Annotated in this window: 47 protein-coding genes and 3 pseudogenes (1 of these 50 running past the window's edge); 28 read left to right on the forward strand and 22 right to left on the reverse strand. The window is 71.3% G+C overall.

The annotated features are described in order from the left end of the window. Positions 1–1,071 precede the first annotated feature (1,071 nt). Positions 1,072–1,566 (forward strand): GNAT family N-acetyltransferase, encoded by a 495-nt coding sequence (locus ABD481_RS35165; protein WP_344670167.1) that lies wholly within the window; start codon positions 1,072–1,074, stop codon positions 1,564–1,566. Positions 1,567–1,643: 77 nt separating this feature from the next. Here ABD481_RS35165 and ABD481_RS35170 read toward each other — a convergent pair whose 3' ends face one another. Together ABD481_RS35170 and ABD481_RS35175 are read right to left on the reverse strand one after the other, a co-directional pair. Then, positions 1,644–3,878: a M3 family metallopeptidase gene (locus ABD481_RS35170; RefSeq protein WP_344670225.1), complete on the reverse strand. Its 2,235-nt coding sequence runs from the start codon at positions 3,876–3,878 to the stop codon at positions 1,644–1,646. A 52-nt stretch (positions 3,879–3,930) separates the two neighbouring features. Beyond that, positions 3,931–4,350, reverse strand: a pseudogene (locus tag ABD481_RS35175) (Lrp/AsnC family transcriptional regulator); the annotation flags it as partial. A gap of 2 nt (positions 4,351–4,352) precedes the next feature. Here ABD481_RS35175 and ABD481_RS35180 point away from each other — a divergent pair. Beyond that, positions 4,353–5,261: pseudogene (locus ABD481_RS35180) on the forward strand (trans-sulfuration enzyme family protein); the annotation flags it as partial. A gap of 115 nt (positions 5,262–5,376) precedes the next feature. On the opposite strand, the gene ABD481_RS35185 reads toward ABD481_RS35180, so the two are convergent. Then, positions 5,377–5,964: a 3'-5' exonuclease gene (locus ABD481_RS35185; protein ID WP_344670168.1), complete on the reverse strand. Its 588-nt coding sequence runs from the start codon at positions 5,962–5,964 to the stop codon at positions 5,377–5,379. A gap of 88 nt (positions 5,965–6,052) precedes the next feature. Here ABD481_RS35185 and ABD481_RS35190 point away from each other — a divergent pair, with 88 nt between their 5' ends. Then, positions 6,053–6,550, forward strand: coding sequence for a GNAT family N-acetyltransferase (locus tag ABD481_RS35190; protein ID WP_344670169.1), 498 nt, complete (start codon positions 6,053–6,055; stop codon positions 6,548–6,550). A 150-nt stretch (positions 6,551–6,700) separates the two neighbouring features. Here the strand turns inward: ABD481_RS35190 and ABD481_RS35195 are convergent, their stop codons facing one another. The 6 genes from ABD481_RS35195 to ABD481_RS35220 form a co-directional block, all read right to left on the reverse strand. Then, positions 6,701–7,624: an ABC transporter ATP-binding protein gene (locus ABD481_RS35195; RefSeq protein ID WP_344670170.1), complete on the reverse strand. Its 924-nt coding sequence runs from the start codon at positions 7,622–7,624 to the stop codon at positions 6,701–6,703. Further along, positions 7,611–8,582 carry an ABC transporter ATP-binding protein gene (locus ABD481_RS35200; RefSeq protein WP_344670171.1) on the reverse strand — a complete coding sequence of 324 codons (972 nt, stop codon included), beginning with the start codon at positions 8,580–8,582 and terminating at the stop codon, positions 7,611–7,613. The genes ABD481_RS35195 and ABD481_RS35200 overlap by 14 nt, the downstream gene beginning before the upstream one ends. Further along, the gene (locus ABD481_RS35205) at positions 8,566–9,558 is read right to left on the reverse strand and encodes an ABC transporter permease (protein ID WP_344670172.1); all 993 of its coding nucleotides are present in this window, start codon (positions 9,556–9,558) and stop codon (positions 8,566–8,568) included. Before ABD481_RS35205 ends, ABD481_RS35200 begins: the two co-directional genes overlap by 17 nt. Before the next feature lie 203 nt (positions 9,559–9,761). Then, complete coding sequence (locus ABD481_RS35210) at positions 9,762–10,712, reverse strand: ABC transporter permease (protein ID WP_344670173.1); 951 nt, start codon at positions 10,710–10,712, stop codon at positions 9,762–9,764. After that, positions 10,709–12,367 carry an ABC transporter substrate-binding protein gene (locus ABD481_RS35215; RefSeq protein ID WP_344670174.1) on the reverse strand — a complete coding sequence of 553 codons (1,659 nt, stop codon included), beginning with the start codon at positions 12,365–12,367 and terminating at the stop codon, positions 10,709–10,711. Before ABD481_RS35215 ends, ABD481_RS35210 begins: the two co-directional genes overlap by 4 nt. 165 nt (positions 12,368–12,532) lie before the next feature. After that, the gene (locus tag ABD481_RS35220) at positions 12,533–14,197 is read right to left on the reverse strand and encodes an amidohydrolase (protein WP_344670175.1); all 1,665 of its coding nucleotides are present in this window, start codon (positions 14,195–14,197) and stop codon (positions 12,533–12,535) included. A gap of 235 nt (positions 14,198–14,432) precedes the next feature. Between ABD481_RS35220 and ABD481_RS35225 the strand changes: the two genes are divergently transcribed. Together ABD481_RS35225 and ABD481_RS35230 are read left to right on the forward strand one after the other, a co-directional pair. Beyond that, positions 14,433–15,170, forward strand: a complete 738-nt coding sequence (locus tag ABD481_RS35225) for a TetR/AcrR family transcriptional regulator (RefSeq protein WP_344670176.1) — start codon at positions 14,433–14,435, stop codon at positions 15,168–15,170. A gap of 101 nt (positions 15,171–15,271) precedes the next feature. Next, positions 15,272–16,075 carry a mechanosensitive ion channel family protein gene (locus tag ABD481_RS35230; RefSeq protein WP_344670177.1) on the forward strand — a complete coding sequence of 268 codons (804 nt, stop codon included), beginning with the start codon at positions 15,272–15,274 and terminating at the stop codon, positions 16,073–16,075. A 187-nt stretch (positions 16,076–16,262) separates the two neighbouring features. Here the strand turns inward: ABD481_RS35230 and ABD481_RS35235 are convergent, their stop codons facing one another. After that, positions 16,263–16,607 carry a DUF6401 family natural product biosynthesis protein gene (locus tag ABD481_RS35235; protein WP_344670178.1) on the reverse strand — a complete coding sequence of 115 codons (345 nt, stop codon included), beginning with the start codon at positions 16,605–16,607 and terminating at the stop codon, positions 16,263–16,265. 740 nt (positions 16,608–17,347) lie between these two features. Continuing rightward, positions 17,348–18,037, reverse strand: a pseudogene (locus ABD481_RS35240) (lysophospholipid acyltransferase family protein); the annotation flags it as partial. Between the two features lie 148 nt (positions 18,038–18,185). Between ABD481_RS35240 and ABD481_RS35245 the strand changes: the two are divergent. Continuing rightward, positions 18,186–18,713, forward strand: coding sequence for a ribonuclease FAU-1 family protein (locus ABD481_RS35245; RefSeq protein WP_344670179.1), 528 nt, complete (start codon positions 18,186–18,188; stop codon positions 18,711–18,713). On the opposite strand, the gene ABD481_RS35250 is transcribed toward ABD481_RS35245, so the two are convergent. Then, a complete protein-coding gene (locus ABD481_RS35250; RefSeq protein ID WP_344670180.1) occupies positions 18,691–18,918 on the reverse strand; it encodes a DUF6191 domain-containing protein in 228 nt (75 codons plus the stop codon). The genes ABD481_RS35245 and ABD481_RS35250 overlap by 23 nt on opposite strands. Positions 18,919–19,071: 153 nt before the next feature. Here ABD481_RS35250 and ABD481_RS35255 point away from each other — a divergent pair, with 153 nt between their 5' ends. Beyond that, the gene (locus ABD481_RS35255; RefSeq protein ID WP_344670181.1) at positions 19,072–19,704 is read left to right on the forward strand and encodes a hypothetical protein; all 633 of its coding nucleotides are present in this window, start codon (positions 19,072–19,074) and stop codon (positions 19,702–19,704) included. Between the two features lie 239 nt (positions 19,705–19,943). Here ABD481_RS35255 and ABD481_RS35260 read toward each other — a convergent pair whose 3' ends face one another. Continuing rightward, complete coding sequence (locus ABD481_RS35260) at positions 19,944–21,092, reverse strand: acyl-CoA dehydrogenase family protein (protein ID WP_344670182.1); 1,149 nt, start codon at positions 21,090–21,092, stop codon at positions 19,944–19,946. Between the two features lie 213 nt (positions 21,093–21,305). Here ABD481_RS35260 and ABD481_RS35265 point away from each other — a divergent pair, with 213 nt between their 5' ends. Both ABD481_RS35265 and ABD481_RS35270 read left to right on the forward strand, forming a co-directional pair. Next, a complete protein-coding gene (locus ABD481_RS35265; protein ID WP_344670183.1) occupies positions 21,306–22,940 on the forward strand; it encodes an AMP-binding protein in 1,635 nt (544 codons plus the stop codon). A gap of 127 nt (positions 22,941–23,067) precedes the next feature. Beyond that, complete coding sequence (locus ABD481_RS35270) at positions 23,068–23,865, forward strand: PaaX family transcriptional regulator (RefSeq protein ID WP_344670226.1); 798 nt, start codon at positions 23,068–23,070, stop codon at positions 23,863–23,865. 183 nt (positions 23,866–24,048) lie between these two features. Here the strand turns inward: ABD481_RS35270 and ABD481_RS35275 are convergent, their stop codons facing one another. Beyond that, positions 24,049–24,657, reverse strand: a complete 609-nt coding sequence (locus ABD481_RS35275) for a TetR/AcrR family transcriptional regulator (RefSeq protein ID WP_344670184.1) — start codon at positions 24,655–24,657, stop codon at positions 24,049–24,051. A gap of 54 nt (positions 24,658–24,711) precedes the next feature. Between ABD481_RS35275 and ABD481_RS35280 the strand changes: the two genes are divergently transcribed. Further along, positions 24,712–25,608: an alpha/beta fold hydrolase gene (locus ABD481_RS35280; protein WP_344670185.1), complete on the forward strand. Its 897-nt coding sequence runs from the start codon at positions 24,712–24,714 to the stop codon at positions 25,606–25,608. A gap of 139 nt (positions 25,609–25,747) precedes the next feature. On the opposite strand, the gene ABD481_RS35285 is transcribed toward ABD481_RS35280, so the two are convergent. Genes ABD481_RS35285 through ABD481_RS35295 form a run of 3 tightly spaced genes read right to left on the reverse strand, consistent with a single transcriptional unit; the run spans position 25,748 to position 29,372 of the window. Next, positions 25,748–28,072 carry a bifunctional salicylyl-CoA 5-hydroxylase/oxidoreductase gene (locus ABD481_RS35285; RefSeq protein ID WP_344670186.1) on the reverse strand — a complete coding sequence of 775 codons (2,325 nt, stop codon included), beginning with the start codon at positions 28,070–28,072 and terminating at the stop codon, positions 25,748–25,750. Then, on the reverse strand, positions 28,069–28,548 hold the full coding sequence (locus tag ABD481_RS35290) for a RidA family protein (RefSeq protein ID WP_344670187.1): 480 nt from the start codon (positions 28,546–28,548) through the stop codon (positions 28,069–28,071). The genes ABD481_RS35285 and ABD481_RS35290 overlap by 4 nt, the downstream gene beginning before the upstream one ends. Then, a complete protein-coding gene (locus ABD481_RS35295) occupies positions 28,545–29,372 on the reverse strand; it encodes an enoyl-CoA hydratase family protein (RefSeq protein WP_344670188.1) in 828 nt (275 codons plus the stop codon). Before ABD481_RS35295 ends, ABD481_RS35290 begins: the two co-directional genes overlap by 4 nt. 305 nt (positions 29,373–29,677) lie before the next feature. Here ABD481_RS35295 and ABD481_RS35300 point away from each other — a divergent pair, with 305 nt between their 5' ends. The 3 genes from ABD481_RS35300 (at position 29,678) to ABD481_RS35310 (ending at position 32,616) form a co-directional block, all read left to right on the forward strand. Further along, positions 29,678–30,400 carry an RNA polymerase sigma factor gene (locus tag ABD481_RS35300; RefSeq protein ID WP_344670189.1) on the forward strand — a complete coding sequence of 241 codons (723 nt, stop codon included), beginning with the start codon at positions 29,678–29,680 and terminating at the stop codon, positions 30,398–30,400. Next, complete coding sequence (locus ABD481_RS35305; RefSeq protein WP_344670190.1) at positions 30,393–31,685, forward strand: hypothetical protein; 1,293 nt, start codon at positions 30,393–30,395, stop codon at positions 31,683–31,685. The genes ABD481_RS35300 and ABD481_RS35305 overlap by 8 nt, the downstream gene beginning before the upstream one ends. A 166-nt stretch (positions 31,686–31,851) precedes the next feature. Beyond that, the gene (locus ABD481_RS35310) at positions 31,852–32,616 is read left to right on the forward strand and encodes a hypothetical protein (RefSeq protein WP_344670191.1); all 765 of its coding nucleotides are present in this window, start codon (positions 31,852–31,854) and stop codon (positions 32,614–32,616) included. 140 nt (positions 32,617–32,756) lie between these two features. Here ABD481_RS35310 and ABD481_RS35315 read toward each other — a convergent pair whose 3' ends face one another. Further along, on the reverse strand, positions 32,757–32,993 hold the full coding sequence (locus tag ABD481_RS35315) for a hypothetical protein (protein WP_344670192.1): 237 nt from the start codon (positions 32,991–32,993) through the stop codon (positions 32,757–32,759). Positions 32,994–33,173: 180 nt separating this feature from the next. On the opposite strand from ABD481_RS35315, the gene ABD481_RS35320 reads away from it, so the two are divergent. Continuing rightward, the gene (locus ABD481_RS35320; protein WP_344670193.1) at positions 33,174–35,438 is read left to right on the forward strand and encodes a bifunctional polysaccharide deacetylase/glycosyltransferase family 2 protein; all 2,265 of its coding nucleotides are present in this window, start codon (positions 33,174–33,176) and stop codon (positions 35,436–35,438) included. Positions 35,439–35,677: 239 nt separating this feature from the next. Here ABD481_RS35320 and ABD481_RS35325 read toward each other — a convergent pair whose 3' ends face one another. Then, a complete protein-coding gene (locus ABD481_RS35325; protein WP_344670194.1) occupies positions 35,678–36,679 on the reverse strand; it encodes a phosphotransferase enzyme family protein in 1,002 nt (333 codons plus the stop codon). Positions 36,680–36,753: 74 nt separating this feature from the next. On the opposite strand from ABD481_RS35325, the gene ABD481_RS35330 reads away from it, so the two are divergent. The 5 genes from ABD481_RS35330 (at position 36,754) to ABD481_RS35350 (ending at position 45,859) form a co-directional block, all read left to right on the forward strand. Then, a complete protein-coding gene (locus ABD481_RS35330) occupies positions 36,754–37,311 on the forward strand; it encodes an RNA 2'-phosphotransferase (protein WP_344670195.1) in 558 nt (185 codons plus the stop codon). A 116-nt stretch (positions 37,312–37,427) separates the two neighbouring features. Beyond that, positions 37,428–39,368, forward strand: a complete 1,941-nt coding sequence (locus ABD481_RS35335) for a 3' terminal RNA ribose 2'-O-methyltransferase Hen1 (RefSeq protein ID WP_344670196.1) — start codon at positions 37,428–37,430, stop codon at positions 39,366–39,368. Further along, on the forward strand, positions 39,361–41,931 hold the full coding sequence (locus ABD481_RS35340) for a polynucleotide kinase-phosphatase (RefSeq protein ID WP_344670197.1): 2,571 nt from the start codon (positions 39,361–39,363) through the stop codon (positions 41,929–41,931). Before ABD481_RS35335 ends, ABD481_RS35340 begins: the two co-directional genes overlap by 8 nt. A 447-nt stretch (positions 41,932–42,378) precedes the next feature. Beyond that, entirely contained in the window at positions 42,379–43,464 is a 1,086-nt protein-coding gene (locus ABD481_RS35345; RefSeq protein ID WP_344670198.1) for an RNA ligase (ATP), read from the forward strand. Continuing rightward, the gene (locus tag ABD481_RS35350; RefSeq protein ID WP_344670199.1) at positions 43,457–45,859 is read left to right on the forward strand and encodes a phosphatase domain-containing protein; all 2,403 of its coding nucleotides are present in this window, start codon (positions 43,457–43,459) and stop codon (positions 45,857–45,859) included. The genes ABD481_RS35345 and ABD481_RS35350 overlap by 8 nt, the downstream gene beginning before the upstream one ends. A 79-nt stretch (positions 45,860–45,938) precedes the next feature. Here the strand turns inward: ABD481_RS35350 and ABD481_RS35355 are convergent, their stop codons facing one another. Together ABD481_RS35355 and ABD481_RS35360 are read right to left on the reverse strand one after the other, a co-directional pair. Continuing rightward, positions 45,939–46,556 (reverse strand): P-loop nucleotide/nucleoside kinase family protein, encoded by a 618-nt coding sequence (locus tag ABD481_RS35355; RefSeq protein WP_344670200.1) that lies wholly within the window; start codon positions 46,554–46,556, stop codon positions 45,939–45,941. After that, positions 46,553–47,776, reverse strand: a complete 1,224-nt coding sequence (locus ABD481_RS35360; RefSeq protein ID WP_344670201.1) for an amino acid deaminase/aldolase — start codon at positions 47,774–47,776, stop codon at positions 46,553–46,555. The genes ABD481_RS35355 and ABD481_RS35360 overlap by 4 nt, the downstream gene beginning before the upstream one ends. Before the next feature lie 223 nt (positions 47,777–47,999). On the opposite strand from ABD481_RS35360, the gene ABD481_RS35365 reads away from it, so the two are divergent. The 5 genes from ABD481_RS35365 to ABD481_RS35385 all read left to right on the forward strand — a co-directional run bounded on the left by ABD481_RS35365 (position 48,000) and on the right by ABD481_RS35385 (position 53,926). Then, positions 48,000–48,863, forward strand: a complete 864-nt coding sequence (locus ABD481_RS35365; RefSeq protein WP_344670202.1) for a hypothetical protein — start codon at positions 48,000–48,002, stop codon at positions 48,861–48,863. A 3-nt stretch (positions 48,864–48,866) separates the two neighbouring features. After that, positions 48,867–51,512 (forward strand): S8 family serine peptidase, encoded by a 2,646-nt coding sequence (locus ABD481_RS35370; protein WP_344670203.1) that lies wholly within the window; start codon positions 48,867–48,869, stop codon positions 51,510–51,512. 96 nt (positions 51,513–51,608) lie between these two features. Continuing rightward, the gene (locus tag ABD481_RS35375) at positions 51,609–51,896 is read left to right on the forward strand and encodes a hypothetical protein (protein WP_344670204.1); all 288 of its coding nucleotides are present in this window, start codon (positions 51,609–51,611) and stop codon (positions 51,894–51,896) included. A gap of 27 nt (positions 51,897–51,923) precedes the next feature. Then, the gene (locus tag ABD481_RS35380; RefSeq protein ID WP_344670205.1) at positions 51,924–53,411 is read left to right on the forward strand and encodes a polymorphic toxin type 44 domain-containing protein; all 1,488 of its coding nucleotides are present in this window, start codon (positions 51,924–51,926) and stop codon (positions 53,409–53,411) included. A gap of 77 nt (positions 53,412–53,488) precedes the next feature. Then, positions 53,489–53,926 carry a hypothetical protein gene (locus ABD481_RS35385; protein ID WP_344670206.1) on the forward strand — a complete coding sequence of 146 codons (438 nt, stop codon included), beginning with the start codon at positions 53,489–53,491 and terminating at the stop codon, positions 53,924–53,926. 90 nt (positions 53,927–54,016) lie between these two features. Here ABD481_RS35385 and ABD481_RS35390 read toward each other — a convergent pair whose 3' ends face one another. Next, on the reverse strand, positions 54,017–54,328 hold the full coding sequence (locus tag ABD481_RS35390) for a DUF1844 domain-containing protein (RefSeq protein WP_344670227.1): 312 nt from the start codon (positions 54,326–54,328) through the stop codon (positions 54,017–54,019). A gap of 490 nt (positions 54,329–54,818) precedes the next feature. On the opposite strand from ABD481_RS35390, the gene infC reads away from it, so the two are divergent. The 4 genes from infC to ABD481_RS35410 all read left to right on the forward strand — a co-directional run. Further along, positions 54,819–55,544, forward strand: coding sequence for a translation initiation factor IF-3 (gene infC / locus ABD481_RS35395; protein ID WP_344670228.1), 726 nt, complete (start codon positions 54,819–54,821; stop codon positions 55,542–55,544). 141 nt (positions 55,545–55,685) lie between these two features. Beyond that, positions 55,686–55,880, forward strand: a complete 195-nt coding sequence (rpmI, locus tag ABD481_RS35400; RefSeq protein WP_344660515.1) for a 50S ribosomal protein L35 — start codon at positions 55,686–55,688, stop codon at positions 55,878–55,880. 58 nt (positions 55,881–55,938) lie between these two features. Continuing rightward, the gene (gene rplT / locus ABD481_RS35405; protein WP_344660516.1) at positions 55,939–56,325 is read left to right on the forward strand and encodes a 50S ribosomal protein L20; all 387 of its coding nucleotides are present in this window, start codon (positions 55,939–55,941) and stop codon (positions 56,323–56,325) included. A 50-nt stretch (positions 56,326–56,375) separates the two neighbouring features. Continuing rightward, positions 56,376–56,702: the beginning of a TrmH family RNA methyltransferase gene (locus ABD481_RS35410; RefSeq protein ID WP_344670207.1), read on the forward strand. 492 nt of this gene lie beyond the right edge of the window; the window shows 327 of its 819 coding nt (coding positions 1–327); the start codon lies at positions 56,376–56,378; its stop codon lies beyond the right edge, outside the window.

Genomic DNA, 56,702 nt, shown 5'->3' on the forward strand with positions numbered 1-56,702 from the left:
CGCATTGTCTTCCTAAGACCGCTTGGCCTCCGACTTAACCGCGCCCCCACAAAAGCCCCCGCCAAAGCAGCAATCGAATCCGAATCCCCACCACTCGCCGCAGCCCGCCCCAACACCCGCACCGGCTCATCCGGAAACATCAAAAAACACAACAACGCCGTACCCAACGCCTCCTCGGCAATCCACCCCTCCCCAGTGGCCAAACACGGATCCGCCTCAAAATCAGGCCTCTCCAACGCCACCACCAACCGATCCAACACCCCCGCACACTCGTCCCACCCCTGCGCAATGAACTCCTCCGGCGACCCCCACTCCGACTCCCGCCGAACCGCCTTCCCCGACTCCCGCCCAACCGCCGACCCAACCTTCCGCCCCACCCCCAACCCTCGCCACAAACTGTCTCTTAACCAATCCCCCCGATAGACCTCCCGCTCCTCCCAACACCGCTCCCGCAGTGCCGCCACCAAATCCCCCACCGCCATCCCCTCCACCAACCACCGCGCAGCAACCATCGTCAAATCCGACGCCGCCAACGCCGTCGCATGCCCATGCGTCAACGCCGCCTGCAACTGCGCGATCCCAGCCGCCGTCCCCATCTCCAACCCCGGCACCAACCCCACCGGCGTCACCCGCATGTTCGCCCCGCAGCCCTTCGACCCCCGCTGCGTCGCCTCCGCCCACGGCCGCCCCTCCGCCAAGCCGCCGCACGCCCTCAGACACGTCATCCCCGGCGCGCGATTGTTCTCCGGCGAATGCGCCCACGCCACGAAGTGCTTGATCAACGACTCCGTCAACGCCTCCGGCTCCGACCCGGCTCCCGCCCCCGGTTGCTCCAACAACGCCTCGGCGACCGCCAAAGCCATCTGCGTGTCGTCGGTGACCAGCGCCCCCTCAGGCAACTCCGTCGGCCCGGCCACCCCGTACTCCGCCACGATCTGCTCGAACCGCAGAAACTCCGTGGGCTTCCCCATGCTGTCGCCATAAGCGAGCCCGAACAACGAACCGGTCGCCGACATCCAGATCCCCTCCCGCGCCTTGAAGCCGCCAGTCTGCCAGCTACAGTCCCTGATCATGACTGACATCCCCACCACCTTCCGCGACGCCACCAGCGCCCACCACCCCACCACCCTCCGCGACGCCACCACCGCCGACCTCCCCGCGATCATCGCCCTCCTCACGGACGACAAACTCGGCTCCACCCGCGAGGACCCCGACGACCTCACCCCCTACCTCGCAGCCTTCGTAGAAGTCGACGCCGACCCCAACCAACGCCTCCTCGTCGCCGACCGCGACGGCGAAATCGTCGGCACCTTCCAGCTCACCTACATCCCCGGCGTCAGCCAGCGCGGCTTGAAGCGCGCACTCATCGAAGGAGTCCGCGTCGCAGCCTCCGAACGCGGCAACGGCCTCGGCACCCACATGATGAACTGGGCCGTCGCGACCTCCCGCGAAGCCGGCTGCGGCCTGGTCCAGCTGACCTCGAACAATGAACGACCCGACGCGCATCGCTTCTACGAGCGCCTCGGGTTCGTCCAGTCGCACCTCGGCTTCAAGCTCAAGCTTTAAGTCTCGACTCCCTCGCTCTCGCCCTCACATCCTCACCCCCACCGTCACCCCTCACCCCTCACCGTCACCCCTCACCCTCACCCCGCCAACCCCCGCGCCCGCAGCATCGCCTCAACCTCCGGCCCCCGCCCCCGGAACTCCGCGAACGCCCCCATCAAATCCACACTCCCACCCCGCGACAGCACCACCCGCCGGAACAACTCCCCACTCTCTCGAATCGACCGAACTTTTTCGGCCTCCTCAGCGCCAGCCCCAACCCCCTCCTTAAACCAATCCACCGTATCCTTATCCAACACCTCACTCCACAAATACGAGTAATACCCAGCCGCATACCCATTCCCCCAAATGTGCGCAAAATAGCTGGACCGATACCGCGGCGGAATCTCCGGAATCAACAACCCATACCGCTCCAAAGCCGCCTCCTCAAAAGCCTTGGCATCCCCCGGATCCTCCCCGACCGCCAAAGAATGCCAAGCCCAGTCCAACATCACCGCGGCCAGCACCTCCACCACCGCGAACCCCTGCCCGAACTTCTCAGCCTCAGCCATCCGCGCCAGCAACCCGGCCGGCACCGGCTCCCCGGTCCGATAGTGCTTGGCATAGTTCGCCAGCACCTCCGGCCACTCCGCCCACATCTCATTGACCTGCGATGGATACTCCACAAAGTCCCGCGGCGTATTCGTCCCCGCCAATGTCGGGTGCTCCACATCCGAGAACAACCCGTGCAGCGCATGTCCGAACTCGTGGAACAGCGTCCGCACCTCGTCCCACGTCAACAACGCCGGCTCACCGACCGGCGGCTTGGCCACATTCAGATTGTTGACGACCACCGGCAACTGCCCCAGCAAATGCGACTGCTCGACGTAGTTCGTCATCCACGCCCCGCCACGCTTCGAGCTCCGCGCGAAGAAGTCCCCGAGGAACAGCCCGATGCCGCTCCCGTCGGCGTCGAACACCTCCCAGATCCGCACATCCGGGTGGTACGCCACCAGATCCGGCCGCGCCTCGAACGTGATCCCGTACACCAGCTCCGCCGCGTGGAACACCCCGTTCACCAGCACGCTGTCCAGCTCCAGATACGGCCGCAGCGCCTCCGAGTCCACGTCGTACTCGGCCTGCCGCACCTTCTCCGAGTAGTACGTCCAGTCCCACGCCTCCAGCCGCTGCCCCTCCGGCAGCCGCCCGCGCAGCGCCTTGGCCTCCCGCCCGGCGTTGGCCACCGCGGCCGGGATCAGCCGCGTCATCAGGTCCTCGACCGCGGCCGTGGTCTTCGCCGTCCGGTCCTGCACCGCGTACTCGGCATGGGAGGCGAAGCCCAGCAGCGCCGCGCGCTCGGCCCGCAGCATGGCGATCTTGACGATCACCGGGCTGTTGCTGTCCCACGCCCGCTCCAGCGACGCCTCCAGCAGCGCGCGCCGCGCCTCGCGGTCCTCCAGCGCCGCCAGCTCGGTCTGGTTGGAGAAACTCTTCAACGAGATGACGTGCTTGCCCGGCAGCCCGACCGCCTCGCCGTTCTCCTTCGCCGCCGCCACCGCGTCCGCCGACATCCCGGCCAGCTGGTCCGCGGAGTCGAACACCTGCTGCCCGGCCTTCTTCGCGACCAGCAGGTTCCGGTCGAATTCTGTGGACAGCGCCGCCAGCTGCTCGTTCAGTTCCGACAGCCGCGCCTTGTCGTCCGCCGACAGCTTTGCGCCACCCAGCACGAAGTCCCGGTACCGCTTCTCCAGCAGCCGCAGCTCCACCGGCCCGAGCGGCGCCCCGGCCGTTCCCGCAGCCTCAGTCCCTCCCGCAGCCCCGGCGGCTCCCGCATCTCCAGCTACTCCCGCCGTTTCGGCACCTCCCGCAGCCTCAGCCACGTCTGCCGTCCCCGCCACGTCTGCGGTCCCCGCCAGGTCCGCAGCCCCAGCCGCTCCTGCCGCCCCGCCCACCCCCGCCAACTCCGCCCGCCGCTCATACAACGCGTCGATCCGCGCGAACAGCGCCCCATCCAGCGTGATCGCGTCCAAATGCGCCGCCCACCGCGGACTGATCTCCTCCTCCAGCTCCTGCAACCGGTCGCTGGTGTCGGTCGAGGTCTGCGCGAAGAACACCAGCGCGACCCGGTTCAGCAGCTCCCCGGCGCGCTCCATCGCGACGATCGTGTTCTCGAACGTCGGCGGCTCCGGATTCTCGGCGATCGCCTTGATCTCGGCCAGGTGCTCCGCGAAACCGGCGTCGAACGCCGGCAGGTAGTGCTCCTCCGTGATGTCGGCGAACGGCGGGAGCTCATACGGGAGCGTGCTCGGGCGGAAGAACGGGTTGTCAGTCGTCACGTCGGTCACGTCCCCGACTCTACGCTCCGCTCGGTAGCGGGCATACAGGGGTTTAGTCGATTACCGCAGCCGCTCCCACCGCGCCCCTCAGGTGTCCGAAGATGAGACTGGTCTCGGTGTGTCCGACCGCCGGGTGGGTCGTCAGGTGCTCCAGCACGAAGTCCCGCAGCGCGTCGGAGTCGGGCACCGCCACGTGCAGCAGATAGTCGTCCGCACCGGCGACGTGCCAGACCCCGACCACGCCCGGCAGCCCCGGCACGTCCCGGATGAACTCCTTGACGCTCTCCCGCGTGTGCGCCCGCAGCCGCACCGCGATCATCGCCTGGAGCCCGCGCCCCAGCGCCGCCGGGTCCACGTCGGCGTGGAACCCGCGGATCACCCCGCGCTCGCGCAGCGTCCGGATCCGGGCCAGGCACGTCGACGGCGCGACCCCCACCGCCTCGGCGATCGCGTTGTTCGGCGTCCGCGCGTCCCGCCGTCGCGTTCGCCTCCGGGATGGCCGCGATCACTGCCTGCCTGCTCGCGGCCGCCGCCGAGGGCCGACGGCACGTCGTCGCGGTGCGGCCGCTCTACGGCGGCAGCGACCACCTGCTGGCCAGCGGCCTGCTCGGGACCGACGTCACCTGGGCCGCGGCCGATGCCGTGGCCGCCGCGCGGCGCCCGGATACCGGCCTGGTGATCGTCGAGACCCCGGCCAACCCGACCCTGGAGCTGCTGGACCTGGCGCGTGTCGCCGAGCAGTGCGGCGACGTGCCGCTGCTGGTCGACAACACCTTCGCCACGCCGATCCTGCAGAAGCCCGCCGAGTACGGCGCGACGCTGGTCGTGCACAGCGCCACGAAATACCTCGGCGGCCACGGCGACGTCCTGGGCGGCGTCGTCGCCACCACCGACGCCTGGGCCGAGCGACTGCGCCCGATCCGCGCCATCACCGGATCGGTGCTGCACCCGCTGTCCTCCTACCTGCTGCACCGCGGGCTCCAGACGCTGCCGCTGCGCGTGCGCCACCAGTCGCAGAACGCGCAGAAGCTCGTCGACCGCCTGCTCGCCAACCCGGTGGTGGAGCGCGTCTACTACCCGGGCCTGCCCGACTGCGATCCGCGCCACCTGGTCGGACGTCAGATGAGCGGCCCCGGCGCGGTGTTCGCGATGGCGATCCGCGGCGGCTACGAGGCGGCCGCGCGCACGGCCGACTCGGTGCGGCTGATCACGCACGCGGTGTCGCTCGGGGGAGTGGACACCCTGATCCAGCATCCGGCCTCGCTCACGCACCGTCCGGTCGCCGCCGACGCCAAGCCGCACGCCTCAGTGCTGCGGGTGTCGGTCGGGTTGGAGGACCCTGAGGACCTTTACGCCGATCTGGAGCGGGCGCTGCGTTCGTAGTCCCTGACACGGCGACGTTGTCCGGCGGCATCGCCCGGCGACGAAGCCCAGGACCTCGCGCCATCCCCATCACCCCGACCGTGCCATCCCCATTACTCCGACCGCGCCATCCCCATCAACCCCTGATCCCGCCCCCGCCGTCCACCTCCGGCCACGCCTGCTGCGTCATCAACCCCACGACGAGCGCTGCGATGTTCCAAGCATCGTCCGCCCCGCTGTGGTGCCGCCCCTCCAGCGGCAACTGCGCCACCTCCAGCGCGCGGTGCATGCCGATGCCCTTCGGCCAGCCCCGCGCCACGGCGAACTGCTGCTTCGCGTTCACGTGCGTGGACCCGAACGGGTAACGGACCCGGCCGGCCTCGCACTGCCGCTGGAATTGCTTGCGGTCGTAGTCGCCCCAGCTCGCCCACACCCGCGAATCGGCGAAATGCTCCGTCTCCAGTTGCGCGCACGCCTCCGTGAACCGCACGCCGCCGTCGACCTCCTCCTGCGTCAGCCCGGTCAGCTCGGTGCAGAAGGCGCTGACCGTCGAACGCTCCGGCCGCACCAGAATCCGGTGCTTGCCGACCCGGACCCGCTGCTCGGTGTCGACAACGGTGAGTCCGATCTCGATGATCTCCGACACCTGCCCGGCGGGCGGTCTGCCGGTCCAGCACGTGGCCTCCACGTCCACCACGTTCAGATATCTGCCATACGTTTCCATGCCTGGCAGGGTAGGACCGCACAACCAGCGGGTCTCCGGATTATCGGACCGAAACTTCGCGGAAACGCCTGAGTTCTAGCATTCGCCCATGATCGTCATCGTTCCGTTGACCGCGGACCACGCGGCTGACGTATTGCGCATCTACCAACACGGTATCGATGAGGGCAACTCCACCTTCGAGTCGGCGACCCCGACGTGGGAGGCCTTCGACGCCTCGAAACTGCCCGACCACCGCTTCGCCGCCCTCGACGACGCCACCGGCGCGGTCCTCGGCTACATCGTCGCCTCCGCCACTTCGAAACGCCCCTGCTACGCGGGAGTGATCGAGAACTCCGTCTACGTGGACCGCGCAGCACGCGGCCTGGGCGTCGGCAGCAGCCTGCTCAAGACCTTCATCGAGTCCACCGAAGCCGCTGGCGTGTGGACCATCAACGCGGGAATCTTCCCCGAGAACACCGCCAGCCTGGCCCTCCACAGCCGCCACGGCTTCCGCACCCTCGGGACCCAGGAACGCGTGGCCAAGACCGTCGCCGGTGTCTGGCGTGACGTGGTGCTGATGGAGCGGCGAAGCAGTGTCGTGTTCTGAAGCTCCGCCTCCCGGCCCCAGCCCCCCGACCTCCAGCCCCCGACCTCCCGACGGGTAAACGGACAAACAGATAAACGGGACGGTCGCCGGCCCAACCCCACAAGTTCCGGCGACCGTCCCTGCCCAGGAGGTGCTACCCACACCAACGCATCAAGCCGCGGACCGGTTCGGCCGCCATCCCGGCACCGGCACCGAAGCCCGCAGCACGCGCGTGTACTCGTCCGCCGGCGCGTCCAGCACCGCCCCGCAGTCGCCGGACTCCACCACCTGCCCGCGCCGCAGCACCACCACTGAATCGCACAAATGGCGCACCACCGCCAGGTCGTGCGAGATCAGCAAGTACGCGATCCCGGTCGCGGCCCGGATGTCGACCAGCAGGTTCAGGATCTGGGCCTGGATCGACACGTCCAGCGCGGACACCGCCTCATCCAGGATCAGCACCCGCGGATCGGCCGCCAACGCCCGCGCGATCGCCACCCGCTGCCGCTGCCCGCCGGACAGCTCCCGCGGCCGCGCCGACGCCTGCCGCTCGTCGAAGCCGACCTGGTCCAGCAGCTCCGCCAGCCGCGCGGCGCGCGCCGTCCCCTCCAGACCACTGTGGGTCCGCAGGACCTCGTCGATCGCGACGCGCACTGTCTGGCTCGGATCCAGGGACGTGTACGGATCCTGGAACACGATCTGCAGCTCCCGGGCCCGCCGGCGCCGCTCGGCCGCACCTCGGGCAGGCCGTGAGCGGTCGTGCCCCAGCACCTCGACACGTCCGGCGGTCGGGGCTTCCAGGCCGACCAGCATCCGCGCGGTCGTGGTCTTGCCCGACCCGGACTCGCCGACCAGGCCCAGCGATCCGCCGGCCGGGACGGTGAACGACACGTCCGACACGGCGGTGAACTGCGAGCGGCGCCCCCGCTCGTCGGCGACGCGGAAGACCTTCGTCAGCCCGCTGACCGTGATCGCCGGCGGTTCCGAGCCCCCGGACTGAGCGCCGGACCGCGTTTCGGTCTGTGTGTCGGACCGCGTGTCGGACCGCGTGTCGGACTGTGCGTCGGACTGCGTGTCGGGCTCAGGCGACAGCATGTTCATGGATCTCCTCCACCCGGTGGCACCGGACCAACCCGTCCTGGAACGTCTCCAACCGCGGCCGGACGCTCCGGCACACGTCCCGCGCGAACGCGCACCGGCTCGCGAAGGCGCAGCCGGTCCCGGCCTCGAACGCCGACACCGGACGGCCCGGGATCGCCGCCAGCCGTTCGGCACGCTCCTCGATCGACGGCCGCGAGCCCAGCAGGCCGATGGTGTAGGGGTGCCGCGCGGTCTCGTGCAGATCCCGCGCCGAGCGGACCTCGACCACCGATCCCGCGTACATCACCGCCACCCGGTCGCAGACCGCCAGGGCCAGGTCCAGGTCGTGGGTGATGAACACCATGCCCATGGCCCGCTCCCGGCGCAGCCGGTCCAGGATGCCCACGACCTCGGCCTGGATCGTCACGTCCAGCGCCGTGGTCGGCTCGTCGGCCAGGATCAGCCGCGGCTCGGCGGCCAGCACCGAGGCGATCATGACGCGTTGCAGCATGCCGCCGCTGAGCTCGTGCGGGTACTGCCGCAGCCGCCGCTCGGCGTCGTCGATGCCGACCGAGGCCAGCAGCTCCGCCGCCCGCCGCGCCGCCTCGGCCTTCCCGACGCCGCGGTTCACGGTCAGCGCCTCGCCGAGGAACTCCCCGATCCGGTGCGTCGGGTTGATCGCGGCCCGCGGGTCCTGGAAGACCACGCCGACGTCGGAGCCGCGGAAGGCCCGCAGCTCGGCCGGCCGCATAGCCAGCACGTCCCGGCCGTCGAACTCCACGCTGCCGCCGACCCGCGCACCCTGCGGCAGCAGCCGCGTGATGGTGCGCACGGTCATCGACTTGCCGGAACCGGACTCGCCGACCAGCCCCAACGCCTCGCCCTCGGCCAGGTCCAGGTTCAGGCCGATCAGCACCGGCCGCATCCGCCCCTCGACGTTCAGGGCCACATCCACGTCACGCAGACGAAGCATCCGCCTGCCCCCTTTCCGACTCGGCGCCGACCGCGTGACTGTCCTGGCTGCCGACCGCGTGACTGTCTTGGCTGCCGACCGTGTGACCGTCCTCGCTGCCGACCGCGCGGCCAACTCCCCCACCGCCACTGCGCCCGAACGCCTGCCCGAACCTGTGTCCGAACACCCGCCCGAACACCGGATGCCGCTCCGGCCGCTCGCCGGAGATCCGCGCCCCCAGCACCGTCAGCGACAGCACCGAGCCCACGATCAGCACACCCGGCAGGAACACCGGCATCGAATAGCCCTTCAACAGCGCGTCGGTGTCGCTGACCATCACGCCCCAGTCCGCCGTCGGCGCCTGCACCGCCAGCCCCAGATAGGACAGCGAGGCCAGGTCCAGCAGCGCGTAGCCGAACGCGATGGCCGCCTGCCCGAGCACCACCGGCCCGATGTTGCGCAGGATGTGCCGCACACTGATCCGGAACACGCTGAACCCCTGCACCGTCAGCGCGTCCACATATGGGCTCACCCGCTGTTGCCGCGCCGCCGCCCGGACGATCCGCGACAGGAACGGCACGTAGGCGATCGACAGGGCCACCACCGCCGGCGTCATCCCCGGCCCGAACAGCGCCACGGTCAGCACCGCCAGCAGCAGCCCCGGCAGCGCGTAGACCAGGTCCAGCAACCGCGCCACGGTCGCGTCGACCATGCCGCCGTACCAGGCCCCGAGCAGCGCCAGCGGGATCCCCACCGCTATCGACACCCCAACGACCAGCGCCGGACCGAGCAGCGACGTGCGCGCCCCGTAGATCAGGCGCGACAGGATGTCCCGGCCGATGCCGTCGGTGCCCAACAGGTGGTCCGCCGACGAGCCCTGATAGTTGTCCAGCAAGCTGCCGGTGTTCGGATCGGCCGGGGCCAGCACCGAGGCGAACACCGCCGCCATCACCATCACCAGCAGGAACAGCGCCGCCGCAGTGCCGGACGGGCCCAACCACCGATAGGCGGCCCGGAGCCTGCCTCGCTTCGCCCGGCCGTTCCCGGTTCCGGAAGTTCCAGAAGCTCCGGAGGTCCCGGAAGCTCCCGAAGCTCCGGAAGTCCCAGAAGCTCCGGAGGTCCCGGAAGCGCCGGAAGTTCCAGAGTTTCCGGAAGCTCCAGAGGTGCCGGAAGCCCCCGCCGTGTTCCCCAGCGCAACGGTCACGCCGCACCTCCCGCCGTCTTCAGCCGCGGATCCACCAGACCCTGCACCAGGTCCGTCACCGTGTTCGCCACCACGAACGCCGCCACCAGCAGCAGCGCCACCGCCTGCACCACCGGGAAGTCCTTCTGCGCCACCGACTGGATCGTCAGCCGCCCGATCCCGGGCACCCCGAACGCCGACTCCACCACCAGCGTCGAGGCGAACAGCCCGGCCACCTGCAACCCGATCACCGTCACGATCGGCGGCAGCGCGTTGCGCAGCACGTGCCGGCGGATCACGTGCCGCCGCGGCAGCCCCCGCGCCATGGCGGTCTGCACATGCTCCTTCGCCAGCTGCTCCCGCATCGCGTTCCGCGTCACCCGCGCCAGGAACCCGCAGGAGATCAAAGCCATCGCCGCGGCCGGCAGCACCAGCCCGTCGACCCGCCCCGCGAACCCCTCGCCGACCCCGGAGGCCGGGAACCAGCCCAGCTTCACCGCGAACGTCGAGATCAGCACCGCCGACGCCACGAACGGCGGCACCGTCACCGACACCGACGTGTAGACGTTCACCGCCGAGTCCACGACGCCCGGCCTCAGCGCCGCCGCCATGCCGAGAGCCAGCCCGAGCACAGTGATCATCAGCGCGGCCAGCACCACCAGCGTCACCGTGGTCGCCAGCCCGGCCCCGACCCGGTCGGACACCTGCTGGTTGGTCACCATCGACCGGCCGAAGTCGCCGTGCAGCGCCCCGGCCAGCCAGTCCCAGTACCGCACCGGCAGCGGGTCGTCGAGGTGCAGCTGGTGCCGCACCGCCGCCCGCGCCGCCGGCGACGGTGTCCGGTTGCCGAACACCACGTTCTCCGGGCTCCCCGGCGCCAGATACAGCGAGGAGAAGATCAGCATGCTGGCCAGCAGCAGCGTCACCGCCAGGCCGCCGAGCCGGCGGACGAGGAACCGCGCGGTCACGGCGCGCCCACCCCCGCGCCCCACGCGTAGGACATGTACGAGAACGTCAGCGGCGCCCCCGTCACCTGCTTGCCCTGCCACACCAGCGCCCGGGGCGCCACGATCGGGATCCACGGCAGGTCCTGCATCACCAGCGTCTGCGCCTGCACCGCGAACCCGGCGCGCGCGGTCAGATCGTCGGTGCCCTGCGCCTGGTCGACCAGGCCCTGCACAGCCGCGTTGTCGTACCCGTTGAAGTTCTGCACACCGTTCTTCGTCGCGTAGCTGGTGTACATGGTCGAGACGTCGGGGAACTCCAGGTAGTTCAGCGTCAGGAAGCCGTCGTAGTCGGCGCGCGCCTTCGGGTCGGTGAACAGGCTGCCGTACTGCTGCGGCGGCAGGCCCACGATCTTCATGTCCAGCCCGATGGCGTTGCCGGTCTGCTGCAACACCTGCGCCAGCTGCGCGAACTGCGAGCCGTCGGCGGTGTAGGCGATGGTGACGGTCTTGCCCTTGGCGCCGGCCTGGGCGACCAGGTCGGCGGCCTTCTTCAGATCCGGAGTGACCTTCAGCTTGTCGTACGCCGCCTGGTAGACGGCCTTCGCCGCGTCCGGCTGCCCCACGAAGAAGCCCGGCCCGGCCACCGCGTACAGCGGGTCTGCCGCCCCGGAGTAGATCGACTTGGCGATCCCCGCACGGTCGATGGCCAGCGACAACGCCTGCCGCACCGCCGGGTCCTTCAGGCCGCCGTCCAGCTTGGACACGATCAAGTCCACGTTCTGCGTCGTGGAGCCCTCGCCGCCGATGTACAGCTTCCCGTCAGTGGCCTTCTGCAACGCCGACAGCGCCGACACCGGCACGTCGAACGCGCCCTGCACCGTGCCCTGGGTCAGTCCGTTGACGTAGCTCTGCGGATCCTGCGCGAACGTGAACGACAGCTTGTCGACCTTCGCGGCGTGCTTGGCGTCCCAGTAGTTCGGGTCCTTCTTCAACACCAGCGAGTTGGTGCCGTCGAACGAGGCGACCGTGAACGGACCGGAGCACACCAGTTTGCCGGTGGCGCTGCCGAAGTCCGCTCCGGCGGCCACCGTGTTCGCCTTCTCCACGATCGCCCCGGCCAGGATGCCCATGTTGCGCACGAACAGGTAGTTCGGCTGCGCCAGCGTGATCGTCACCTGCGACGGACCGGTCGCGGAGATGTCGGCCACCGGGTTGTAGGAGTCGGCGTAGTTCGACGCCACGTTCGGGTCCGTGTTGCGCTTGAGGCTGTAGACCACGTCCTCGGGCGTCACCGGCTTGCCGTCGCTGAAGTGCGCCGCCGGATCCAGATCGAACACCAGGTGCGTGGGATCGGCCTGCTTCCAGTCCTTGGCCAGCCCCGGACCCAGCGAGTAGTCCGGATTGGTGCGCAGCAGCGGCTCGCACACATTGCCGAGGATCGTCTCCTCCGGATAGTCGGCAGTCTTCAGCGGGTCCAGTGAATACGGCGCCCGGTAGTCCCCGGACCAGGTCACGGCGTCCAGCGGACCGGACGCCGTGCCAGTGGTCAGCTGGTCGCTGCTGATGTTCGCGCTGGGCGCCGCGGCGGTCTTGGCGCCGCCGCTCTTGCCGGAGCAGCCGGACAGGGCCAGCGACACGACGGCGGTGGCCGCCAACGGGGCGGCCACGCGGGCCACCGGATTATTGAATGACACAGCCTTGAGTGACACAGCCTTCTTGAATGACACAGCCTTGAGTGACACAGCCTTCTTGAATGACACAGCCTTGAATGACTCAGCGCGGTTCATGGCGGTGCTGTCCTTCCTGGAAACGGGAGAAGAGAACGGGACCCACTCGCGCGCCTACTCGGCGCCGTATACCTGCACGCCCTCCACGAACGTCCGCAGTACCCTGGCCTCGCCGATCTCGTGCACCGGGCCCGCGAACGGATCGCGGTCCAGCACCACCAGGTCCGCGAACTTGCCGACCTGCACCGAGCCGGTCACGTCGTCCAGCTGGTTCACATACGCCGACCCGGCCGTGTACGCCGCGATCGCCTGGCCGAGGTCCAGCCGCTCGGCCGGGAAGAACACCTTGCGCGCCGCGAACTCCTCGGCCGACAGGCCCGGCTCCACCCGGTTCACCGCCGTGTGGATCCCCCACAGCGGGTTCGGCGAGGACACCGACCAGTCCGACCCGGCCGCCAGCGTCGCCCCGGCCCGGCCCAGCGACCCGAACGGGTACTGCCACGCCGCCCGCTCCTCGCCGAGGAACGGGATGGTCAGCTCGTCCATCGCCGGCTCGTGCGCCGCCCACAACGGCTGGATGTTCGCCGTCGCGCCGAGCTCGCGGAACCGGCGGACGTCGTCGGGGTGCACGACCTGCAAATGCGCCAGATGGTGCCGGCCCCCGGCGCCGTTCGCGGCGCGCGCCGCTGCCACCGCGTCCAGGGCGTTGCGCACGGCCCGGTCGCCCAGGGCGTGGAAGTGGACCTGGAAGCCGGCGGCGTCGAGCTCGGTGACGTACTCCGGCAGCTTGCCCGGGTCGATGAAGTCCAGGCCGGAGTTGTCGGTGGCGCAGCCGCAGCCGTCCAGATACGGATCCAGCAGCGCGGCCGTGTGGTTCTCCGCGACGCCGTCCAGCATCATCTTGACGCTGCGGGCCCGGAACCGGCCGGATCCGGCCTCCTCCCGCCGCGCGCGGAACAGCTCCAGCTGCTCCAGCCCCCCTTCGCGCTCCCACCACAGCGCACCGGCGACACGCGCGGTCAGGGCGCCGGAGCGTGAGGCCTCCAGATAGGTGCTGAACACGTCGCCGGGCCCCAGGCCCGCGCCGACCCACGCGTCCTGCCACGCCGTGATCCCGAACGAGTGCAGATGCGCCTGCCCGGCCAGCAGGCCCTCGGCGAGGTCCTGCGCGTCCGGCGGCGGCATGTGCGCGTTCACCAGCGCCATCGCGCCTTCCTGCAGGCAGCCGTTGGGCTCGCCGTCGGCATCGCGCTCGATCCGGCCGTCGAACGGGTCCGGCGTGTCCCGGGTGATCCCGCACAGCTCCAGGGCCCGGCTGTTCACCCACATCCCGTGGCCGTCCCGGTTCGGCAGCGCCACCGGCCGGTCCGGCACCACCGCGTCCAGCAGCCCCTTGGTCGGCATGCCGCCGGGGAAGGCGTCCATGCTCCACCCGCCTCCCCGGATCCACTCGGCCCGCGGGTTGCGGCCCGCGTAGTCGGCGACCGCCGCCACGAACTGCTCGATGGTGTGCAGCCCGTGCAGATCGCACTGGCGCAGCGTGGTGCCGCCCAGCACCGGGTGCACGTGCGCGTCCTGGAACCCCGGCAGCAGCAGCTTGCCGGCCAGGTCCACCACCTCGGTGGCCGGACCGATCAGGTCCTTGACGTCGCGCTCGCGGCCGACCGCGGTGATCCGGCCGCCGGAGACGGCCACCGCGCTCGCCCAGGAACGCGCCGGGTCGACGGTGAAGACCGGGCCGCCGGTGAGGACGAGGTTTGCGAACGGGGAAGGGGACACCGCTCCTCCAACGAGGGTCAGGAAGGTGGGGACCTTCGACAGGAGTTCACGCCGGGGACGCCACGGGGACGCCGTGGGCAGTAGCAAAACCCATGACAGCATCGCTGTCAATGGCATTGACAACGTGGCCGCCACTACGATGGGATCGCTGCACACTGCTGGGCCGCAAGAGGTTGCGCCGCCCGGGACCTGTGCCGTACCCCGCCTGCCGACCCGTGCCGAACGGAGAACCGCGATGCCGCGCGCCGCGACCGAGTCCACCAAGACCGAGTCCGCCAAGGGTGGCGCGCGCCGCCGCGCCGCGCTGTCCCGGGACGTGATCATCGAGGCCGCGCTGAACATCGGCTCCAAGGAGGGCGGCTCGGCCCTGACCTTCAGCCGCCTGGGCAAGGAGCTGGGCGCCGACCCGACCAGCGTCTACCGGCACTTCCGGGACAAGGACGAGCTGGTGGTGGCGCTCACCGACCGGATGGTGACCGAGTCGGTGGCGCGGATGGCCGGCGTCGAGGTGGCCGAGCTGGGCTGGCGGGAGTGGCTGCGGCGGGTCGCGCACTCGATCCGCTCGGTCTACCTGGACCGGCCGGCGATCGCGGTGCTGGCCGCCAGCCGCACCGCCGCGAGCAAGGCCGAGACCGAGAGCGTCGAGGAGATCATCGGGGTGCTGCACGGCGCCGGGCTGCCGGTGCTGGAGGCCGCCGAGGTCTACCGCGCCCTGGTCGACCTGACGCTGGCCTTCACCCAGTACAGCGCCGCCTGGTCGCTGCTCGACCCGGAGTACCAGGGGCGCGACGAGCAGGCCTGGGCGGTCGGCTACGCCACGCTGCCGGCCGAGCGGTTCCCGCTGGTGCACGCCAGCGCCGCCCGCCTGCTGGAGCTGACCAGGGACGACGCCACTGTGTTCGAATACACCCTGGGGCTGTTCCTGGACGGCGTGCAGGTCCGGGTGGCCGCCCACGCGGCCTCGGCCACCTGACCGGAGTACCGCGACCGGCGTGCTGACGTGCGACGCCGAAATACGGGTGTTACCAACGATGTGGGGATGTGCCCCGTCACCGCATCGTTGGAGGAACCTTCATGGGACCGAGACTCGCTATATCGGTCGACTGGGGCCAGGGCATTTCGAACGCCTGGTCCTCGGTGGTCGACATCATTCCGAAGCTGCTGGCCTTCGCCGTGATCATGGTGGTCGGCTGGCTGGTCTGCAAGGCCATCGCCAAGGCCCTGGACGCGGTGCTGCGCCGCATCGGGGTGGAGCGGATGGCCGAGAAGGCCGGCGCGAGCCGCTACCTGGCCAACTCGAAGTGGGACACGACCGCGATCCTGACCAAGGTCGTCTACTACGGCCTGCTGCTGGTCGTGCTGCAGCTGGCGCTGGGCGTCTTCGGCCCCAACCCGGTCAGCGACATGGTCCACTCCGTGGTCGCCTGGATCCCCAAGGGAATCGTCGCCCTGGTGATCATCGTGATCGCCATGGCGGTCGCGAACGTGGTCCGCGAACTGGTGACCAACCTGCTGTCGTCGGTCTCCTACGGCAAGGTGCTGGGCTGGATCGCCTGGTCCTTCATCGCCTTCTTCGGCGCGGTGGCGGCCCTGGCCCAGGCCGGGATCGCGACCTTCGTGCTGGGCCCGCTGCTCAACGCGGTGCTGTTCACCATCGCCGGCATCGCGGTGGTCGGCGTCGGCGGCGGCCTGATCCAGCCGATGCGCTCCCGCTGGGAGCGGATGCTGAACAAGGCCGAGCAGGAGACCACGAACCTGGCGGCCTCGACGAACATGTCGGCGTACCAGATGGGCCGCAGCGACGCGGAGGCCGGGCAGCCGTCGGGCCAGACCACGACGCAGACGCCCTATGGCCGGGAGCCGGGCACGACGGCTTGATGCGGTGCGAGCCGGGGGAGACGGCGCGGAGGAACTCGGGAGGGCGCGAAGAAGTGCTCAAAGGCGCGAAGGAGCGCGGAAAGGCGCGGGAGGGCGGGGCGCGGGTCCGGATACGGGCCCGCGCCTTCGGCGTGTGCGGGGCCGTGCGCAGAGCCTCAGCAGCTCAGCGACTCAGCGCATCAGCGGCTCAGAACGCCAGCAGGTCCTTCTCGCGAACCAGCCAGCAGATGGCGGTCAGGCGCAACGTGGCGAAGTCGTAGCCGACCGGCTCCTGCCAGCCCTTCTCGGCCAACACGTCGTTGAATCCGAGCACGTAGTCCGTCAGCATCTCGCGATCGACCGTCCGCTGCGTCGGCAGCTGCGCACCGGACGCGGCCAGCGTGTCGCACACCGCCGCCGCATGCTGGTCGACCGCCGCGACCAGCCCCGGGTCGAACGCGAACTCGGCCAGACGCGGCATGAAGGCGGCGACCACGCCGGCCAATGGGGAAGCCATCGGCGGCGCGTCGTCCTGGGGCGGCGGGAAGTCCATTCGTTGACGGTAAGTCCCCATTTCAGGGTGCGTCAAAGAGAACTTTGCACGGTGACGGAACCGATGCCGACGGTGACCACCACAGGGGTTCCGACGCCGCACAGGTGGTACGACGGTGGCGGACCGTCCGCGAATCCTGACGGAGGGTCGCGGCGCGCCGAGGTCGACGCGCCGGCGCGTCACTCGGCGGGCTTGGCCGTGTCCAGCTTCTCGGGCGCGTGGTCCGCGTCGCCCTCGGGCTCGGGGCTCTGCTCAGCCTCGGAGCTCGCATCGGGCTCGGCGATCTTCTCGATCACGCTGTCCTGCTCAGCCGCCGGGTCCTGCTCGGCCACGGTGCCCTGCTCGGTCCCGGAGCTTGTCTCGGCCGCGGCATCCGTCTCAGCCTCGGCGATGTTCTCCGGCTCGGAGCTTGTCTCGGCCGCAGGATTCTCGTCAGCCTTCGGAGCCGCCTCGGACGCGGCGACGTGCTCCGCCTCCGCCTCCGTCTTGGCGTCCTCGCTGGGCTTGGCTTCGCTCTCGGCTGCGGGATTCTCGTCAGCCTTCGGGGCTGCCTGGGGCGCGGCGACGTGCTCCGCCTCCGCCTTGGCCTCCTCGCTGGACTTGGCCTCGTCCTCGGCTGCCGGATTCTCGTCAGCCTTCGGGGCCGCCTCGGGCGCAGCGACCTTCTCCGCCTCCGCCTTGGCGTCCCCGCCGGACTTGGCCTCGTTCTCGGCCGCCTTCGCGTCCTTCTCGACCTTCCCCCGGGCGTCCAGCTCCGCCGCCTGCTCCAGGGTCGGCGCGGTGCCGCCCAGGTGCGCCGGCTGCCACCAGGCGTCCTCGGACCCGGCGGGCTTGTCCGGGTAGGTGGTCTGCGCCTCGTCGAGCAGCGCGCTAAGCCGGCGGTGCAGCTCCGCGGTCAGCTCGGTCGCGTTCTGCCCCTTCTTGGGGTACATCGGCTCGCCGACCAGCACGGTGATCGGCAGGTGGCGCTGCCACAAGCGGCGCGGCCGGCCCTTCGTCCACATCCGCTGGGTGCCCCACAGCACCACCGGGATCAGCGGCACGTCGGCGGCCTGGGCCATCCGGACCGCGCCGTTCTTCAGGTCCTTGATCATGAAGGAGCGGCTGATCGTCGCCTCGCCGAACACGCCGACGATTTCGCCGGACTTCAGGAAGTCCAGCGCCTGCCGGTACGAGGACAGGCCGGCCTCGCGGTCCACCGGGATGTGCCGCATGCCGCGCATCAGCGGCCCGGAGATCCGGTTGTCGAAGACTTCCTTCTTGGCCATGAAGCGCACCCGCCGCTTCGACGGCAGCGCGGCCGCCCCGGCGAAGATGAAGTCCAGGTAGCTGATGTGGTTGCTGGCCAACACCGCCCCGCCGCCGCGCGGGATCCGGTCGGCCCCCCGCACTTCGATCTTCAGGTCGAGCATCCGGAAAGCACCCTGCATCGCCCGGATCACCGGGGGATAAACGTATTCGCGTTCGGCCACAGGAGGACCCTAACCTACTCTTCCGTAGGTTAGTGCCACTCGCGAGCACTCCGAGCTCGCATCGGCACTGGAATCTTCGCCCTCACGACCGGAATTCGAGGACGCCGTGACCCCCGCACCCCACCTGACACCGTCCGCAGCCGTCATCGTCCGCCTCCTCAAGGCCCCGCGCCCCGATGTCGAGTACCCGGCCACCGTCCTGCACGACGACGGCGACCACCTCGCGGTCCGTGCGCCCTGGTTCGGCGACGAGCCCCGCGACATGGGCTTTGCCGTGTTCGAGCCCGGCGATGTCTGGATCGAGCACTTCTGGCGCACCCGCTGGTTCTCGATCAAGGAGGTCCAGGCCGCCGACGGCACGGTGAAGGGCTGGTACTGCGACGTCACCCGGCCGGCGACCGTCCTGCCGCCCGCCGACCCGGCCGAGGCCGCGCGCCTGGCCGTCGCAGACCTCGACCTTGACCTCTGGCTGTCCGGGGACCACACCAGCATCCTGCGACTCGACGAGGACGAGTTCGAGGCCAGCGGCCTCGCGGACCGCGAACCGGACACCGCGGCCCGGGCGCTGGCATCGCTGGACGACCTGGAGGCGACGGCACGCGCCGACGGGTTCAAGGCGTTGCTGTCCCACTGACCGTTGCATCGGGCGCGTCGGATGCGTCAGCCGCATCCGGCTCGTCCGGTCCGTCAGCCTTGATCTTCACCACGCCGCTGTCGAGATCGATGGGCCCGGTGTGCGGATCCCCGAGGCCCGTCTCGTCGCGCGACCACTCCAGCCTGTTGCGCTCCTCCTCAACGTGTCGACGGCTCGGGAGGAACCAGTCCAAGATGATGCTCACATTTATGGCAACGATCAGCGCCGCTCAGGCGTTCCACGCCTGAGCGCTTGAGCCGACCGAGTGAATCGCCCCATTTCCTCTTGAATAGGTATAAGTCTCCCCAACATCCTGGTGCCTCACGATCCTGAGGGGACAGGGGAAGGGGGCGCCAAGATGGCACCACGCACCAGATTCGGCAAAGTGAAGCCTCGCTCTAAAAGGGCCGGTTCCATTAAGTCCGACTATCTCAATCTCGCCGGCCTCACCGCCCGCGGCTGGACCGCTGCCATGGTCCGCGATTTCCTGGGCCGGCCCGACGCCACCGAGCCCAACCCTCGCTTCCGCAACGCCGCGCCCACGCTGAAGTTCGCCCGCGCCCGCATAGAAGCGGCGGAACGCACCCCCGCGTTCGCTGCCCGCCTCGACCTGGCAGCCCGCAGATCGGCCGCGGCCAAAGCCGCGGCCCGGCGCCGCCGGATGGAGATCCTCCGCCTCATGGCCGACGAAGAGATCCCCATCCCGAAACTCACCCCGGCCCTCCTTGAGGCGCGCGCCATCCGCCACCGCGACGTCCGCGCCCTCACCGACCCCGACCCCCGAACCCTGAACCGCTGGAAGGTCAACTACCTGCGCCAGCAACTGGCCCGCTACGACCCCATGATCGAGGGTCTGTTCGGCCGCGTCGGCCGAGCCGACGCGGAGCAATCACTGCGCCGGCGAGTCTTCGAGGCGATCGTGAAGACGTATCCAGAGCTACAGGACGAGTGTCAACGGCAGCTTAGGGTTTGCGAGCGAATGCGGGAGTAGCCGACTCCCGAGCGAACTTTACGCCGTAGCGACGATTGCCAGGCCGAGCGTTGGCCCGCTGAACTGCAACGATTGTCGATGACGTCGGCCGCTACTGTGCGCCGTCCTGGCCGGCGCTTTTGGCGGCGTCGGAGCGCGAGGGCTTCGCTTCGCCGTGCCGAGACGCGCTTCGGTCGTTCAGCGCATCTTGGCCATCGGCACCAGATCGCCGCCGCCGCGCGAATCTCCAGCTCGGATCGCTAACCCCGATACAACTCCCGCCCGATGATCGTTCGCTGTACCTCCGAGGCGCCCTCGTAGATTCGCGGTGCGCGGACTTCGCGGTACAGGTGTTCCAGCAGGTGTCCTTGCTGGAGGGCGATGGCGCCGTGGATTTGGACTGCGGTGTCGACGACGAATTGTGCGGTCTCTGTTGCGAACAGCTTGGCCATTGCTGAGCGGCTTGCGATGCGGCTTTCGCCGGTGTCGTAGGCCTCGGCGGCGCTGTAGACGAGGAGACGGGCGGCTTCGAGGCGGGTGGCCATTTCGGCTAGGGAGTGGGAGACGGATTGGAGGTCCTTGAGGACTCCGCCGAAGGCTTTACGGTGGCCGGCGTGAGTGATGGATGCGTTGAGGGCTGCTTGGGCCATGCCTACTGCGAAGGCGCCGACGCTGGGGCGGAAGAGGTCGAGGGTGCGCATCGCGACGCGGAAGCCGTGGTCGACGTCGCCCAGGACGTCGGCTCGGGTCACCGGGACCGCGTCGAAGGTCAGGCGGCCGATGGGGTGGGGGGAGATCATGTCGAGGCGGTTGCCGGAGAGGCCAGGGCGGTCGGCGGGGACCAGGAAGGCCGTCACGCCGCGGGCTCCGGCGTCGGCGGTCGTGCGGGCGAAGACGCTGTAGAAGTCGGCTTCGGGGGCGTTGGAGATCCAGGTCTTCTCGCCGGTCAGGGTCCAGCCGTCGGCGGAGGGGGGCGCGGCCAGCGACAGTGAGGCTGCGTCCGAACCGCTTCCGGGCTCTGACAGGGCGAATCCTGCCACCGCTGTGCCGGCCACCACTCGGGGCAGCCAGCGGGCGATCTGTTCCTCGGTTCCGTTCTGGACGACGGGGTACGTCCCCAGCCCTTGCAGCGCCAGCGCGGTCTCGGCCTCGGTCGATACCTGTGCCAGCGACTCGCGCAGCAGGCACAGGTCCAGTGCGGCGGCCTCGGCTCGGCGGTCGGCGACGTCGGCACCTGGAAAGAGCTTGGCCAGCAGGCCGTGCCGGCCCATTGCCGCCAGCAGCGGGCGATTCACGTGTCCGGGCGCGCCGGCGGCGGCCAGGGCCGCGAGTTCGGTCTCCGCCAGGGTGCGCACGTGGGCGCAGAAAGCGGACTGAGCGGGGGTGAGGCGGAACTGCGCGGATTCCATGGCTGTCAATGTAACAAAATCTTGACTGCCGTCACAGAAGTCGTACGCTGGTGCCGTCGAGCACGTCAGAAGGCGCACCTTCGGCGACAGCCTTGCGTTGGTCCTCGCCGTGGAAGCTTTGCCGCGTCACCTGCTTCATCCCTTTCATCCGCGCCACCCGTCCTGCCCAGCACCCGCCAGCCACCACGGAGTACCGGAGTCCCGGAGGACCCGATGGACCTGCTCCCGTCAGCGCACGTCGACACCTTCGCCCGCGACCGCCTGCCCGCCGCGGACCGTTGGCCCGAGCTGCTGCCCGGCGGTGACGATCTGCGCTATCCGGACCGCCTGAACTGCGCCGCCCACCTCCTCGACACCGCCCTCGCGGCGGTTGGGCCGGACCGCAGGTGTCTGATCTCCGCCACCGAGACCTGGACCTACGGCGACCTGGACCGGCGCAGCGATCAGATCGCTGAGGTGCTGACGACGGAGCTCGGGGTGCTGCCCGGCCATCGGGTGCTGATCTGCGGCCCGAACAGTCCGTGGACCGTGGCCTGCTGGTTCGGCGTGCTGAAGGCCGGCGCGGTGGTGGTGACCGTCGTGCCGTTGCTGCGCAGCGAGGAGATCGCGACCGTCGCGGAGATCGCCGACGTCGGCGTGGCGCTGTGTGCCCCGGGCTGCGACGCCGAGGCGGTGAAGGCTGATGTCGCCGGGATGCGCGTCGTGTCAGTGGGCGGCTCCGGTCCCGACGACCTGGTGGCCCGCTGCGCCCGGTCTCCGCAGCGGAGGTTCGTCGCGGTCCAGACCTCGCAGGACGACGTCGCGATGATCGCCTTCACCTCCGGCACCACCGGCCGCCCCAAAGGCTGCATGCATTTCCATCGCGACGTCCTGACCATCGCCGACACCTTCGCCAAGCACGTCCTCAAGCCGACCGCCGACGACGTCTTCACCGGCAGCCCGCCCCTCGGGTTCACCTTCGGTCTCGGCGGCCTGGTCATCTTCCCGCTCGCGGTCGGCGCCTCGACCGTGCTGCTGGAGCGCGGCAGCCCGGAGGCGCTGCTCGCGGCCGTGGAGAAGCACGGCGTCAGCGTCCTGTTCACGGCCCCGACCGCCTATCGCGCCATGCTCGCGATGCTGGAGGCGGCCCCGGACGGTGGCCGCGACCCGCGGCTTCTGACGCTGCGCCGCTGCGTCTCGGCCGGCGAGGCGCTCCCGGCGGAGACGTGGCGGGCCTGGCTGGCCGCCACCGACATCAAGATCATCGATGGTATCGGCGCCACCGAGCTGCTCCACATCTTCATCTCGGCGGCCGACGACGACATCCGCCCCGGCTCCACCGGCCGTCCGGTGCCCGGCTGGCAGGCCGCGATCCTGGATGCGGACGGCCACCCGGTCCCGGACGGCGAACCCGGCCTACTGGCCGTCCGCGGCCCGATCGGCTGCCGCTACCTCGCCGACGAGCGCCAGACCAGCTACGTGCGCCACGGGTGGAACTACACCGGCGACACCTACATCCGGGACGAGGACGGCTACTTCTGGTACCAGGCCCGCTCCGATGACATGATCATCTCCTCCGGCTACAACATCGCAGGCCCCGAGGTAGAGAGTGCGCTGCTGCGCCACCCCTCGGTGCTTGAGGCCGGGGTGGTCGGGACGCCCGATCCGGACCGGGGCCAGCTCGTCACGGCCTTCGTCGTGCTGCGCCCCGACACCTCGCCGGGTGAGGCCACGGTGAAGGAGCTTCAGGAGTTCGTGAAGCTGCGCATCGCCCCCTACAAGTATCCCCGGGTGATCCACTTCGTCCCGGCGCTGCCGCGTACCGCGACCGGCAAGCTCCAGCGTTTCAAGCTCAAAGACCTGTCCTGAACCGGACATGCGGGCACGGTATCTTGCCGCTGTGTCGCCCGAGCCCGCCGAGACCGTCGTCCCCAGGAAGCCGCCGCCTGTGAGCGCACCGCCGAAGACCGAGGCACTGTCGGCGGACGCCACGGCCATGCGGGCCCCGACGCCGCGTTCGCTGATCGTGTCGTTCTTCGGGGCCTACGGCCGCGAGCTCGGCGGCTGGATCGCGGTCGCCGACCTGGTGGCGCTGCTCGGGCGCCTCGGCGTCGACGCCCCGGCGGTCCGCTCGGCGGTGTCCCGTCAGAAGCAGCGCGGCTTCCTGGAGGCGCGGCAGGCCGGCGGCGTCGCGGGCTACTCCTTGTCCGCGGAGGCCGAGCAGATCCTCGCCGACGGCGACCGCCGGATCTACGTCCGGCAGGACGTGAAGCTCGACGAGGGTTGGGTCCTGGCGGTGTTCTCGGTCCCGGAGTCCGAACGCCACCGTCGCCACCTGCTGCGCTCCCGCCTGTCGCGCCTGGGCTTCGGCACCACCGCGCCCGGTGTCTGGATCGCGCCGTCCCACCTGGCCGAGGAAGCGCGGCACACGTTGGAGCGCCTCGAACTGGCGGCCTACGTCGACCTCTTCCACGCCGACTACCTCGCCTACGCGGACCTGCGCGAAGCCGCCGCCCGCTGGTGGGACCTCGGCGCGGTCCAGGCCGGGTACGCCGAGTTCTCCGCGCAGTTCCTGGACACGGACGACGAGCCCGGCGACGACGCCGAAGCCTTCGCCACCTACCTCAGGGCCCTGGACGCCTGGCGGCGCATGCCCTACCGGGATCCCGGGCTGCCGCCGGAGCTGCTGCCCGAGGATTGGCACGGTGCGCAGGCGGCGGACATCTTCTTCCGTCTGCACGACACGCTGCGCGGTCGTGGCCTGGACTACGTGCGCAGCGTCGTCCAACGCTGAGGGGAAAACCGAGGACTAAGCCCGAGGTCAGGCCGGGCGGCAAGGCGGAGGTCGGGCCGAGGGGCGAGGCAGAGGTTAGGCCGAGGGGCGAGGCAGAGGTTAAGGCGAGTACCAAGCCCGAGGTCAGGCAGGGCGGCAAGGCGGAGGTCAGGTCAACGGGCAAGGCGGAGGGCGAGCCGCGATTCAGGCTGTGCTCCCGAACAGCTCGTCCAAGTGGTAGCCCAGCACCGCCACGGCGTCCTCGCCGGTGCGTTGGCCGCCCAGCACGCTCGACCCCAGCCCGTTCACCATGGCCAGCAGTCCGGCCGCGACCTGCGCCGCGTCCTTGCCTGTGTCGACCTCGCCGGCGTCCTGCGCGGTCTGGATCTGCTTGGTGAGGAACCCCTCCAGCACGTCTGGCTGCGCCGCTCCCTGCTTCTCCAGCGCCCCCGGCTCGTTGAGCACCAGCGTGTAGTACGCGTTGTAGGTCCGGGTGATCCGTCTGCTCTCGGAGTCCGTCGGCAGGATGCAGCCCAGGATGGCCGTCACTACCGAACGTGGTGTCGGTGGCGAGCCTGCCTGTGCGATCCATGCGGTCATGCGAGCCTGCAACTGGTCTCGTAGCCGGGCCAGGGCGTCGAGCAGTAGTGCGTCCTTGGTCGTGAAGTAGTACTGCACCAGGCGGAGCGATACTCCTGCCTCGGCCGCGACCGCGCGCATGCTTGCTGATTGGAGGCCCTGGGTGTCCGCGATCCGGAGTAGCGCTTCGGCGATCTGGGCTCGGCGTGCCTCGTGATCGACCCGCGCAGTCATGGTGTGACCTCCCTCTCGTGGTACGACCGTATCATGCCGTGGTACACCTGTATCATGACAGCGAGCGAGTTGAAGATCAGCGAGTTCAAGGACGCCAAGTCCGCCGACCGGTACCGCGCCGCGTATCAGCGGGCGTACGACAACGTCTGGCCGGTCCCCGCCACTGCCGTGGACGTCCCCACCGCCTACGGCACCACCCGCGTGTACCGCACCGGGCCGCAGGACGGCCGTGGTGGCACCCCGATCGTGCTGCTCCCGGCCTCCGGCGGGAACGCCCTGATGTGGCACCGGTACATCGAGCCCCTGAGCCGTGAGCACACCGTCTACACCGTGGACACCGTCGGCGAACCCGGCCTGAGCGTGCAGACCGCGCCGTTCGCCGGCGGCCCGGCGCTCGCCGATTGGCTGGCCCAGACGCTGGCCGGGCTCGACGTGACTGACGTGCACGTGGTCGGCGCCTCCTACGGCGGCTGGATCGCCCTGTGCCACGAGGTCCATCACCCGGGACGGACTTCCGGCCTCACCCTGGTCGACGCCGCGGGCTTCGCCGAGGTCGGCTTCCGCTTCTACCGCTGGATCATCGTCGGGGGACTGGCCGGCCTGGCGCCCCGCAAGCTCCGGCCGCGCCTGTCCCGCATGGTGCACAACAGTGCGATCCTCGACGACGACCTGATGGCGCTGGTGAAGGCGTCGATGGGGTTCCGTCGCCGCCTGCCCGGGGCCACCGTGATCAGCGACGAGGAACTGGAGCGGATCACGGTCCCCGCGCAGTTCCTGCTCGGCGAGCGCAGTGCGCTGCACCGCTCCGAGCAGGTCGCCGAGCACATCGGCCAGGTGCTGCCGGCCGCGCGGGTGGAGATCGTGCCCGGGACCGGCCACGCCTTGTCGACCGACGTCCCGGACCTGGTCGTCGACCGGATCCTCAAAGGCGCCGCCTATACCGCGGCCTAGCAGCGGCGGGCGCCTTGCGCGACCGTCCGCCGCTACCGCTATCGCTACCGGAGCCACCAGCCGCTATCGCCGCTACCCTGCGGCTGCTGCTACCCCTGCAGCCACCCCCGCGGTCAGCCGCCACCCCTGCCGCCAGCCGCTACCCCCGCGGCCGCCACCGCGCGTGAGCCGTTCCCGCCGAACCGCTCCGGATCAGCTCCAGCCGGGGACGCGGACCGTCGGTCCGGCCGGAGGCCGGCTTGCGCGCGCCGGCCTGGAACGGCAGCGGCCACTGCGCGCCGGGACCGGAGTACTCCTGTTCGGCGGCCGCGTGCAGGGTCCACTGCGGGTCGTAGAGGTGGGTCCGACCCAGTGCACACAGGTCCGCGCGGCCGGCCAGCAGGATCGAGTTCACGTCGTCGTAGGACGAGATGGCGCCGACCGCGATGGTGGCGATGCCGGCCTCGTGCCGGATCCGGTCGGCGTAAGGGGTCTGGTACGACCGGCCGTACTCGGGCTTCTCGGTGGCGGTGACCTGGCCGGTCGAGACGTCGATGGCGTCGGCGCCGTGCTCGGCGAAGGCTTCGGCGATCGCTACCGACTCGGTGCCGTCCACGCCGCCGGGGGACCAGTCGGTCGCCGATACCCGCACGGTCGTCGGACGGTCCGCCGGCCAGACGGCGCGCACTGCGTCGAACACCTCCAGCGGGAACCGCAGGCGGTTCTCCAGCGTGCCGCCGTAGTAGTCCGTCCGGCGGTTGGTCAGCGGCGACAGGAAGCTCGACAGCAGGTAGCCGTGGGCGCAGTGCAGCTCCAGCAGGTCGAATCCGGCGCGGGCGCCGCGTTCGGCGGCGGCGGCGAACTCCTGTTTGATCGCGTCGAGTTCCGTGGCTGTGAGCTCGTGCGGAACCTGGTTCACCCCGGGCCGGTAGGGCAGCGGCGAAGGGCCGACGACCGGCCAGTTCCCCTCCGGCAGCGGCTCGTCGATGCCCTTCCACATCAGCTTCGTCGAGCCCTTGCGGCCCGAGTGCCCGAGCTGGAGTCCGATGGCCGCGCCGGAGTGTCCGTGCACGAAGTCGACGACGCGACGCCAGGCCGCTTCCTGCTCCTCGGTGTAGATCCCGGTGCAGCCCGGCGTGATCCGTCCGGTCGGGGAGACGCACACCATCTCGGTCATCACCAGCCCGGCGCCGCCGAGCGCCTTGGAGCCCAGGTGCACCAGGTGGAAGTCGTTGGGGACGCCGTCGACCGCCGAGTACATGTCCATCGGGGAGACGATCACGCGGTTCCTCAGCGTCAGCCCGCGCAGCTGGAAAGGCCGGAACATCGGCGGGGGCGCGTCGCCGTTGACCTCGGCGGCGAACTCCGGGTCGCGCAGCTTCAGGTTGTCGTAGGTGACCCGGCGCGAGCGCGTCAGCAGGTTGAAGGCGAACTGGAGCGGCTCCTGGTCGGTATAGCGGCCCAGGTCCTCGAACCAGCGCAGGGACGCCGCCGCCGCGCGCTGGGTGGAGGCGACGACCGGCCGCCGCTCGGCCTCGTAGGCGGCCAGCGCCGAGGGCAGGTCCGGGTTCTCACGCAGGCACGCGGCCAGCGCCAGCGCGTCCTCCATGGCCAGCTTGGTGCCGGAGCCGATGGAGAAGTGCGCGGTGTGCGCTGCGTCGCCGAGCAGCACGATGTTGCCGTGCGACCAGTGCGCCGTGGTCACGGTCGCGAAGCTGAGCCAGCGCGAGTTGTTGGCGATCAGCCGGTGGCCGCCGAGCATGTCGGCGAAGATCTCGCCGATCCGGGCGATGCTCTCGTGGTCGCTCTCGCCGGGCTGGAAGTCGCGGCCGGCCGAGCGGTCGAAGCCGGCCGCGCGCCACACCCGCTCGTGCATCTCGACGATGAAGGTCGAGCCGTGGGCGTCGTAGGGGTAGCCGTGGACCTGCATGACGCCGTGCGGAGTCGGTTGCACCTGGAAGCGGAAGGCGTCGAAGACCAGGTCGGTGCCGAGCCACATGTAGCGGCAGTCGTGGGTCCGCACGGCGGGCTGGAAGGCGTCGGCGTACTTCGTGCGGATCGCGGAGTTGACGCCGTCGGCGGCCACGACGAGGTCGTACTCGGCGGCCAACTGCTCGGTCGAGGGCGCCGGGGTGAGGAACCGGACCTTCACACCGAGGTCGGCGCAGCGGCGCTGGAGCATCTGCAGCAGCCGCACCCGGCTCAGCGCGGCGAAGCCGTGGCCGCCGGAGGTGACGACCCGGCCGCCGTGGTGCACGTCGATGTCGTCCCAGCGGGCGAACTCGGCGGCCATCGCCTCGTGGATCACCGGGTCGGCGTGCTCGATCCCGCCGAGGGTCTCGTCGGAGAACACGACGCCGAAGCCGAACGTGTCGTCGGCGGCGTTGCGCTCCCAGACGTCGACCTGCGCGCCGGGGTCCAGCTGCTTGGCCAGGGCCGCGAAGTACAGGCCGCCGGGTCCGCCGCCGACGACCGCGATCCTCACGGCACCACCGCGACGCCGGTCAGCTCCACCAGCGCCGCCGGGTCGAACAGGCCCTTGACCTCGAAGAACGCCATCGCCGGGTAGTGCCGGCCGAGGTGGCGGCGCCACACCCGTCCCAGCTCCTTGAGGTCCTTGCGGTACTGCTCGGCGTCGGTGGCGAACACGGTGACGGTCACCAGGTGCTCCGGCGCCGCGCCGGCGGCGGCGAGCGTCGCGGCCAGGTTGGCCAGCGCGAGGTCGAACTGTTCGACCAGGCCGGCGGCCGGGTTGACGGTGCCGTCCGGATGCAGCGCGGCCTGGCCGCCGAGGTAGACGGTGCGGCCGGGGCCGGCGGCCACAGCGTGCGAGAAGCCGACCGGGGCTGCCAGCTCCGGCGGGTTCACCAGCTCGTGCGGGGTCGTAGGGGTAGTGGCGGCGGCGGCAGTGGCAGTGGTGGCAGTGGTGGTGGCGGCCCGCTCGGCGGGCCCGGTGCTCATCGGCCCTCCCACTTCGGCGTCTCCTTGGCGTTGAACGCGCGATGGAACTCGGCGTGGTCACGGCTGTTCATCAGCAGCGCCTGCACGGCGGCGTCCATCTCCAGCGACGGCGACAGCCCCATGTCCAGCTCCCGGGTGAGCAGCATCTTCGTCTGCGCGTAGGCCAGCGCCGGGCCGTCGGCCAGCCGCCTGGCCAGCGCGTTCGTCGCCGCTTCCAGTTCGGAGTCCTCGACCAGCTCGCTCACCAGGCCGTACTTGTCGGCCTCGGCCGCCTTCACGGTGTCCCCGAGCATCAGCAGCTTGGTGGCGTTGCCCAGGCCGACGATGCGGGGGAGCAAGTAGGCCGCTCCCATGTCGGAGCCGGACAGCCCGACCTTCGTGAACAGGAAGGCGAACCGCGCCGAGGCGGCGACCACGCGGAAGTCGGCGGCCAGTGCCAGCACCGATCCGGCCCCGGCCGCGACGCCGTGGATCGAGGCGATGACCGGCACCGGGATTTCTCGTAATGCCCGCACCACGTCCCCGGTCATCCGGGTGAAGGCCAGATGCTCGTCCGGGCGCATCGCCAACAGCGCGCCGATGATCTCGTTGACGTCGCCGCCCGAGCAGAACCCGGGGCCCTCGCCGCGCAGCACCAGCACCCGGGTGTCGCCCCGGTGCGGCAGCTCGGCCAGCAGGTCCCGCAGATCGGCGTAGGCCTCGAACGTCAGGGCGTTGATCTTCTCGGGACGGTTCAGGGTGACGGTCGCGACCCCGTCGGCGTGCTCCACGCGGAAGTGGTCCCACTGGTTCGTGAACGGGACCGAACCCCGGAACGGGCTCATGCGCTGTCCTCCCGGTGCGCTGCGAGGGTGCCTGGCATCACCAATATATGACTGCCGTCATGAAAACGCCATGACCGGCGGGCCGGTGCGGCGCCCGGGTCCGGCGTTCGGGCTCGGCGTCCGGGACGGCCGGGCGCCGGCCGCGCGCCGACTGCATGGCGCCCGAGCGGCGCCGGGCGGCGCTTGGCGGGTAAGGACATGTCGGCGGCTTGGGTCCGGACGCGGCCCGGGTTCCGTGTAAGGTTCACGCGGCGACAAGCTGTAGCAGCAGTGCTCGGCACGTACGGTCGGAGGAGGGGTACGGCTTGGCCTGGGGCGACCTGGATTCCGCCCTGGCCGCGGCCCGCCGCGGCGAGGAGACCGGATTCGCAGAGCTTTGGCACGCCCTGCATCCGCCTTTGCTGCGCTACCTGCGTGCGGTGGTCGGCGACAACGCCGAGGACGTGGCGAGCGAGACCTGGCTGCAGGCGGCCAAGGACGTGCGCGGATATCGCGGCGACGCCGCCGGGTTCCGGGTGTGGCTGTTCCGCGTGGCGCGCCATCGCGCCCTGGACGAGCTGCGCAAGACCTCCCGCCGCAAAGAGGACAACGGCGACGTGGCCGCCATCGCCACCGACTGGCCGTCCGCCGACGACACCGAGCGCACCGCCGCCGAGCGGGAGGACACCGAGCGCGCGCTGCGGCTGATAGCCCGGCTGCCCAAGGACCAGGCCGAGGCCGTGCTGTTACGCGTGGTCGCCGGCCTCGACGTGGCCCAGACCGCCAAAGTCCTGGAGAAGCGCGACGGCGCGGTGCGGATAGCCGCGATGCGCGGGCTGAAACGGCTCGCGGTGATCCTCGCCGAACAGACCGACAGCGACTGGGAAGGCGCGGTGGACGGCCTGGCCGGGACGGCCGGCGCCTCCGAGGCCGCGGCCGAACGCCCACGGCAGCGTGGGGTGACAGGGGGAACGGAGGGGGCCGGAAACGCGGGACCGGGCCGGGCTGGCCGGGGTTCGCGGACCGTGAAAGGCGCGGAACATGGGTGAGAACGTAGGCGATCTGCACTATCCGCACGATTTGGGTGATCCATACGGTCCGGACGGGGCCGACCGCCTGACCGACGCCGCGGCCGAACGCCTGCTCAGCGGGCCGTGGGCGCTGAACGACGGCGGCCCTGGCTGCGCCGCCGGACCCTCCGCCGGAAACGGGGTCCAGGCCCCCAAGCCCACAGATTTGCCAGATCTTGGGATTTCTGCCGTCGCCGGGAGGCCCGCGCGGGTGGCACACTCGGCTGGCTGGGATGGAGCCGACGACCCGGGCGGGCGCGCCGGCCCCCGCGGCACGACCGGGTATCAGGGCGTTCAGAACGGGCCCGATCCGGCGTTCGCGAGCGGTGCGTGGCGGTCCGGCCACCCCGTCGGCTCAGCGGACAGCGGAGGCGAGATGACTGTGAGCAGCGTGGACTTCCCCGTGGACCTGGCGACGCCGGACGTGCAGGCGGTGCGGCGGCTGCTCGCCGCGGCGGCCGCCCCGGCGCGGCCGCACGAGCTGCGCGGCTACGACGCCGCCCGCCGGGCGTTCGAACGGGCCGGCACGACCCCGGTCCGGCGTGGCGCCGTGGTCCAGCTGAGCCGGCTGATCGGCGTGAAGGTGGCCGCCGTGGCCGGGGCCCTGACCGTGACCGGGGTGGCGGTCGCCGCCGAGGCCGACGTGCTGCCCTCGCCGATCCAGCGGGTCGCGCACCAGGTGCTCGGCGGAGTTGGCGTTCCGGAGCCCGAGCCCGAGGCCACCACGCCGACCTCCGCCGCCGGCGGCGCGTCGAGCTCCACGGCCCGTCCCTCCACGCCCCGCCCGACCGGCGCGGCGGCCCCGGCCGGCAGCACCGGCAAAGCGCTCCCGGCCCCGGGGAGGCCGACCGGGACCGGAGCCGGAGCGATTCCGGCGCCCGGCACCAGCACCTCGGCCGACACCGCCGTCGACGTCCTGGCGCTGTGCCGGGTCTTCGCCGCGCAGCAGGCCGGCACCGGCGGCCCGCTCACCGGCCACGACCGGCACGCCCTGGCGACGCTGGCCGGCGGCGAGGAGAAGATCGCGGAATTCTGCGCCACCGCGCTGGCGGCCGTCCCGCCGGAGCCCACGACGCCGGCCGCGGATCCGGCGCCGGACCCGAGCGGCAGCCAGCCGCCGAGCACCGCGCCGAGCCCGTCCAAGGACCACAAGCCGGCCGGCGCCACCCCCACCACGCCGGCCGACAGCACCTCCGGCGGGGCCGGCAACGGGCACGGCCACACCCCGAACCCGTCCCACACTCCGCATCTCGGCAGGCGCTGAGCTGCGGCGGTAACGTCAACGCGAGTCCGGACGCCTATTCCCGCAAGAGGGATCGCGGCATGCGAGCCCGGCCGTACCCATCCCTGCCGGCCGGTCCTCCGGTCCGGGCCCCGTCCTTTCACGGCGGGGCCCGGCCACAGCCCACGGCGAAGGACGACCAGGAACAGTGCAGACTCCGACCGGGCGGCAGCGGCCGACGCACCCGATACCGCGCCCTCGTCCGCACGGTCCGGCCGATCTGGAGATCCTCGCCGACGATCTGGACTATCTCGCCGACATGCATCGGTCGCAGGGGCCGAGGGTGGGTGGTCAGGCGGGGTTCGGAACCGGGGCCGGGTTCGAGCGCGGGTTCACGGCCGGGGCCGAGCGCGACTGGTCCGACTGGTCCGAGGACGCGAACGAGGCCGCCGACGCCGACGTCGCTGCGCCGGCCGGGCCGATCTTCGTGGACGCCTCCGGGCGGCGGCGTAAGATCGCGCGGCGGGCGTCGCTGGCCGCGATGGCTGTCGTCGCCGGGTACGCCGGGCTGCTTGTTGTGAGCTTCGCCGGCGGACCGATACCGCCGAACGCACTGCTGCCGGTGCCGGGGGTGCCGTCGCAGAAGGCTCCGACGCCGGCTTCGACGTCGGCTGTCGCGAACGGGGCCGACGGGGTGCGGACGTCCGGGAAGCCGGGCGCCGCCGACCATTCCGCCGGACGGCCGACCGGTGCGACGGAGCGCCGTCCGGAAACGCACGCCTCCACGCCGGGGAAGGCGGGGCAGACCTCGGCGTCGGCGCCGCAACCCACGTCGAGCGGCTCCGCGGCGCCGCCTCAGCCGACTCCTACGTCGGCGCCGGTGAGCACCGCCGCCTCGTCGCCGACGAGCGCGCACGGCAATCCGACGCCGCCGGGGCACCAGCACAAGTCGTCGTCGGCGCCGACCGGCTGAGGCCTTACGCGGCCCGGCATCGGGTTCCCGCCCTGACCGCGAATTCTTACTCTGACAAACCTTTGTTCTGACGAACGCACCGTCCCCCACCGGCCCCGACAGCCCCCACCGAGATGCCGATCCCACCTCCTCGTAGCAACTCACACCGCGGACGCCCTGATGGCGAGCGGCCCGATTCCCGTCGCCGGGGCGGGACCGGGCGGGACCGATCCGATCGGGACCGGCTCGATCGTGACCGCCCCGACCGGGACCGGCTCGATCAGGGCCGATCCGACCAGGACCGACCCGACCAGGGCCGCCTCGATCAGGACCGATCCGACCGGGACCGGCGACCTGACCAGGACCGGCTCGACCGCGATCGCCCGGACCGAGCTCATTCCGTACCCCAGCGTCCGCGCCCCGACGGCGACCCCGCGCCGAGGGTCCGGCCCGGCGAGATCGCGCCCACGCCGCCGAGCCCCGGGCGTCCGCCGCGTGGTCCGAGCCGGCCGCCGCGTCGGCCGCCGGTGCGGCATCGGCCGGTCAAGGCCCGTACTCCGCGCAGTCACTGGGTCCTGATGGGCGCCATGACTCTGGCGCTGGCCTCGATGCTGCTGCTCGGCGGCATCCTGGACCACCAGGTCGGCGGGGAGGGCACCGGCGGTCCGCACCGGCCGTTGGGCGCCGTGGGCGTGCCGCCGGAGATGGCGGCGGGCGGGCCGGTCGTCGACACCCGCTCCGGCAGTCAGCGTTCGCTGTCCGCGCAGCCCGGCAAGGTGGCGCTCACCTTCGACGATGGCCCCGATCCGCGCTGGACCCCGGAGGTGCTCGCGGTCCTGGCCAGGCACCACGTGCCGGCCACGTTCTTCCTGATCGGCGCGCACGTGGCGCAGTACCCGGGGCTGGTGCACGACGAGGTGCGGGCCGGGGACGAGGTCGGCGTCCACACCTTTACCCACGCCGACCTCGCCACCGAGCCGGCCTGGCGCCGGGACCTGGAGTTCTCCCAGACCCAGTCGGCGATCGCCGGGGCCGCCGGGGTGTCGACCCCGCTGCTGCGGCCGCCGTATTCCTCCGAGCCCGACGCGCTGGACCGGCTGGACTGGGCCGCCCTGCAGGACGCCGGCAAGCACGGCTACCTGGTGGTGCTCACCGATCGGGACAGCGAGGATTGGCGGCGCGACGGCGTCCAGAAGATCGTCGACAACGCGGTCGCGCCGGTGGTGGAGTCGAGCGCGGCAGCCGCTGCTCCGCCGACCGCGGCGGCTGGCACTGCGCCAAGTGCGAAGCCAGGTACTGCGCCAAGCGCGAAAGCAGGCACCTCGCTAAGCGCGGCGGCAGGCACCCTGCCGACTGCCGCGGCCGACACGGTTCCAAGCCCCGCGGCCGGCACCCCGCCGCCCGGCTTCGTCCTGATGCTGCACGACGGTGGCGGCGACCGGTCCCAGACCGTCGCGGCGCTGGACCGGCTCATCCCGGCGTTGCAGGCCCGCGGCTACACGTTCGCGACCGTCAGCGCCGCCGTCGGCGCTCCCTCGCCGATGGTGCCGGCCGGGACTGGCGCGCGCTGGAAGGGCGAGGCGCTGATCGGTGCGGTGGAGGTGTCGGGGTTCGTCGTGCACTGGCTCGGCTGGGCGGTGCTTGCCGCCGGGGTCGTGGCTGGCGCCCGGATCCTGATCCTGCTCGTCGCGGCGCGCCGTCATAAGAAGCGGCGGGCCGCGCCGTGGGGACCGCCGGTGCGGCGCCCGGTGTCGGTCATCGTGCCCGCCTACAACGAGGAGGCCGGGATCCGGGCGACTGTGGAGTCGCTGTCCGCCAGCCGGCACCCGATCGAGATCATCGTGGTCGACGACGGCTCTACCGACCGCACCGCCGCCGTGGTGGAGGAGCTCATCGCCCGGCGGCGTCTGGGCCTGCCGCCGCTGCGGCTGATCCGCAAGCCCAACGGCGGCAAGCCGTCCGCGCTCAACGCCGGCGCGGCGGCGGCGCGCGGCGACCTGCTGGTGATGATGGACGGCGACACCGTCTTCGAGCCGGAGACCATCGCCTGGCTGGTGCAACCGTTCGCCGACCCCTCGGTGGGCGCCGTGTCCGGCAACGCCAAGGTCGGCAACCGTCAGGGCATCCTGGGGCGCTGGCAGCACATCGAGTACGTCGTCGGCTTCAACCTGGAGCGCCGGATGTACGACCTGGCGGGCTGCATGCCGACGGTGCCCGGCGCCGTGGGGGCGTTCCGGCGGGAGGCGCTGACCCGGGTCGGGGGCGTCAGCGACGACACCCTTGCCGAGGACACCGACCTCACCATGGCCGTGATCCGGGACGGCTGGCGCGCGGTCTACGAGGAGCGCGCCGTGGCCTGGACCGAGGCCCCGACCTCGCTGCGGCAGTTCTGGCGGCAGCGCTACCGCTGGTGCTACGGCACGTTGCAGGCCATGTGGAAGCACCGGAGCAGCGTGCTGCGCGGCGGTGCCGAGGGCAGGCTCGGCCGGCGCGGCCTGACCTACATGTTCTTGTTCCAGGTGCTGATGCCGTTGCTGGCGCCGGTGGTCGACGTGCTGGCCGTCTACGGCCTCGTGTTCGACAACGCGGCGCGGGTCGGGGCGGTGTGGCTGGCGTTCCTGGCGGTGCAGGCCCTGATGGCCTTCTACGCCTTCCGGCTGGACGGCGAGCGCGCGACGGCCCTATGGACGCTGCCGCTGCAACAGGTGGTGTACCGCCAGTTGATGTACCTAGTGGTAATCCACTCACTCGTCACAGCGGTCGTCGGGACCCGTTTGCGGTGGCAGCGGATGCAGCGCTACGGCAGTCTGGGCACTCCCGCCGCAGGTCAGCAGCATGTTTAGGAATTATTGCGCGGGGGTGTAACGCCAGCGAAGGCTGTGACGCCTATATGTCGGCGAGAAGGTGGCATCTCGTACAGCGTTCGGCTCCGGAACCCGTCGCCCATTCCCGGCGGGAACCGGAGCCGAATGCTTATCCGGGGTTATTTGATGCCTATTCAGTACCTATGCGGAGAACGTGGGCTCAGGGTCCGCTAGGCGCTCGCTCGGTGCTGCTCGGTGCTGCTCGGTACCACTGCCGCTCAGTGCCCGTTGGTGTCAGCCATCATCGACTGGAACATCTCGCGATCGGCCGCCAGCCACACCGTCAGCGCCTCCAGCTTCCTGAGTCGGCTCGCGACGTCGTCGAGCTGGGCCCGGGCCACGCGCCAGCGGCTCGCCCGCCACAAGACCCCGGCGACTGAGCGGGCTAGCAAGAGCGTGGGTATGGCGTCGATCTCGGCGATCTCCAGCGGGCGGGCCGAGGCGTAGCCCCGCGCCAGGGCCGAGGTGTGTGCCAGCCAGTCGGGCCGCTCCCAGGCGCCCGAGTTGAACAGGGCGGCGAGGAAGTCCTGGACCCGGAAGCCCGACCCGGCGAATTCGAAGTCGAGGATCCCTATGATCTCGCCTGTTCTAGGGTCGGCCAGCACGCTGTCCGCGGCCAGGGCGCCGTGGATGACCTGCACCGGAAGCTCGGCGAGCAGGCTCGGCCAATCGCGGGCGACGCGCCGGGCCGCCGTCTCCAGCACCGTCGTACGCTCCGCGCCGATCCCCGACCCGCGCAGCTCGGCACACAGCGCGGCGACGGCCGGAGCGCCGGGCACGCGCAGCGGGTCGCCCCGCCAGTCCCGCACCGTCTCTTGGAGCGGAACCCGGGCCAGCGCGCCGTCCAAGAGTCCGACTGCCCGGCCGAAGCGCCCGAGCGCCGGCTCGTCCGCGAGGTCGGGGCGCGTGCCGGGAAGCCACGGACTCAGACTCGCGGGTCCGGCCGGGGACTTGACCACCGTCTCCCCGTCCAGGGCCGGCATCGGTTCCGGGACTCGGAACGGAAGGCCTGCTTGCCGTACCCGCCGCAGTACCGCGTGCTCGGCCTGGACCTCGGCCGGCGACAGGGACTGGCTCACTCTCAGCACCAGGCGCTCGGTCCCGCGGCCGACGAGAAAGGTCTGGTTGTTCGTCCCCTGATCGATGCCACTGATGACCGTCTCGCCCTCCAGCCCCCAGGAAGACAACAGTTCGGCCACGATTTCCGGCTCCACGCTCACCTGGCCACTCTTCCCGCCCCGCTCCGGAAAGTCCATTGCGTCCACCCGGGCCGTTGCGGGACCTTGGTCGCACAATGAATGAGAAGGATATGGTCCGCTTGTCGAAGCGGATGTCGAACTGGCTCCGCCACAACCCCGAGGCGATCGGTCTCACCATGGACGAGGCCGGGTGGGTCCTCGTCGACGACCTGCTGTCCCAGGCCGCGGCCCACGGCCGCACGTTCACCCGTGAGCAGCTCGACCACGTCGTGGCCGAGAACAACAAGCGCCGATTCGAGTTCGACGACACCGGCACCCTGATCCGCGCCCGCCAGGGCCACTCGGTCCCGGTGGAGCTCGGCTACGAACCGGCCGAGCCGCCCGAGGTGCTGTACCACGGCACCGGCCACGGGTCCGTCGCCGAGATCTGGCGCAGCGGTCTGCTGCCGATGGCGCGGCACGCCGTGCACCTGTCGCCGGACACGGAGACGGCGGTGAAGGTCGGCGGTCGGCATGGACGGCCGGCGGTGCTGGCGGTGGCCGCCGCGCGGATGCACGCGGACGGGCACGTGTTTTATGTCACCGGGAACGGGGTGTGGCTGGTCGATGCCGTGCCGCCGACCTATTTGAGTACTGTGTCGGGGGTCGGCTGAAATCGGCTGAGACCCACTATGGGATCCCGCCTGGGGCTTTTATATTCAGTTATTGACTGGTGGTTATCTTTCGATACTGACTTGCCCGCCCCCGGCGCCTCAGCCACGATCGTCAAATGCTCCTGACGATTACCGCGACGCCGCCGGCCGACGCCGACTGGCCGGCCAGCGACCTGGGGTACCTGCTCCACAAGAACCCGGAGCGGGTCCAGGTCTTCGACGTGACCTATGGCAGGGCTCACGTCTTCTATCCGGTGGCCGACCAGCACCAATGCACCGCCGCGCTCCTGCTGGAGGTGGACCCGGTCGCTTTGGTCCGCGGCAAGGGCCGCAACACGCCGGACTTCGCGCTGTCGCAGTACGTCAACGACCGCCCCTACGCCGCCTCCTCGCTCCTGGCCTCCGCCCTCGGCCGCGTCTTCCGCACCGCTCTGCGCGGGCGCTGCGACCAGCGTCCGGAACTGGCCGCCACGCCGCTTCCGCTACGCATCGAGGTGCCGACGCTGATCTGCCGGGAGCCCGAGCTCGCCGCCGAGCTGTTCGAGCCGCTGGGATGGACCGTCGCCGCGGAGCAGGTTCTGCTGGACCCGGCCTTCCCCGACTGGGGCGCCTCCCGCTACACGAGCCTGACCCTCACCGGCACCCTCCGCCTGACCGACGCGCTGTCGCACCTGTTCGTCCTGCTGGCCGCCCTCGACGGGTCGAAGCACTACTGGGTCGCCGACGACGAGGTCGACAAGCTGGTCCGCGTCAGCGGCGGCTGGCTCGGCACGCACCCGATGCGCGGCATGATCGCCCGCCGCTACCTCGCCCGCCGCCAGCCGCTCGTCCGCGAGGCCTTGGCCCGCCTGGCGGAGGTCGACGACGTCGAGCCGGAGGCTTTGGACAACGCGGTCGGGTTCGAGTTCGAGGAGGAGAGCGACGACGCGCAGGTGCCGCAGACCCAGGCCGCGCCCGATGACGCGCGCACGCCGCAGGCCACGCTTGACGATGCGCACACGCACACGCCGCAGGCCACCCTCGACGCCGCGCACGCGCCGCAGTCTCAGACGGCTCCCGACGCCGCGCACACGGCGCAGGCCACGCCCGACGCCGCGCGCACGCCGCAGGCCACGCACACGCCGCAGACCGCGCCCGACGCCGCGCACACGCCGCAGTCTCAGGCCGCGCCCGATGGCACGCACACGCCGCAGGCCCAGACCACGCTCGGCGACGTACACACACCCCACCCACCCAGGGGGCTCGACCACCCAGAAGGAGAAGGCGCGCCCGGAATCGTTGCTCCAGCGTCGGCCGCCGAGTCGATCACGGTCAATGAATCCGACCCGAAGTTGCGCCAGGCGAGTGAACGCAAGCAGAGCCTGGCCGCCGCGCGTCGTCTGGCCGTTGTCGCCGCGCTCCACGAGGTTGAGGCGGCCCGTGTGCTGGACCTGGGCTGTGGCGAGGGTGCGCTGCTGCGTGACCTGCTCAAGGAGCGTGCCTTCACCGAGGTTGTCGGCATCGATGTCTCGGCCCGCGCGTTGCAGATGGCTGCGCGCAAGCTGCGTGTCGATCGGCTTCCCGAGCGGGTCCAGGCGCGTCTGACTCTGCGTCAGGGCGCCCTCACCTACACCGACGCGCGCCTGGCCGGCTACGACGCCGCCGTGCTGATGGAGGTCATCGAGCACGTCGACCCCCATCGCCTCTCCGCCCTGGAGCACGCCGTCTTCCGCGCCGCGCACCCCCGGGCGGTCGTTGTCACGACCCCGAATGCCGAGTTCAACGTCCGCTACGAAAGCCTCGAAGCCGGGCGCTTCCGCCACAGCGACCACCGCTTCGAGTGGACGCGTGCTGAGTTCCGGGCCTGGGCCGAGCGCGTTGCCGCCGCCCATGGCTACGACGTCCGCTTCAAGCCGGTCGGCGAGGAGGATCCGGAGCTGGGGCCGTCGACGCAGCTGGCGCTGTTCACTGTCGGCAAGGGCGCCGCCGAGCGCACAACCGCGCCCGCGCCCGAATCCGCGCCCGCTGCCACCGCCCCCGAACCCACCGCACCTACAAAGGAGGCCGACGATGTCTGACCTTCCCGTCCCGGAACTCTCCCTCGTCGTCCTCGTCGGTACCAGCGGCTCCGGCAAGTCGACCTTCGCTCGCAAGCACTTCCGCCCCACCGCCGTCGTCTCGTCCGACGCCTGCCGCGGCATCGTCGCCGACGACGAGAACGACCAGGCCGCCACCCCCGACGCCTTCGCCCTCCTGCACCACATCGTCGGCATCCGCCTGCGCCGCGGCCTGCTGACCGTCGTCGACGCCACCAACGTCCAGGCCAAGGCCCGGGAGGCCCTGGTCAAGCTGGCGCGCGAGTACGACGTGCTGCCGGTCGCGATCGTCCTGGACGTCCCCGAGCGGACCTGCGTCGACCGCAACGCCGCCCGGCCCGACCGCGCGGACCTCCCCGCGCACGTCGTCTCCCGCCAGCGTCGCGAGCTGCGCAGCGGCCTGCGCAACCTCTCCCGCGAGGGCTTCCGCAAGGTGCACGTGCTGCGCGGCGTCGAAGAGGTCGACGAAGCCGTCATCACCTACGAGAAGGCCTACAACGACAAGCGCGAGCTCACCGGCCCCTTCGACGTCATCGGCGACGTTCACGGCTGCCGCTCCGAGCTGGAGTCGCTGCTCGCCGCTCTCGGCTACACCATGCTCCGCGACGACCGCGGACGCCCCGTCGACGCCGTCCACCCCGACGGCCGCACCGTCGTCTTCGTCGGCGACCTCGTCGACCGCGGTCCGGACACTCCCGGCGTGCTGCGCCTGGCGATGGGCATGGTCGAGGCCGGGCACGCGCTGTGCGTCACCGGCAACCACGAGAACAAACTGGTCCGGGCCCTGGATGGCCGCAAGGTCAAGGTCGCCCACGGCCTGGCCGAGTCGCTGGCGCAGCTCGATGCCGAGGATGAGGACTTCCGCAAGCGTGTCCGCGCCTTCTGCGACGGTCTGATCAGCCACTACGTCCTGGACGACGGCAAGCTCGTGGTCGCGCACGCCGGTCTGAAGGAGGAGTACCACGGCCGTGCCTCCGGCCGCGTCCGCTCGTTCGCGATGTACGGCGAGACCACCGGCGAGACCGACGAGTTCGGCCTGCCCGTGCGCTACCCCTGGGCCAACGACTACCGCGGCAAGGCGACCGTGCTGTACGGCCACACCCCGGTCCTGGACCTGGAGTGGGTCAACAACACCCTGTGTCTGGACACCGGCGCGGTGTTCGGCGGCCGGCTCAGCGCCCTGCGGTACCCCGAGCGCGAGCCGGTCTCGGTGCCGGCCGAGCAGGTCTGGTACGAGCCGGTGCGCCCCCTGGAGGCCACCACCTTCGCCTCCGCCTCCGGCGTGGTGCGCCGCGACCCCGGCGTGCTGGACCTGGACGACGTCCTGGGCCGGCGCGTCGTCGAGGCCCGCCACCTGGGCCGGGTCACCGTCCAGGAGGAGAACGCCGCCGCCGCGCTCGAAGTGATGAGCCGCTTCGCGGTGGACCCGCGCTGGCTGGTGTACCTGCCGCCGACGATGGCCCCGTGCGCGACCTCGACGCTGCCCGGCTTCCTGGAGCACCCGGCCGAGGCGTTCCAGGCCTACCGCGAGGAGGGCGTCAGGGAACTGCTGTGCGAGGAGAAGCACATGGGCTCGCGCGCCGTGGTCGTCCTCGCCCGCGACCCGGACGCCGCCCGGAGCCGCTTCGGCGTCGACGACGGCAGCACCGGCGCCGTGTACACCCGCACCGGACGCCCCTTCTTCGACCGCCCGGAGCAGATCGAGGCGATTCTGGCCCGGGTCCGCGCCGCCGCCGACACCGCCGACCTGTGGTCGGCGCTGGACACCGACTGGCTGCTGCTGGACTGCGAGCTGCTGCCCTGGTCCGCCAAGGCGATGGGGCTGCTGCGGGACCAGTACGCCGCCGTTGGCGCCGCGGCGCGCACCGCGCTGGCCGCCGCCACGTCGGTGCTGACCGCCGCAGTGGCGCGCGGGCTCGACGTCGGCGACCTCGCCGCGCGCCAGGAACGCCGCCTGGCCGACGCCGATGCCTTCACCGCCGCCTACGGCCGCTACTGCTGGCCGGTGGACGGTCTGGACGGCCTTCGCCTGGCGCCGTTCCAGGTGCTGGCGTCGCAGGGGGCGAACCACGCCGTCGGCAAGGGCAACGCCTGGCACATCGAGCTGGCCGACCGCCTGGTCGCCGCCGATCCGGAGTTCTTCACCCGGACCGAGCGCCGCGTCGTCGACCTCGACGACGAGGCGTCGGTAGCCGAGGCGACGGACTGGTGGCTGGCGCTGACCGGGGCCGGCGGCGAGGGCATGGTGGTCAAGCCGCTGCACGGCTTCACTCCTGGCAGCCGCGGCCCGGTGCAGCCCGGGGTGAAGTGCCGGGGACCGGAGTATCTGCGGATCATCTACGGCCCCGCATACCTGGAGCCGGAGAACCTGGAGCGGCTGCGGAAGCGCGGCCTGGGGCGCAAGCGCTCGCTGGCCAGCCGTGAGTACGCGCTCGGGCTCGAATCGCTGGAGCGGTTCGTCGCCGGGGAGCCGCTGTGGCGGGTCCACGAGGCGGTGTTCGCCGTGCTGGCGCTGGAGTCCGAGCCGGTGGACCCGCGGCTTTAGTTAGTTAGTGAGGGCGGTCGAGTGCTCGGTCTGGTCGAGCGCTCGGCCGGAACGAGCGCTGGGCCTGGTTCGAGCGCCGGGGCCGGACGGGCGCTGCGCCAGAACGAGCGGCGCTGCGTCGGAACCGGCGGCGCTGCGTCGGAACGAGCGGCGCTGCGTCAGAACCGCCAGCGCTGTGCTCGAACCGGCAGCGCTGCGTCCGAACCGGCAGCGCTGCGCCAGACCAGAACCGCCTGGCCGGGTCGGACGTCTCGCCGACCCGGCCAGGAATCAGCGGTCCTATGCCTCGAAAAACCCGGTGCCTCGATCGCTGCTCACGCTCTACCGTCGGTGGAGTCCGATTCCGGACCGCGGATCCTGATCCCAGATGTCTGATCCCTGATCTCTGATCTCTGATCCCAGCCCCCTGATCCCAGCCGCCTGGCCCACCACGAGACGAGAAGGCCCATGTCCACCCTGCGTGTCACCGCCGAACCCCTGACGATCCACGTCCACCCCAACGCCGACGCGTTGGAGCTGGCGCAGGTCGGTCTCTACCGCGCCGTCGTCGCGAAGGGTGCCTATCGGTCCGGTCAGCACGCGATATACATCCCCGAGCAGGCCGTTCTCCCGGCCGGGCTGATCGACGAGCTCGGGCTCACCGGCCGGCTGGCCGGCCCGGACAAGGACCGCGTCAAGGCCATCCGGCTGCGCGGCGAGCTGTCGCAGGGCATCGTCTGCCTGCCGAAGGCCGTTGCCGACGTCGACCTGGCCGCCGCGCACCGGGACGGTGTGGACTTCGCCGAGCTGCTCGGCGTCGTCAAGTGGGTGCCGCCGGTCCCGGTGAGCATGTCCGGCGACGTGCTGTCGGCCGCCGACCTGCTGCCCTGGACCGACATCGAGAACATCGCCCGCTACCCCGGCATCTTCGAGCCCGGCGAGCCGGTGTCCGCCACCGAGAAGGTGCACGGCACCTGCTGTCTGTACACGTATTTGGCCGAGACCGGTGAGAACCTCGTGTCGTCCAAGGGCTTCGGTGCCAAGAGCCTGTCGCTGGCCGAGGCCGACCGAAACCTCTACTGGCGCACTGTCCTCGCCTACCGCCTGCCCGAGGCCGCCGCCCGGATCGCTGAGGCCTACGGCGCGCTCCGCGTCGGCATCTACGGCGAGGTCTACGGCAAGGGCGTCCAGGACCTCGCCTACGGCGCCGACGCGCAGGACCGGCCCGGCTACGCCGTGTTCGACATCTGTATCGACGTGAACGGCGTCGTCCGCTGGCTGGACGCGCCGGAGCAGACCGAGGTCCTGGCCTCGCTGGCGGACCTGGACATCCCGCGTGTGCCGGTCCTCTACGAGGGCCCCTACGATGAGTCGCTGCTGCTCGCGCTGGCCTCCGGCAAGGAGACGGTGAGCGGCACCGGTGCCCACATCCGTGAAGGCATCGTGGTGCGCGCCCAGCGCGAGCACCGCAACGACGTGGTGGGGAGCCGGACGATCGGCAAGATCGTCTCGGCGGAGTACGTGACGAGGAGCGGGGGAACCGAGTATGAGTGACCGGACCGACGCGGCGGGCGCGGGGGAGCGTCCGCTGCTGTCCGCCGTCCTGGATCCGCGGGAGCTGCAACGGGAGGTCGCCGACGAGCGGGTCACCCGCCGCACGCACCCGAGCCTGCCGCTGTCGATCTACTCCTACAGCCGCAGCTGCCAGTACGACCAGTACTGGACCCCGGTCACCGTCCGTACTCGTGGGCTGATAGTCGACGACCGCACCGGCCGGATCGCCGCCTGGTGCCTGCCGAAGTTCTTTAACCACGGCCAGCACGGCAAGTTCGACTACGCCCCGCCGCTGCCCGACGAGCCGTTCGAGGTCTACGACAAGGTCGACGGCTCGCTGGGCATCGTCTTCCACTACGACGGCGCCTGGCGCGCGGCGTCGAAGGGCTCGTTCATCTCCGACCAGGCGGCCTGGGCGCAGCGCCACCTCGACCAGGCCGACACCTCCGCGCTCGACCCCTCGGTGACCTACCTCGCCGAGATCGTCTACCCGGAGAACCGCATCGTCGTGAACTACGGCGACCGCCGCGACCTGGTGCTGCTGGCCGCCTACCGGGCCGACGGCACCGAGCTGCCGCTGCGCGAGGCCGCGCCGGCCTGGCAGGGCGTTGGCACCGTCGTGCGCACCTACGACTGGACCGACACCTTCGGCGTGCTGGCCACGCTGGCCGACCAGAACCAGCACCTCGACGGCGCCGGCGCCACCGGCACCGACGCCGAGGGCTGGGTCATCCGCTTCGCCTCCGGCCTGCGGACCAAGACCAAGCTGTCCGGCTACGTCTCGCTGCACTACCGGCTGACCAGCGTCACCCCGAAGCACATCTGGCGCGCGCTGGCCGTGCAGCGGTACCCCGAGGCGACCGACGTGCAGATCGCGCAGGCGATCGGGGTGCAGCCCAACGAGGTCGTCGGCATGCGGCGGATCCCCGGCGGGCCGCTGGCGCCGCTGCTGGAGGACGTGCCCGATGAGTACGACGCCTGGGTCCGCGGGGTCTGCGACGAGCTGGCGGCGCGCGCCGACGTGCTCATCGCGCAGATCGAGCAGGCGCACCAGTCGCTGGCGCACCTGGCCGGTGAGCGTGGGGCGTACGCGCGGGCGGCGAAGGAGTTCGACGGGTTCGTGCGGGCCGGGATGTTCCTGATGCTGGACGGGCGGCCGATCGCCATGCATGTGTGGCGGGTGCTGAAGCCGGAGGCTGGTGAGGCGTTCCAGAAGGACGATGAGTTCTCTGACGAGTCCTCGGGGGAGGGTGGCGGTGCTGCGGAGGCGAGCGCCGCGACCGCCGCCACCGTTGGCCTTGCCGGAGCCGGAGCCGGAGCCGGAGCCGGAGCCGGAGTCGGCGTCGGAGCTGGTGTCGGTGTCGTGGCTGCTGCGGAGGACGCTGCTGCCGCAGAAGGCGCTGTTGGTGCCGAAGCCGAAGCCGAAGCCGAAGCCGACATCGACCTCGCCCCCGTCCCGACCGGCCCCGGCGTCCACCGCGGCAAGCCGGTCGTCCACCTGATGCGCGGCCTGCCCGCCTCCGGCAAGTCGACTCGCGCCCGCGAGCTGATGGCCGCCGCCGACGGCCGGATGCGCCGGGTCAGCCTGGACGACCTGCGCCGCATGCTCGACGACAACGACGGCTCCAAGCGTCTGGGCCGCGGTCATGAGGAGACTGTGCTCGCGGTGCAGGACGCGGCGGTGCTGGCCGCCGTCGAGTCCGGCTTTGACGTGGTCGTCGACAACACCCACCTCGTCTCGCGCATCCCCAAGCGGCTCAAGCAGCTGCTCGGCGGCCGTGCGGAGTTCCGCGTGCACGACCTGACCGATGTGGACGTCGAGGAATGCGTGCGCCGCGACGCGTCGCGCCCGAATCCGGTGGGGGAGGACCACATCCGCGCGATGGCGCTGCGGCTGGCCTCGACGAAGTCCTCGGGCTGGAAGCTCAGTGCGGACGAGCTGAACGAGGTCGTGCCGGCGACGACCTACGTGGCCGACGCGACGCTGGCGGGCGCGGTGCTGTGCGACATCGACGGCACGCTCGCCGACAACACCAACCGTGGTCCGTACGACTGGGCGAAGGTGGATACCGACACGTTGATCGTCGCCACCGCCGACGCGCTGGTGGCGTTCGCGGCGCGCGGGGACCGCATCATCCTGATGTCGGGCCGCGGCGACGACGTGCGCGAGGGCACCGAGCGGTGGCTGGCGGCGAACGGCGTCGCGTACGACGAGCTGTGGATGCGCAAGGCCGGCGACACGCGCGGGGACGACATCGTGAAAAGCGAGCTGTTCGACGCGCACGTCCGACACCGGTTCGCGGTCCGCGTGGTGCTGGACGACCGGTCGCGGGTGGTCGCGCTCTGGCGGCGGATGGGATTGACCTGCTGGCAGGTCGACTACGGGGACTTCTAGCCGCGAAGTCACCCAGGGCGGGTCCGGTGGGACGAAGCGTCGTCCCGCTGGACCCGCTGAAGTGGTCCGGCCGGGTCGCTCAGCCCAGCAACGCCCGAACCGACACGGCCAGGGCGGCCACATCCACCGGCCCCGACGTGTCGACCTCGATCACCTGTCCGACCCCGATCGGCGCGCTGAAGTGCTGCTCCCAGCGTTCGGGGGTGAGTGTGGCGTCGGTGTGCACGGCGTGCCGCTCGCCCGCCGCGTGGCGGGCGGCGTACCGCCGGATGGCCTCCTCGCGCGGCACGGTGCAGTGGACCTCGACCAGCCTGCCGCCGTCGGTCAGCGCCCGCAGCGAGGCGTTCTGGTGTTCGTGCCCGTACCAGAAGTTGGCCTCCAGCACGCACGCCGGAGCATCGGCGGCCAGCAGCCACAACAGCTCCATCGACGCCGCCCCGAGCCGTCGTGACCACGGCGGCTCGGCGGCCAGCCCGAGGCGGTCGCGGGGCTCGTCCCCGGCGTCGTCCGTGCCGGCCCCGGCCAGCACGTCGTGGATCCGCTCCTTGATGCTGTCCTTCGCGAACAGCGGCATCCCCAGCGCGCGGGCCAGCGGCCTGGCGAGGGTGGTTTTGCCGGCTCCGGGCGCGCCGGAGACCATCACGATCCCGCGATGGAAGGGCTCCACAGCCCTGCCCAGCGAGGTCGCTTCCTTCACAAGAAGGTCTTGCCCTCGCCCCGGTACGTCGGCACGGAGCGCACTACTTCGTCCCCGGAGATCAGGTACAGCGTGTCGAAGCGCTCGCACAGCTCGCCGGCCTTGGTGTGCCGGAACCACACCCGGTCGCCGACCCGCAGCGTCGCGGCCACCTTGCCCAGCAGCGGCGTCTGCACCTCGCCGGCCGCCTCGTTCGGGTCGTAGGACAGCCCCGGCGGCAGGTACGGCTGCGGCAGCCGGTCCTTGCCGGCCACGCCCGAGGCCGGGTAGCCGCCGCCCAGCGCCGTCGCCACCTCCGGGCCGGGACGCCGCACCACCGGCAGCGCGAACAGCGCCGCCGGCCGGCCGCGGAACGCCCGGTAGGAGTCGAACAGCCACGGCTGGTACAGCCCGGACCCGGCCGCGATCTCGGTGACCGCGTCCTCGGCGGTGGTGCGCTCGATGCTGCCGGTGCCGCCGCCGTTGACGAACTCCAGCGGCGCCAGCGTCCGCACCGCGTCCACGATCGCCGCGCGCCGGGCCGCCAGTTCCCGCGCCGAGCGGCTCTGCATCGCGCGGATCGCCGCGCCGCGCAGCGGCCGTCCGGGCGGGGCGTCGCCGACGCCGGCGATCTGCGACTCGTAGGCCATCAGCCCCACGAGCTTGAACGAGTCGCGCCGCACCACCTCGCGGGCCATCGCCGCGACCTGCGCCGGGGTGTGCAGCGGGGAGCGGCGCGCGCCGATGCGGACCCGGCCGCCGGCGGCGTGGAACGCCGCGTCGATGTCGATGCAGACCCGGATCGGGGCGCCCGCGCCCCCGTCCGCCCCGGCCACCGCCTTCTCGATCAGGTCCAGGTGGTCGACGCTGTCGATCATGACGGTGACGGCGGCCAGCGCGGCGGCGTCCCCGGCCAGCCGGGCGTAGGCGGCCCGGTCGGCGCTGGGGTAGGCCACCACGATGTCGTCGAAGCCGCATTCGGCCAGCCACAGCGCCTCGGGCAGCGTGAAGCCCAGGATGCCCTGGTAGCCCGGCAGCGCCAGCACCTCCTCCAGCAGCGCCCGGCACCGCACCGACTTGCTCGCCACGCGGATCGGCTTGCCGGCCGCGCGCCGGGTCAGGTCCGCGGCGTTGGCGTGGAACGCGTCCAGATCGACGGCGGCGAACGGCGGCTCGAGGGCGGCGGTCGCGGTGTCGAGGCGGCGGCGGTCCGCGTCGGGGCCGGGCGGGGTGGGGGGCATGAGATCAGCCTCGCACACGCCGGCGGCGGGGCGATAGGGGAGGTGAGGTTACGCACGCGGTGGTGGGGCGGCTAATCTTCTGGGCGTTCGGTTTCGGATAGGGGTGTTGGGGTGGACGCGGTGGAGAGCGCGCGGTCCGCGCCGGCAGCTGTGCCCGGGCTCGCGAAAGCCGGGTCGGGGGTCGCACGTGTCGGGGGCGGGGCAGGCCATGGCCGGTGGCGGCATGGTTAAGGGCTATTGGTGGGGCGCGGCGGCGTCCGTGCTGGTCGGAGCAGTCGTGGCCACGGCCGCGGTGGTGGCGACCGGGTCGCCGGGGTCGGGTTCGGGCTCGGGCGCGATCTCGGGTTCGGGCCTGGGCTCGGGCGCGGGCGCGGCGGGGTCGGCCGGTTCGGCGGGTTCGACCGGATCGGCGGGCTCTGCGGGCTCGGTCGGCTTGATAGGCGCGGGCAGCCTGGCGGGGGCGCTGCAAGCGGCGGCGGTGGCGCCGTCGGAGCTTCAGGACCGGGCGGTGCGGGCGCTGTGGCGGACGAAGACGGTCGAGCAGCTGTTCCCGGCGACGGTCAGCCCGGGCAGCCAGTACGTGCGCCTCGGCGTCGCCGACGCCGCCGGGTGCGACGTGCTGCCGAAGGACTTCGTCTCCGAGCTGGGCAAGGACGCGCCGCAGACAGCGTGCGTGAAGGTGCTTCGGGCGACCTACACCGACATCACGCAGACGGTGTTCGCCACGGTCGGGATCGTCGTGATCGACGGCCCCACGGCGGCCCGGGACCAGGTGTGGCGGCAGTGGACGCCGGACGCCGACTCGCGCCGGCCCGAGCTGATGCCCGGGGTGTTCGCGCCGCCCGGGACGCCGGCCGCCGCCTGGAAGGACGCGCAGCGCACGGTGTGGAACTCGCAGGCCTCGATCGACGGCTCTTACCTGGTGTACGTGGTCTCGTCGTTCGCCGACGGCCGGCCCGGCTCGACGGACGCGGTGCTGCGGATCGGGACCGCCAAGTCGCTGGGCGGCGACTCGCCGCCGGTGCAGGCGGCGCTGGGGCTGTCGCAGGTGTTCGCCACGCAGTTCGACGACGCGGCGAAGAAGTAGCGCATGGGATCGGGAAGGACTTCTGTGCCGGGCTTTGGGCGGGGCTTTGAGCAGGGCTTCGAGCGAGGTTACGAACCGGGCGCCAGGCAAGGCTTCGTCCGGCTGCGCCGGGTCGCGGCGCTGACCGTCGCCGCCGCACTCCCGATCCTCCTGACCGCGCCGGCCGCGCACGCCGACGCGGTGCGCGACGCGCAGTGGCCGATCGCCTTCCTCAACCTGCCGCAGGCGTGGAAGACCACCAAGGGCGCCGGCGTCACGGTCGCGGTGCTGGACACCGGCGTCGTCGGCACCCGCGCGGACCTGGCCGGGCAGGTGACCGCCGGGCCGGACCTGGTCGGCGGGAAGGAGAAGCCGGGCGACCCGCAGTGGGGTGTGCACGGCACCGGGATGGCCTCGGTCATCGCCGGCCACGGGCACGGCCCCGGCAACAGCGCGGGCATCATGGGCGTCGCCCCGGAGGCGAAGATCCTGTCGGTGCGAGTGATCCGCGACGACGAGGACCCGGACCGCGGCCTGCTGGAGCTGTCCCACACGCCGATCTCCGAGGGCATCCGCTACGCCGTCGACCACGGCGCGCAGGTGATCAGCATGTCGTTGGGCGGCACCGTCCAGGGCGCGGACAGCGACACCACCCACGAGGCCGACGCGGTGCGCTACGCGCTGGCGCACGGCGTGTCGATCGTCGTGGCGGCCGGCAACGGCGGCCGGGACCCGGCGCGGGACGTCACCGAGTACCCGGCCGGGGAGCGCGGCGTCATTGGCGTGGCGGCGGTCGACCGCCACGGCGTCCGCGCCTCGTTCTCCTCCACCGGCTGGGACGTCGCGGTCGCGGCCCCCGGCGTCGCCATCCCGATGGCCCTGCCGGTTGACGATGTCGGCGACGGTGCCTACGCCGACTTCGGTCCGATCCTCGGCACCGACACCCTGGTCGGCGCGGGCACCAGCCCGGCCTGCGCCTACGTGGCCGGCGTCGTGGCCCTGATCCGCTCGGCCAACCCCGCGCTGAGCCCGCTCCAGGTCGCGCAGATCCTCAAGAACACCGCCAGCTCCCGCCCCTCCAGCGGCCGCGACGACGAACTCGGCAACGGGATCGTGGACCCGGTGGCGGCGTTGAAGGCGGCCGCCGGCGTTCCCGCACAGCCGCCGACCGCGACGGCCGCGCCGTACAAGGGGCCGCGGTACTTCGGCTACGGGCCCGCGACGGTCGCCGACCAGAGCGCCGGCGGACTGACGCGGCGCGAGCGCGGGATCGCGGACGCCGCGGTGGCCGGGACCGGATCGCTGCTGCTGGCCGGATGGCTGGTGGTGCGGGGACGGCGGCGGGCGCGCGCGGCGGCCGCGGCCGGAGCTGCGGGGGCCGGTCCTGAGCTGGCGTTCGGCTACGGCTTCGGGCCGGACACGCCGGGGGTGATGTGGGCCGGCGCGAACGTTTCGATGCCGCAGACCGCCCCGACGATCGCTTTGTCGACTAATTCACAGAACACTGATCCGGGAACCGCCGGCTGGGGTTCCGGACCGGCCGGTGAGCCGATGGCCGACGCGGCCGGAACCACCACTGGTTTGGTCGGCATCGGCGCCTCCGAACCGAGCGCCGGTGTCGCCACCGCCGGACCGAGCGCCGATGTCGCCACCGCCAAGCCGAATGCCACGCTGAATACCAGGCTGATCGCCGAACCGAGCACCGAACAGCCTGCTGGGCCGAGTGCCGAAGCTGCTGCCGGGCCGAGCGCCGAACAGCCTGCTGGGCCGAATGCCGAAGCTGCTGCCGAGTCGAATGCCGAACAGCCTGCTGGGCCGAATGCCGAAGTTGCTGCCGAGTCGAGCGCCGAACAGCCTGCCGGGCCGCATGCCGAAGTTGCTGCCGGGCCGAATGCCGAACAGCCTGCCAGGCCGCATGCCGAAGTTGCTGCCGAGCCGAATGCCGAACAGCCTGCCGGGGCCGGGCTGACCGCCGAGCTGACCGCCGAGCTGACTGCTGAACCGACCGCTGAACCGACCGCTGAACCGAGTGCTGTGCTGACCGCCGAGCCGCATGCTGAGCGGACCGCTGAACCGACCGCTGAACCGACCGCTGAACCGACCGCTGAACCAAGCGCCGATCCCTCCGGTCCAGCCCCCGCCCCCGCGCCGACTACAGTCGACCTCATGACCGACTTCGCCGGACGCACCATCGCCCCCTCCGCCTTCCCCGAAGACAGTGGCACCGCGGATCCCGCGCTGCTGGCCGTCCTGGAGGCGCATGGGCGCGGGGAGGCGGCGGTCGAGCATGCGTACGGTTACCTGCTCAACGCGCGGGTGCTGACGCCGATCGTCGCGGTGCTCGGGGAGGCCGAGGAGGTCGTTGACGACCAGGGGCGGAGCCTGCGGCGGGACAAGAACAGCGATATGGCCCTGGTGACGCTCGTCGCTCCGGACGGGACGCGGGCGCTGCCGGTGTTCACGTCGGTGGCGGCGCTGGCGGCGTGGAATCCGGAGGCTCGGCCGATGCCGGTGGCGTTCCCGCGGGCGTGTGCGGCGGCCAAGGCCGAGGGGGCGGAGATCGTGCTCGTCGACCTCGGGCTGCCGTCGTTCCTGGAGGTCGAGCCGGCCGCGGTGCGGGCGTTCGCCGCCGTGCTGGAGAAGGCCGAGTCGGGGGACGGGAACGGCTGAGGTCCCCGCGCAACTGGACGTTGCCCATCAGGACTCTGATGCGTAAGCTCGGATGGCGATCATCACCGACTCGCGCCGGGACATGGGGGACGCTGCATGGGGGATCAGCTTCAGGTCGACTACGACGGCCTTGAGAACTTCTCGGACGCGCTGGGCAATGCCCAGATCGCGTTCGATTCCAGTGGCCAGAGCGCCACGGACTACACCGGGCGGATGGGCGCGAAGAACGTCGAGGACGCCCTCCACGACTTCGTGCAGCGCTGGAGCACCGGCCGCGCCACGATCGACTCCTACTTCGACGCCCTGACCAAGATGGTCGACGGCTCGATCGCGGAGTTGAAGAAGATGGACAAGCACCTCGCCGACAGCAGCCCGACCGGCTGACGGCCCGCCCGACCGACGGAGGATCAGATGCGACCCGACGAAGGCGGCGGCGGTGCCCGTCCCACCACCTGGTGGATCCTGGGGTTCGGCAGCGACCCGGTGCCCGGCGACACGTTCGCCCCGGCCCTGGTGTCCTCGAACTTCACCCAGGTCGCCGACAACGCCGAGACCGTGCACCGCGACTTGTTCGCGCTGCTGTCGGACCCGGCCCTGACCAACTGGCTGGGCAAGTCCGGCGAGGCCTTCTACCGGGCCTTCGAGCCGTTCCCGCAGCAGCTGGGCTCGATGAAGAACAGCTATCACGACGCCGCCGGCGCCCTGGACAAGTACCAGACCACCTACGCCGAGTGCCAGGGCGACGCCGACGGCGCGTGCGGCGGCGCGCAGCGCGCGCTCTCCGACGTCGGCCTGACCCCCGAGGACCTGCACGGCCTGCCCGGCGACGGCGGCCAGGGCGGCGACCAGGGCTACGTCGACGCGCTGTCCAAGATCCTGATAGCGCGGCAGAAGCCCGACCCGGCGCCGGACCCGAGCATCCCGCACCCGGCGCCCGGACCCGCGCCCGGCTACGTGCCGCTGAACAACAACGCTGCCATCTCGCAGGCTTCGCAGACCGTGATCAACACCTGCGTCAACGCCCGTAAGAAGGTCCAGAGCGCGGTGCAGCGGCTGACCAGCGCCGCGAACACCTGCGCCAAGGCGCTGCACGACGCCGCGGACGAGGCCATCACCCACGCGCCCTGGTCCGGCACGACCGCCGGGGCCTACGGCGGCGGCACCTTCGACCAGCGCTTCAAGGAGTTCGGCGGCGACCCGGCGGACCTGAAGCTGGACCCGGCCGTCGGCGCCGACTTCACCAAGGACCCCGGCGACGACCCGGCGGTCTCCCCGCGCTACAACGCCAGCCGCGACTTCATCTTCCAAGAGATCTTCTCGATGATGAACAGCGACCAGTTCAAGAACATCCAGGAGCTGCTGCGCGAGGGCGAGCACCCGTCCCCGTTCGACACCGACCCCGGCGGCAAGATCAACGCGGCCATCACCATGTGGGCGGCGATGGTCGGCCCGGGCCAGCCCTGGGACTTCAAGGGCAAGATCCAGGACATCCTCAGCAAGATCCCGACCCAGCCGGGCGAGACCCACCAGTACACCCGCTTCGACGAGGATCCCCAGGTCGAGCTCTACGACAACATCTGGGCCAACATCTCCTACGGCTACGTCGGCCGGGCCGCCGGCTTCAGCGCCGACGACCTCCAGCACGGCGCCGAGCTCAACGCCTACCTCGGCGGCGGAGGCAAGAACACGCAGGGCAACTACGTCGGCCGCCAGATGGGCATCGACCTGTTCGAGCACTACCGGCCGGACCAGCTGACCAAGCAGGCGATCGACGACGAGATCTACGCGCACCTGGACCAGCTGCGGCCGTACTCGGAGTACCAGGGCTATCCGTCGAAGCTCGATCAGCCGCCGAAGGACTGGAAGGGCGGCGACCTGCCGAACAACCCGCTGTATTGAGTGTCCGCGTCGGCGTGGCAGGCAACGAGGCCGAAGCGCTCTGAACAGGAAGCCGAAGCGCGCTGAGCCGGGAAGAGATGCTGAATCAAGAGGCCGTGGTGCGGCGGCACGATGCCGCACCACGGCGAGTCGGGGTCGTCGCCCTCGTTGCCGTCGTGGTGGGGCTGGCGCTCATGGTCGCCCAGCTGCGGGCGCTGAATTCGACCTGGGAGTCGTGCCAGGTCGGCGGCGGCCCGATCGACGATGTCTTTCCGGGCGGGGCGGCGTATACGTGGCTGGGCGCGGACCTGCTGCGGTTCGTGCTCTATGCGGGCACCTATGTCATGTCTGCGGTGCTTGGCCGGCGCTGGATCTCGCGTCCGGGTCCGATAGGCACCGCGCTTCGTGTCCTGGTGATTGTCCTGCTGTGCGCGGTGCCGTTCGGGCTCGACTACGCGTGGGGGGTCCGCATGGATGCCGGGACTTTCGATCCGGGACAGTGCGCGGGAGGCGTGCCGAGCTGGTGGCCGTTCTGAGTCCGCGGCCTGCACAGCTCAAGACCTCTGTCCGATCAAGACCTCTGTCCGACTCGACCTCAGCCCCGCAGGTACTCAGCCCGCACGTACTCAGCCCCGCGCGTAGACCGCCCCGGTGAACTTCTCGCCCGGGCCCTGCCCCGGCTCGTCCGGGTAGTGCGAAGCTTCCCGGAACGCCAATTGCAGCGTGCGCAGGCCGTCGCGCAGTGGCGCTGCGTGCTGTGAGCCGATCTCCGGGGCGGCTGCCGTGACCAGGCCGGCCAGCGCGGTGATGAGCTTGCGGGCCTCGTCCAGGTCCAGGTCGGCCTCGCCGTTCTCGGCCAGGCCGAGCTTCACCGCCGCCGCGCTCATCAGGTGCACCGTCACGGTGCCGATGACCTCCACCGCGGGCACGTCGGCCAGGTCGCGCTGCTCGGCGGGCCCGGCCGCGGCGCTGTCGGGACCGGCCGTGCCGTGGTCCGTGGCGTCGTCGGGAATGGCCGAGGCGCTGGGGGTGTTGTCGGTCACTGCGGCTCCTTGCGGCGGATCTGTCTGTTGCCGGTCCAGCTTCCCACGCCGCGGTCGGTGACCCGGCGTCACGGCCACGCCCCGGAAGCTGCTAGTATCGGTTCCACGACCGATCCGGACATGCTCGCGCGTGTCCCGATCCGCAAGCGGAGATCCATCTCCCACCTGGTCGGCCCTCGGGCGGACGGGTTCCGGTCACAAAGCCTCACGCTCGGGGCTGGGTTTCTCTGGCGTTCGCGCCGGGGGTACCCGACATTTTTCCGAGTGTCGGTCTGTCCGGTGGTGGAGCCTCGCATGCATGTCGTGCGAGGTTTTTGCGTTTTCCGCGCAAGGGCCGCGTACCGAAGAGGACCCCGGGCCGAGAGCCCAGAACGTAGGAGGCCACATCAGCACTGAGCCCCGTATCAACGACCGGATCCGCGTTCCCGAAGTGCGGCTGGTCGGCCCCAACGGTGAGCAGGTCGGCATCGTGTCGATCCAGGACGCGCTCCGGCTGGCTCAGGAGCAGGACCTCGACCTGGTCGAGGTCGCCGCGACCGCGCGGCCGCCGGTCGTCAAGGTCATGGACTACGGCAAGTACAAGTACGAGTCCGCCCTGAAGGCCCGTGAGGCGCGCAAGAACCAGGCGCACACGGTCATCAAGGAGATGAAGCTCCGCCCGAAGATCGACCCGCACGACTACGAGACCAAGAAGGGTCACGTGGTGCGGTTCCTGAAGGCCGGGGACAAGGTCAAGATCACCATCATGTTCCGCGGTCGGGAGCAGTCCCGGCCCGAACTCGGCCGGCGGCTGCTGAGCAAGCTCGCCGAGGACGTGGCCGAGCTCGGCTTCGTCGAGTTCGCGCCGAAGCAGGACGGCCGCAACATGATCATGGTGCTCGGGCCGCACAAGAAGAAGACCGAGGCGATGGCCGAGGCCCGCGCGGCCAAGGAGCAGCGCAAGGCCGGCGGTTCGGCCGTCGAGGCCGAGGCGTCCCAGGCCGCGGTCGAGCCGGAGGAGTCGGTCGAGCCGGCCGAATCGGTCGAGTCGGTCGAGTCGGCCCCCGCGGCCGAGCCGATCGCCGCCGAGGCGGCCGAGGCCACCGAGACCGTCGAGGAAGAACAGTCCTGACCCCGGTCAGGCCGGACCGGTTCCGGGCCCGGGCCGCCCGACGCTGAACCAGCGCGGCGGCCGGCCCGGGGCGTAGAGCGAGAGCGGATCCGTGCGGGGCACACCCCACGGATCCGCCCCATGTGAAGGAGAAACGGCGCCATGCCGAAGCAGAAGACCCACAGCGGTTCCAAGAAGCGGTTCAAGGTGACCGGCTCGGGCAAGATCATGCGCGGCCAGACCGGTATGCGCCACAACTTCGAGCGCAAGTCCTCGGAGCTGACCCGCCGTCTGACCGGCGAGGTCGAGGTCGCCAAGTCCGACGTCAAGCGCGTCCGGCGGCTGCTCGGCCGCTGAGGCGGGCCCGCCGCGCCTCTCGCCCCCCGACCAGATATTTTGAGCAGGAGATAGAACAATGGCACGCGTCAAGCGGGCAGTGAACGCCCAGAAGAAGCGCCGGGTCGTCCTGGAGCAGGCCGCCGGCTACCGCGGCCAGCGCTCCCGGCTGTACCGCAAGGCGAAGGAGCAGGTCACCCACTCCCTCGTCTATGCCTACCGGGACCGCAAGGACCGCAAGGGCGACTTCCGCCGGCTGTGGATCCAGCGCATCAACGCCGCGGCCCGCGCCGAGGGCATGACCTACAACCGCTTCATCCAGGGCCTGCACCTGGCGAACGTCGAGGTCGACCGCAAGATGCTGGCCGAGCTCGCGGTGAACGACGCCGAGGCGTTCCGCGCCCTGGTCGACGTCGCGAAGAAGGCGCTGCCCTCCGACGTGAACGCGCCCAAGGCCGCCGCCTGAGCAGCCGTTCCGGCTCCCAGGCCCCCTTTCCCAGGATCGGCGAGCAGGCCATGACCGAGGCGAGTCCCGAGCTGTCCAACCAGCGCGCACCGCGCGCGGTGGCGGCGCGGCGGCTCGCCTCGCGCTCGTTCCGGGCCAAGCAGCGGCTGTTCCTGGCCGAGGGCCCGCAGGCGGTGCGCGAGGCCGCCGACCGGGACGGGGTGCTGGTCGAGCTGTTCGCCACCGCCGAGGCCGCCGAGCGGCACGGCGAGATCGTGGCCGCGGCCCGGGCCCAGGGCGCCAAGCTCACCGTGGGCACCCCGGAGCTGGTGGCCTCGCTCAGCGAGACCGTCACCCCGCAGGGCCTGGTCGGCGTGTGCCGGTTCCTGGACGTGCCG

Source organism: Catenulispora yoronensis (assembly GCF_039531695.1).
Classification (GTDB): Bacteria; Actinomycetota; Actinomycetes; order Streptomycetales; family Catenulisporaceae; genus Catenulispora; species Catenulispora yoronensis.

Bases quoted from the DNA above. Each gene is read 5' to 3' on its own strand.
- ABD481_RS35370 (WP_344670203.1), top strand. From the start codon at position 48,867: ATGGGATCGGGAAGGACTTCTGTGCCGGGCTTTGGGCGGGGCTTTGAG.
- ABD481_RS35320 (WP_344670193.1), top strand. From the start codon at position 33,174: ATGGGCGCCATGACTCTGGCGCTGGCCTCGATGCTGCTGCTCGGCGGC.
- ABD481_RS35375 (WP_344670204.1), top strand. From the start codon at position 51,609: ATGGGGGATCAGCTTCAGGTCGACTACGACGGCCTTGAGAACTTCTCG.
- ABD481_RS35295 (WP_344670188.1), bottom strand. From the start codon at position 29,372: ATGAGCCCGTTCCGGGGTTCGGTCCCGTTCACGAACCAGTGGGACCAC.
- ABD481_RS35225 (WP_344670176.1), top strand. From the start codon at position 14,433: ATGCCGCGCGCCGCGACCGAGTCCACCAAGACCGAGTCCGCCAAGGGT.
- ABD481_RS35335 (WP_344670196.1), top strand. From the start codon at position 37,428: ATGCTCCTGACGATTACCGCGACGCCGCCGGCCGACGCCGACTGGCCG.
- ABD481_RS35365 (WP_344670202.1), top strand. From the start codon at position 48,000: ATGGTTAAGGGCTATTGGTGGGGCGCGGCGGCGTCCGTGCTGGTCGGA.
- ABD481_RS35350 (WP_344670199.1), top strand. From the start codon at position 43,457: ATGAGTGACCGGACCGACGCGGCGGGCGCGGGGGAGCGTCCGCTGCTG.
- ABD481_RS35340 (WP_344670197.1), top strand. From the start codon at position 39,361: ATGTCTGACCTTCCCGTCCCGGAACTCTCCCTCGTCGTCCTCGTCGGT.
- ABD481_RS35255 (WP_344670181.1), top strand. From the start codon at position 19,072: ATGGCACCACGCACCAGATTCGGCAAAGTGAAGCCTCGCTCTAAAAGG.
- ABD481_RS35190 (WP_344670169.1), top strand. From the start codon at position 6,053: ATGATCGTCATCGTTCCGTTGACCGCGGACCACGCGGCTGACGTATTG.
- ABD481_RS35265 (WP_344670183.1), top strand. From the start codon at position 21,306: ATGGACCTGCTCCCGTCAGCGCACGTCGACACCTTCGCCCGCGACCGC.
- rplT (WP_344660516.1), top strand. From the start codon at position 55,939: ATGGCACGCGTCAAGCGGGCAGTGAACGCCCAGAAGAAGCGCCGGGTC.
- ABD481_RS35290 (WP_344670187.1), bottom strand. From the start codon at position 28,548: ATGAGCACCGGGCCCGCCGAGCGGGCCGCCACCACCACTGCCACCACT.
- ABD481_RS35165 (WP_344670167.1), top strand. From the start codon at position 1,072: ATGACTGACATCCCCACCACCTTCCGCGACGCCACCAGCGCCCACCAC.
- ABD481_RS35185 (WP_344670168.1), bottom strand. From the start codon at position 5,964: ATGGAAACGTATGGCAGATATCTGAACGTGGTGGACGTGGAGGCCACG.
- ABD481_RS35280 (WP_344670185.1), top strand. From the start codon at position 24,712: ATGACAGCGAGCGAGTTGAAGATCAGCGAGTTCAAGGACGCCAAGTCC.
- ABD481_RS35200 (WP_344670171.1), bottom strand. From the start codon at position 8,582: ATGCTTCGTCTGCGTGACGTGGATGTGGCCCTGAACGTCGAGGGGCGG.
- ABD481_RS35260 (WP_344670182.1), bottom strand. From the start codon at position 21,092: ATGGAATCCGCGCAGTTCCGCCTCACCCCCGCTCAGTCCGCTTTCTGC.
- ABD481_RS35270 (WP_344670226.1), top strand. From the start codon at position 23,068: ATGCGGGCCCCGACGCCGCGTTCGCTGATCGTGTCGTTCTTCGGGGCC.
- ABD481_RS35380 (WP_344670205.1), top strand. From the start codon at position 51,924: ATGCGACCCGACGAAGGCGGCGGCGGTGCCCGTCCCACCACCTGGTGG.
- ABD481_RS35305 (WP_344670190.1), top strand. From the start codon at position 30,393: ATGGGTGAGAACGTAGGCGATCTGCACTATCCGCACGATTTGGGTGAT.
- ABD481_RS35275 (WP_344670184.1), bottom strand. From the start codon at position 24,657: ATGACTGCGCGGGTCGATCACGAGGCACGCCGAGCCCAGATCGCCGAA.
- ABD481_RS35345 (WP_344670198.1), top strand. From the start codon at position 42,379: ATGTCCACCCTGCGTGTCACCGCCGAACCCCTGACGATCCACGTCCAC.
- ABD481_RS35195 (WP_344670170.1), bottom strand. From the start codon at position 7,624: ATGCTGTCGCCTGAGCCCGACACGCAGTCCGACGCACAGTCCGACACG.
- ABD481_RS35330 (WP_344670195.1), top strand. From the start codon at position 36,754: ATGAATGAGAAGGATATGGTCCGCTTGTCGAAGCGGATGTCGAACTGG.
- ABD481_RS35360 (WP_344670201.1), bottom strand. From the start codon at position 47,776: ATGCCCCCCACCCCGCCCGGCCCCGACGCGGACCGCCGCCGCCTCGAC.
- ABD481_RS35235 (WP_344670178.1), bottom strand. From the start codon at position 16,607: ATGGACTTCCCGCCGCCCCAGGACGACGCGCCGCCGATGGCTTCCCCA.
- rpmI (WP_344660515.1), top strand. From the start codon at position 55,686: ATGCCGAAGCAGAAGACCCACAGCGGTTCCAAGAAGCGGTTCAAGGTG.
- ABD481_RS35385 (WP_344670206.1), top strand. From the start codon at position 53,489: ATGCTGAATCAAGAGGCCGTGGTGCGGCGGCACGATGCCGCACCACGG.
- ABD481_RS35315 (WP_344670192.1), bottom strand. From the start codon at position 32,993: ATGAGCTCGGTCCGGGCGATCGCGGTCGAGCCGGTCCTGGTCAGGTCG.
- ABD481_RS35230 (WP_344670177.1), top strand. From the start codon at position 15,272: ATGGGACCGAGACTCGCTATATCGGTCGACTGGGGCCAGGGCATTTCG.